Below are 55,785 nucleotides of genomic sequence, written 5' to 3'. Positions count from 1 at the left end.
CGCACCTGCATGTTCTTCATCTTCTTGGCCACCAGGCACTGGGTGGCGAGCACGTGCTCGACTTCGGAGGTACCGATGCCGTGGGCCAGCGCACCGAAGGCGCCGTGGGTGGAAGTATGCGAGTCACCGCAGACCACCGTCATGCCCGGCAGGGTGGCGCCCTGCTCCGGGCCGATGACGTGGACGATGCCCTGACGCACATCGTTCATCTTGAACTCGAGAATGCCGAAGTCATCGCAGTTCTCGTCCAGCGTCTGCACCTGAATGCGCGAAACCTCGTCGGCGATGGCTTCCAGACCGCCCTGACGCTCGCCCTTGGTGGTCGGCACGTTGTGGTCCGGTGTGGCGATATTGGCATCGATGCGCCACGGCTTGCGATTGGCCAGGCGCAGCCCTTCGAAGGCCTGCGGGGAGGTCACTTCGTGGAGGATGTGACGATCGATGTAGATCAGCGACGAACCATCGCCGCGACGTTTCACCTCGTGCATTTCCCAGAGCTTGTCGTAGAGCGTCTTGCCGGCCATCGGACTTTTCCTCATCTGCTTTCTATGCGGGGCGAATAGCCCTTGCGCTTATGGGGACGATGCTAGGGGCTTGCGTTGAATTACTCAAATTCATATTTTTCATCCAATGCATTCCTGTTTGGAATTCACTGCACCGGAAGACCTTCATGGACCTCGCCAACCTCAACGCCTTTATCGCTGTCGCGGAAACCCATAGCTTCTCGCTGGCTGCCGAACGGCTGCACCTGACCCAACCCGCGGTCAGCAAGCGCATCGCCGCGCTGGAAGCGCAGCTGGACGTGCGGTTGTTCGATCGACTGGGCCGCGAGATCGGTCTCACCGAGGCCGGCCGCGCCCTGCTGCCCCGCGCTTATCAGATCCTGAATGTACTGGACGACACCCGCCGCGCCTTGACCAACCTCAACGGCGATATCGGCGGACGACTGAGCCTGGCGACCAGTCATCACATCGGCCTGCATCGTCTACCACCGCTGTTGCGCGCCTTTACCCGCGCCCATCCGCAGGTCAGCCTGGATATCCGCTTTCTCGACTCGGAAGTGGCCTATGACGAGGTACTGCACGGCCGTGCCGAGCTGGCGGTGATCACCCTGGCGCCACAGACCGCCGAGCCGGTGCTGGCGGTAAAGGTCTGGGACGATCCACTGGATTTCGTCGTCGCACCGGAACATCCGCTGGCCGTCAAGGCGGATATCACCCTCGCGGATATCGCCGGCCATCCAGCGGTATTCCCCGGCGGCAATACCTTCACCCACCATATCGCCCAGCGCCTGTTCGAGCGCGAGGGGCTGACGCCCAACATCACCATGAGCACCAACTATATGGAAACGATCAAGATGATGGTCTCGATCGGCATCGCCTGGAGCGTGCTGCCACGCCGCATGCTGGACGATCAGGTGGTCAGCCTGCCGTTGCCGGGCATCCAGCTGACACGCCAGCTCGGCTACATCCTGCATCGGGAACGCACCCTGTCCAATGCGGCGAAAGCCTTCATCGCGCTGCTCGATGCCGAACACGACTGACTGGCTAGAATGAAAAAAAGGGCGCCATGCGGCGCCCTTCTCCTGTCAGCGTATCAGCCCTCCAGCGCGGGTCGCTGGTCGGCATTGATCGGGATGCGTTTGGGCTTGGCTTCTTCCGGCACGACACGGACCAGATCGATGTGGAGCAGGCCGCTGTTAAGCGCTGCGCCCTTCACTTCGATGTGATCGGCCAGACGGAACGACAGCTTGAACGCCCGCTGGGCGATGCCCTGGTGCAGGTAGGTGACGTTCTCCGCCTCGTTCTCGCGGCGGCCGCCAGTGATGGTGAGTACGCTACGCTCTACCTGCAGATCGAGGTCAGACTCCTGGAAACCGGCGGCTGCCACCACGATGCGATAGTGATCGTCGCCGTGCTTCTCGATGTTGTAGGGCGGGTACGAGCTGCCGGTGTCGTTACGCAGGGCCGACTCGAACAGGTCGTTGAAGCGGTCGAAGCCCACGGATTGCCGGAACAGAGGGGCCATGGGGAATGAACTCATGATAAACCTCCTGAAATCAGCGAGTTGAAACGGGCGGGACCCGACTTCGGCATCCCGCAGAGCCCTAGATAGGAACCGCACAACGGATTTCAAGAGGCTGAAAACGAGCCAGGCGACGAGAGGTAGCACATGTCCAGAGTCATGCTGATCACAGGCGCCAGCCGCGGCATCGGCGCCGCCACTGCACGACTGGCGGCGCAACAGGGCTATGCCTTGTGCCTGAATTATCACCAGCGCGCTGATGCCGCGAACGCGGTACTCGAACAGGTCCTTGGTTTGGGTGTAACGGCGATTGCCGTAAAGGCCGACGTCGCTGACGAGACCCAGGTGCTGCACATGTTCGACGTCATCGACAGGGAGTTCGGCCGCCTGGACGTCTTGGTCAACAACGCCGGCATGCTCGAGCAGCAGATGCGCCTGGAACAGATGGATGCGGCGCGCTGGAGCCGCGTGCTGGGCGCCAACGTGATCGGCAGCTTCCTGTGCGCACGCGAGGCAATCAAGCGGATGTCGACGCGCCACGGCGGCCAGGGCGGCGCGATCGTGAATCTTTCATCGGTGGCCGCCCGCCTCGGCGCACCGGGTGAGTACATCGACTACGCCGCCGCCAAGGGCGCCATCGACAGCATGACCCTGGGCCTGGCCAAAGAGGTCGCCAGCGAAGGCATCAGGGTCAACGCCGTGCGCCCGGGCGTGATTCATACCGATATCCACGCCGCCGGGGGCGAGCCGAATCGTGTTGAGCGGGTCAAGGCAAGTGTGCCGATGGGGCGCGGCGGGCAAGCCGAGGAAATCGCCGAAGCCATCCTTTGGCTCGCCAGCGAAAAGGCCAGCTATACCAGCGGAGCGCTACTGGATGTAGCCGGTGGGCGTTGATTCGGCTCAGGCCAATGCGGCGGCACGCAATTCGCGCGTATCTACGCCGAGCATCGCATCGATCCGCGCGCAATCGTTTTCCCGGCGCAGCTCGGCGAACAGCGCCACCGCCTCCGGATAATTGCGAGTCAGCAGAGCCAGCCACTGCTTGAGCCGACCCGGCGCATAACGCGGTGCGATCTTTCCCCGCGCTTGCTGCCAGAAATCCAGCAGCACGGGTCGGAATTCCTCCCAGCTCATCGGCGCGACCTGCTGGCCGGCTTTAGCCGCAGCGATCTGCCGGGCCAGGTCCGGTCGTGAAACCAGCCCGCGCCCCAACATGATGTTTTCTGCACCGCTCACCTCACGGCAACGACGCCAGTCCTCAAGCGACCAGATGTCGCCATTGGCGTAAACCGGCACCGCGACCACCTCCTGCACCCGCGCGACCCACTCCCAATGCGCCGGCGGCTTGTAGCCTTCGACCTTGGTTCGGGCGTGCACCACCAGCTGCTCTGCCCCACCGGCCACCAGCGCACGGGCGCAATCGAGCGCGCCGTCCGGGCTGTCGAAGCCGAGACGCATCTTGGCGGTTACCGGGATGTGCGCCGGCACGGCTCGGCGCACCTCACAGAGAATCGAATGCAGCAGCTCCGGCTCCTTCAGTAGCACAGCACCGCCGCGGGATTTGTTGACCGTCTTGGCCGGGCAGCCAAAATTGAGGTCGATGGCCGGGGCGCCGAGTGTGCAGGCAAAGGCCGCGTTGTCTGCCAGGCAGATCGGATCGGAGCCCAACAGTTGAACGCGCACCGGCGTCCCGGCACGAGTGAGCGCGCCGGCCTTCAGCTCCGCGGCAAGCTTGTCAAAGCTGCTTTGCGACAACAGGCGATCGGACACCCGAATGAACTCGGTCACGCACCAGTCGACGCCACCCACCCGGGTGAGCACGTCACGAAGGATTTCGTCGACCAGCCCCTCCATGGGCGCCAAAGCGATCTGCATACCGGCCACTACATGATGAAAAGGCCGGCATTGTACGGATGCGCGTGCCCTTTATGAATCATGCACCGTTGTCAGGCCGGCCTATCCGCTCACTCTTCGATAGTCCCACCTATCGTGTCGGTGCCGGTGGTCGCACCCATTCCGCCGGTAGTGCCGGAGTTGCCCGTGCCCATGGTGCCCAGAGCGGCGGCGCCCTCCTGCGAGCGATCTTCCCGCCGGTCGGTTGGACGCTGGTTGTTGTCCGTGGAAGCGTTCGGCTGCCGTTCACCCACGACCTCCGCCCGCCGGGCATCGTCGCGCGCCTCGTCCGCTGCTCCAGCGAAGGCCCCGATCGAACTCACCAGGGCCAGCCCCATAACCGATGCAATCAACCGCCTCATGGCTACCTCCTCAACATTTGAACACCACGTCAGTTTTCACGCCTGTCCAGCGTCGGACGACGGCGGTGCTCCATGTCGGTTTCGTTGCCGCCATGGCCGGGCTCGGCGTCACGTTCGACGCGCCCGGACCGCGCATCTTGCGCCTCGTTGGATACCGCCTGCCCTTGCCGGTCCTGCTCGTCGAGATATTGGATGTCCTCGCCAATACCCATCGAGCCGTTGCCGGCCGCGCCACGATCTGGCGCAGCCGTGTTCTGGGCCAGCTGCCACTCCGCCGCCGGTAGATCCACGCCCTGGGCGCCCGCTGCCGAAACGAGCGCGACCAGCATTACGACTGACTGAATACGCATGTTCGAATCCTCCGCTTGTTGATCTATAGGCAGTGAGCTTTCCAGGGAGTGCGCAGCCGGCGACCGACGGCCAACCGGAACCGCTTGCAGCCAAACGGGGTCACAACCACAACGGAAGGAATTGCATCGCACAGGAGGAGCACCCGATGGAAGTTGCGCTGATACTGGCGACCATGATCTGCAGTTGGGCCTCGGCCGCGCTCGCCATGCTGTGGGGTATGCTGCGCATCGCACGCAGATACCAGTCCAGGCAACCTGACACCCGGTGCCATCAGCGTCAGGTCGTCGAGCCCATCGAGTCACCTGCCTCATGCCGTGCCTGACGGAAATAATTGGCGGAACCGAATTTAATCCGTGACAGCACCAGCGAAAGCTGTAGAATGCGCGTCGCGGGATGGAGCAGTCTGGTAGCTCGTCGGGCTCATAACCCGAAGGTCGTCGGTTCAAATCCGGCTCCCGCAACCAATTCGAAAGGCCACTCAATGAGTGGCCTTTTTTTGTTTGGCTCGTCGTCAGATAGCACAGGAAGGGCCATACGCAGACTGCGGTTCTTGCCTAAACAATTGAATCGTCATGTGTTTTTTCCTGGAAGGCGTTGACATCCCGCGCTTGGGCTGTAGAATGCGCCCCCACAGACGCGGGATGGAGCAGTCTGGTAGCTCGTCGGGCTCATAACCCGAAGGTCGTCGGTTCAAATCCGGCTCCCGCAACCACCTTAGAAAGGCCACTCGAATGAGTGGCCTTTTTTCGTTTGCGCTCCTTTTCATTTCGTCCCGCCGCTTGCTACGCGCCGCGCCTGCAGAAGAACTAATCCCTTAAGGATTTAATTCTTTTCCCTCAAATATCACGCCCAGTAATAAATCGAGACTCTATAAGCGCGAAAGCGCGCAGTCAGTAATCCTGCCTGTCGACTTATTCAGGCAAGGGATAATTAGCGGCGGATTTATAGCCACGCATGATGGCACCGGAAGCCAGCGAACTAAACCGCCTCTGCTGGTAAATCAATTAGTTAGCTACGCTGCCATGAAGCGCCGTCCACCCAGACCATTTTTTTGGCTCCCTAACTTGACTTCGATCACATAATGACGGATATCTATTCGCGACAGGGAGTAACACGCCGCACCGCAGTTAAAGACCAACCGGACAGGTCAACTTTTGCGACAAAAGATTTAAACCCCCTGCCTGATCAGTAGCGCTTCTATTCTTTAGAAGTGCGAGGGCTTTTTCTGGCCTTTCGAGTTTGTTGTAGTCACTGGGAAGTGTTCCGGTGTGCGGTAGCTTTGCCCGATAGCGCCGAGTGCCGGCCCATCCAGGCCGCGGCCAGCCCTGCCACAGGCAGTCGATAAATAATTAAATCGCTGAACGCGGCTATTCATGTCGATGGCGGTAGCTTTGTCTTTCGATTATTTGAAAGTAATTTAAATCAAGTCTGTTATTCGCAAGTACGTCGTTCCGCTACATCATCTTTGCAGTAACTGCCCAGTACTCGAACCGGTGTCGCATCTGCATTTCACCAGCCTTCCCAGCACCGCCTCACCTAGCCAAATCGCGCAGGGAGAACGACCGTGTCATCCATTCTCTATAACTTTGAAGATCAGGATCAGGCTCACATTGTTTCGCAGATAAACCAGAACGGATTTGCCTGTCTGCACAACTTTCTGGACAAGTTCCAATTGCATCAACTGCGCGAGCAGGTGTATGAGCAGGCCCGCCGTCATCATGGTGAATACTTCGCTCACCACGATAGCGAGCCTGTCGCGGACTCGCTGGTCGCAGAACTGGGCAACGCGCCGGAGTTCCAGAAGTTGCTCGCCGATACCTACCGCGCCGGTGCCGGTCAGGCCGCCTACAGCGATCGCATCTACATGGTGATGCGCTGCGTGCAGGGACGGACCGGGCGCAAGGAGTCGAACTGCTTTCACTTCGATGCCTCGCTGGTGACCGCACTGTTGCCCGTGGAGATTCCGCAGGACGGCGAGGAACGTGGCGATCTGCTGCTGTTTCCCAATCTCCGGATGATCCGCCGGTTGACGCTGTGCAACGTGGTGGAGAAAGCGCTACTGCAGAACCGCTTGAGTCGCCGGATCATCACCCGCGCGATCGCCATCGGCCTGCTGAAGCCCCAGCGCCTGCAGCTGGTGCCGGGCAATCTGTATCTGTTCTGGGGCTACCGATCCCTGCACGCCAATGAACCCTGCGACCCGGCGAAGCTGCGTGCGACCGCCATCTTCCACTACGGCGACCCGCATGCGGGGAGCCTGCTGACCCGCATGATCCTCAAGCGAACCCAGCGCCGGGCTGCACGCGCCAGCGTGATCGGTGAACACCAGACCGCCTGAGCCAGCCCATCCGTCCGCTTGCCGTCCGCCGCCTGCGGTCCCGGCAAGCGAACCACTCGATAAGGAAATCACCATGATCAACGTGACCAAGTCCTACCTGGGCAGCAAGAACAAGTTCAAGGCGTATGTGGATAGGATCTACAACACCGGCTGGCTCACCAACCACGGACCGTTGGTGACAGCGCTCGAGCAGCGGCTCAAGGACTATCTCGGCGTCCGGAACATCATCCTGACCAACAACGGCACCATCGCCTTGCAGATCGCCTACCGCGCGCTCGGCATCACCGGCAGCGCAATCACAACGCCGTTCAGCTTCGTCGCCACCACCAGCTCGCTGCAATGGGAAGGTATACGGCCGATCTTCGCCGATATCGATCCGGCGACCTGGAACCTCGACCCGGCGCAGGTCGAACGGCATATCGAGGCCGATACGTCGGCCATCGTCGCTACCCATGTCTTCGGCAACCCCTGCGATGTCGAACGTATCGAGCAGATCGCGCGCAGGCACGGCCTCAAGGTGATCTACGATGGCGCCCATGCCTTCGGCGTCCGGCACCAGGGTCGCTCGGTTTACGAATGGGGCGACATCAGCACCCTGAGTTTCCACGCAACCAAGCTGTTCCACACCATCGAGGGTGGCGCCATCGTCACCAACGATGACGACCTGGCCGAGCGCATCCGCCTGCTGTGCAACTTCGGCATCGTCGATACCGATCAGATCGACGGTATCGGCATCAATGCCAAGCTGAACGAATTTTCCGCGGCGATGGGCATGTGCGTACTCGACGATATCGAGCTGATTCTCGAGTGCCGCGCGGAGATCGGCCATCGCTACGAGCGACGCCTCGGCGGCCACTTCGACCTGCAGAAGGCGCAGGCCGACTCCCAATGCAACTACAGCTACTTTCCCGTTGCGCTGGCCAACGAAGGACAACTGCTGAGCTGCCGGAGTCAGTTGAACGAAAACGGCATCAATCCGCGTCGCTACTTCTATCCCTCGCTGGACACGCTCGAGCACTTGCAGCCCCAGGCGCCGCAGCCGAACTCCCGCTCGCTGAGTCGTCGGGTGCTGTGCCTGCCGATCTATCCCGGCTTGCCGCGCAAGGTGCAGGACAAGGTCATACAGACGCTGATCCAGGAGTCGATCCATAGCACGGAGTCGAGCCGGACGCTGTTCCAGCCATTCGTGGATGCCTTCGGGATGCTCGGCACCGAACGCATGCCTGCGCCCGATTACAAGCACATCTCCTGAGTGATGAGGGCGACCACGACTCATGTCAGATCCCAAGCGGCTATCGGTTATCCGCAACACCGGCCTGAATTACCTCGGCCAGGCTTACGCCCTGCTGATCGGCATCCTGATCCTGCCGTTCTACCTGGGCCACCTGGGCGCGGAGGCGTACGGGCTGATCGGCTTCTTCGCCGTGCTGCAGGCCTGGCTGCAGCTGCTCGATGCGGGGATGTCGCCGGCACTGGTGCGGCAGGTGGCGCACTATCGCGGCCAGGGTGATCTGTCCGCGGGTCCCGGGCCGGCCGGGCGCCTGCTGCGCTCGTTCGAGCTGATGCTGCTACCGATTGCAGTGGCGACCTGCGTGGCGATCTATCTGAGTAGCGGCTGGATCGCCGATACCTGGTTGCAGGCACGCGAACTCGGCACCGGGACCATCGGAAACTGCATCAGCCTGATGGGGCTGATGGTCGGCTTGCGTCTGTATGCAACGCTGTACAAGAGCGGCCTGCAAGGGGTCGAGCTGCATGGCTGGCTGAATGCGGCGAACATGCTGATCGCCACGCTGCGCTACTTCGGCGGGCTGTTTCTGGTTGCCTTCGTCTCGCAGGATCCGCTGGACTTCTTCTTGTTTCAGGCTGCCGTTGCGCTGGTGGAGACGCTCGCCTTCGCCAGCAAGGCCTACGTTCAGCTGACCGCTCCGCAGCTGCTGACGGGCATCGATTGGCAGGTCGTCCGGCCGGTGCTTCCGTTCGCCGGCGGCATGTTCTTCACCTCGCTGCTCTGGATCGCACTGACCCAGCTGGACAAAGTGCTGCTGTCCAAGGTGCTGCTGCTCAAGGAGTACGGCTATTTCTCGCTGGTGGCGCTGATCACCACCGGCATCATGACGCTGACCAACCCGCTGGTGCAGACCCTGCTGCCGCGCATGACCATGCTCGTGGCCGAAGGACGGATCGCCGACATGGAGCGGCTCTACCTGAACGCCAGCCGCTTCGTCTGCAGCGTGCTGTTTCCGCTGGCCGCGGTGATCGCCTGGCACGGGCAGGCGCTGATATTCGCCTGGACCGGCGACCAGGCTGCGGCCCAGTGGAGCGAGCGCATGCTGTTCTGGTACGTGCCAGGCAGCGCGCTGATGGCGGTGGGCGCGTTCCAGTTCTACCTGCAGTACGCCTATGGCCAGCTACGGCTGCACATCTGGTACAGCGTCATTTCGACAGCCATCAGCATGCCGATCGTGATCTACGCAGCCCTGATGCACGGCGCCTATGGCGCGGCGCTGGCGTGGTTCTTTTTGCGGCTGGCGACCTTCCTGATCTGGCCGCCGGTTGTGCATCGACGCTTCGCACCCAGGCTGCACGGCATCTGGATCGGCGAGATGCTGCGCATCAGCGCCATGACCGCACTCGGTCTGGCCCTGGGCGAGCCCCTGTTCGCAGCGCTCGTCAGCGACAACCGCTTCGACATTCTGCTGGCACTGGCCACAAGCGGGGCAGTCTGCCTGTTGCTGGTCCTCGTCAGCTCGAAGTCCCTGCTACTCAAGCTCCACCTACTCATCACCAAGCGAGCATCCAAAAATGGAATTGAAGAGCGAGCAAGCCTTGATTGAACGCTGGGGCGGCCGGACCGAGCCGCTGCTGAGCATCGTCTGCCTGGCGTACAACCACGCATCCTTTATCAGGAAGACGCTGGGAAGCTTCCTCCAGCAGGAAACGGACTTCCCTTTCGAGGTGATCGTCCATGACGACGCCTCGACCGACACCACGGCCGCGATCATTGCCGACTACGTGGCGCGCTATCCGGCCATCATCAAGCCGATCTACCAGACCCAGAACCAGTTCAGTCTGGGCGTGCCGTTCAGCACCCGTCTGTTCGCTCGCGCAGCCGGCAAGTACATCGCTTACTGCGAAGGCGACGACTACTGGACCGACCCGAGCAAGCTGCAACAGCAGGTGGATTTTCTCGAGCAGCACCGCGACTACGTCATCACCTTCCACGATGCGTTCATGTTCAACAGCAAGGGCATCATCCAGAGCCCGCAGCTCACCGGAAAGCTGCGCCGGGACGCCAGTGCCCTCGAGTTGATGCGGGGCCGCCCGCTCTCGACGTTGACGGTGTGCTTTCGCAACCTGATTCAGGAACTGCCGCCGGAGCTGCTCGGCGTAGAGGTGCTGGATATCTGCTGGTGGTCGCTGCTCGGCGCCTACGGCAAGGGCAAGTTCATGGACGGCATCAGCCCCGCTGCCTATCGCGTGCACGAGGGCGGAATCTTCTCCATGCGGCCAAGCAAGCAGCGCATCCAGATGGCCATGCATGCGCACTACTCCCTGGCGCGCTACTACAACCGCATCGGCAATCGCGAGCTGTACGAGTACTTCCTGATCCAGGTGTTCGGTGAGTGTCTCGCGCTGGTCTCGCCGTTCAGCAAGCTCCAGGCGCTCTCGACCATCGCACAGAACATCGGCCTCAATCTGCTGCGCCGATTGAGCCCCCGCCTGGCCAGAAGCTGATACCCAGCCCCGCAACTCTCGAAACAACGCACCATGAGGAAGGATTCCCAATGACTGCCTTGACCCGATCTTCGCTGGAATACGATGCCGACAACCGCATCGACCTGGCCGGCATCATGCGCACCGCCTACGACCACAAGGCGCTGATCATTGCCATCACCGGGCTGTTCACCGCCCTGGGTATCGTCTACGCCCTCATCGCCACGCCGATCTACCAGGCCACCGCGATGATCCAGATCGAGCCGAAGAAGGCCGCCATCACCGGCGTACCGGAGGTCGTGCCGCGCCCCGACTCGGTTTCCCAGGCGGTCACCGAGATCTCGTTGCTCAAATCCCGCGCCGTGCTGGGCAGAGCAGTCGAGGAACTGAAGCTGTACATCGTTGCCAGGCCCCGCCATTTCCCGCTGATTGGCGCCTTCATGGCGCGCCGGCATGATCCGGCAACCGATGGCGCACTGGCCGCACCGCTGTTCGGTCTGACCAGCTATGCCTGGGGTGGCGAGAAGCTCGATGTATTTCAGCTCGACGTCCCCGAAGACTACCTGGGCATGGAGCTGACACTGGTGGCCGGGACCGCTGGCAACTTCGGCCTGTATGACGACGAGCACCAGCTGATCCTGCGTGGCCAGGTCAACCAAGCCATCGAAAGCCAGGGTTTCAAGGTGCAGATCGCCGAACTGCAGGCACGCCCGGGCACTGAGTTCGTCCTGCTCAGGAATCGCCCGCAGACCACCGCTCTGGATTACCAGGACCGCCTGAAGGTCGGCGAGGCCGGCAAGGACTCCGGCATCATCTACATGTCGCTGGAAGATCCGGACCCGCAGCTGGCCAGCCGGGTGCTGGACGAGATCAGCCGCCTGTACGTCAACCAGAACATCCAGCGCAGCTCCGCCGAGGCAGCCCAGCGACTGGACTTCCTGCGCTCGCAGCTGCCCCAGGTGCGCAAGGAGCTGGAAAAGGCCGAAGCCGCGTTACACGACTATCAGACCAGCTCCAAGTCGGTGGACATCAGCATCGAGACCAAGGGGGTGCTGGACCAGATCGTGCAGCTGGAGACCCAGCTGTCGGAACTGTCGCTCAAGCGCGTGGAATACGACCGCCTCTACACCCGCGAGCACCCGACCTATCGCACGCTGATGACCCAGATGAACGAGCTGCAGGCGCAGAAGGCGCAGCTGCTGAAGAAGGTCGACGCCTTGCCCATGACGCAGCAGGAGTTGCTGCGCCTCAAACGTGACATGGAAGTCACGACCCAGACCTATACGCTGCTGATGAACCAGGCGCAGGAGCAGGATATTCTCCGCGCCGGAACCATCGGTAACGTACGTATCATCGACAACGCCTACTCGATGATCGAGAAGCCGTCCAAGCCGGTTCGCCCGCTGGTGGTGGCGCTCGCCCTCTTCGTCGGCCTGCTGGTCTCGGCGGCAGTGATCCTGCTGCGCCAGGCGTTCTACCGTGGCGTGGAGAGCCCGGACGTGATCGAGAAGCTCGGCGTACCGGTATACGCCGGCCTGCCCTACAGCGCCTCGCAGGAACAGCTGAACCGTCGGCGCAAGACACGCGATGGCAAGACCCGCCTGCTCAGCATCAGCGAGCCGACCGACCTGGCCGTCGAATCGCTGCGCAGCCTGCGCACCAGCCTCAAGTTCGCCATGCTCGAGGCACGCAACAAGGTGCTAATGATCACCAGCCCGACGCCCTCTGTGGGCAAGTCGTTCGTCTCCAGCAACCTCGCCGCGGTCATCGCCCAGACCGGCCAGCGCGTGCTGCTGATCGATGGCGACATGCGTCGTGGCTATCTGCACACGCTGTTCGGCATGACGCCGCGCAACGGTCTGTCGGATGCATTGGCAGGCGGCCTCGACCTGGCGACGATCATCAACCGTACCGAGCTGAAGAACCTGCATTTCATCTCTGCCGGATTCTCCGCTCCGAACCCGTCTGAACTGCTCATGCACGAGAACTTCTCGCGGCTGCTCAAGGAGGCGGAAAAGCTCTACGACTTCATCATTATCGACACGCCGCCGGTGCTGGCCGTCACCGATGCGGTACTGGTGGCGCAGCAGGCCGGCACCAACCTGCTGGTGGCCCGCTTCGCTCTCAGCACCGGCTCGCAGATCGATGCCTCCAAGCGCCGTCTGGCGCAGAACGGCGTGCTGCTCAAGGGCGTGATCCTCAACGCGGTGAAACGCAAGGCCTCCACTTCGCCGTACGACAGCGGCGCCTATGGCTATTACACCTACACCGCCCAGAAAGCCTGAATGCAGACACGGAGGTGCGCCATGCTCAGAACCGTCTCGATGATGCAGCCCTACCTTTTTCCCTATCTGGGCTATTTTCAGTTGATCGCCCTCAGCGACGTATTCGTGTTGGGCGACGACCTGCAATACGTGAAGGGCTCATGGATGAACCGCAACCGGATACTGGTCAACGGTCAGCCCAAGCTGATCACCTTCCCGCTACGCAAGGGCCATCAGACCGAGCGCATCAACCAACGCTGGCTGTGCGATGACTTCGACAAGGAAGCCGCGGCCCTGATGAAGACGCTCGAGCGCAGCTATGCCAGGGCGCCGCAGCGCGACACGGTGCTGCCGCTGATCCAGAGCATCCTCGAATGCCCCGAGCGCAACCTGGCGACGTTTACCGAGCATTCGCTGCGCCGGCTGTGCGCCTATCTGGACATCCGCACACCGATCTACCGCGGCTCCAGCCTCGATCTGCCGGCGAAGATGGACATGCAGGAGCGCGTCATCCAGATCACCCATCGCATGGATGGCGAGCTCTACCTCAATCCCATCGGCGGCATGGAGCTGTACTGCCCCGCCCGCTTCCGCGCCGACGGGCTGCTGCTGCGCTTCCTGCGCATGGACGATGACGTCGTCTACCCCCAGCTCAAGCATGCGTTCGTGCCGTCGCTGTCGATCATCGACGTGATGATGTTCAACAGCCGCGAACAACTGAAGGGCCTGCTGCTGCGTTTCAGCGTGGTGGAAGGCCATGAGAAACGAGCAACGCTGATGCCGGCATGACCGCTATTGGCCGTAGGAATACGGAAACGTCGACAAGGGAAGGACACCTTCATGACCACCGCCACAACCGCACGCTGGTACCTGATCCAGACCAAGCCGCGACAGGAGGCTCGCGCCGAGGAACACTTGCTGCGCCAGCACTTCGAGTGCTATCGGCCGCTCAAGGCGCCCTCGACCAGCCGTGGCTCGACGCCCGGCCGAAACGGCGAGGCGCTGTTTCCGGGTTACCTGTTCATCCGCCTCGATTGCACACATGACAACTGGTACCCGATCCGCTCGACGCGTGGCGTGAGCCGCGTGGTGACCTTCGGCGGCCAGCCGACGCCGGTGCGCGACGAGCTGATCGAGCAGCTGCGACAACGCCTGGCCCGGGACGAACGCCCGACGAACCTGACCTTCAAGCCGGGCGAGCGGGTCCAGGTCTGCAGTGGCAGCTTCGCCGATATCGAAGCCATCTTCGTCGCCAGCGACGGCGAGGAGCGCTCGATCATCCTGCTCAACCTGCTGCAGCGTGAACAGAAGGTACGGGTGCCCAACCGCTACCTCCAGTGCCATGCCTGAGATCAGGCGGGTTCTCGCTGAACCCGCACGGCCTGACAGGCCCAGACAGCGAGCCAAACCATGAAGATCCTATTGCTCAACGCGTTCTACCCGCCGCATGTAGGCGGTGGTGCTGAAGTCATGCTGCGCCACCTCGCCGAAGGCTTGCAGCGGCGTGGCTGCGAGGTGGCCGTACTGGCGACCGGCCCGGATGCCGGCCTGCACTCACAAACCCAGAACCAGGTGCGCGTCTATCGCGCCGGGCTGGCCAATTTCTACTGGCACTACACCCAGCAACGCCCGAGCCGCCTGGCCCGACTCGGCTGGCACTACCGCGACCGCTACAACGGCGAGATGCGCCGCCACGTGCGCGATGTGATCCGGCGCGAGCAGCCGGACATCGTCGTCAGCAACAACCTCACCGGTTGGTCGATTTCCGCCTGGGACGAGATCAGCGCCGCGGGCCTGCCCATCGTCCAGGTGTTGCACGACCTGTATCTGCTCTGCCCCAAGGACACCATGTTCAACCACGGCAGGAGCTGCCAGCGCCAATGTGGCCTGTGCTCGACGTTCCGCCTCGGCCACGCCCGCGCTTCGACGCAGGTCTCGACCGTGATCGGTGTAAGCCGCTTCATTCTCGAACGCATCACCGCCCAGGGTTACTTCAGCCGCGCTCGCCAGCATGTGGTGCACAACTGCACACCGGCCGAGACCGGCATCGGCAGCCGACTCAAATCACGCAGCGGACATCCGCTGCGCTTCGGCTACATCGGCACGCTTTCGGAGAACAAGGGTGTTGGCTGGCTGATCACGCAGTTCCAGCGCCTGGGAATCGATGCACGGCTGGATATCGCCGGGCGCGGCAAGCTGGACTACGAGGCCCGCCTCAAGGCCATGGCCGACCCGGCCAAGGTGAGCTTTCTCGGCTACTGCGACCGCGACGAGTTCATGCAGAGCATCGACGTGCTGGTGGTGCCCTCGCTGTGGGCCGAGCCATTCGGCCTGGTGGCCGTCGAGGGCTGCGCCAATCAGCTGCCGGTGATCGCCAGCGACATGGGCGGGCTGCCCGAGATCATCCGCGACGGACACAACGGCCTGCTCTGCTCGCCCGACGATCCGGATTCGCTCGGCATCGCCATGCTCTGGCTGTACATCGACGGCACTCTACGCCAACGCCTTGCCAGCCAGGCCCGCGCCAGCGTGCTGCCACTGCTGGATATGGAACGCATGCTGGACCGCTATCAATCGATCCTGCACGAGACGCTTCAGGGAACGAGAATCCACCATGAACCAGAGCCTGCTGATCACTCCGCGACCACGCGACTCGAATCCGTTGGCCTTCGACAAGCCGACCCTGTTGACGCTGGTCGTCGCCTCGCTGCTGCTGACTGAAACCTTCTCCGGCGCCCTGCGCTACTACTTCGACATGGCCGGGATCTCCTGGCTGCTGTACCTGCCCAAGATTGCCTGTCTGGCGGCGCTGAGCCTGGAGCTGCTGCGCTATCGCGGCTGGCCACTGCTCTGGCTGGTGCTGCTCGGCCTGGTGACGTCCAGCCAGCTGGCGCTGATGCATGGGGCGGAGCTGCACAACATCGGCTTCAGCCTGTTCATCTACATCCCGCTGCTGTTCGGCCTGATCTGCGGCCGGCACCTGGAGCTGCGGCTCGGGCTGCTGCGGCGAATCATCGGCTTCTGCCTGATCGCCTCGTTCGTCGGTATCGCTCTGGACCTGCTCACCAGCGTGCCGTGGAAGGGCTACAGCTACATGGTCGGCGAGGTGGAACTGAGCGCCAACCGCTCCTGGGCGTTCGACGACATCGACCGCATCGGCGGTTTCGCCCGCATGTCCACGGCGCTGTCGGTGATGATAGCGATCTACAGCCTGTTCATCGCCGCGTTCACCCGCTCGCGGCTGCTGCGGCTGATGCTGTATGTCGCCGCGCTGATCGGCATCGTGCTGACCACCAACAAGTCCACCGCGGCGGCCTATGTGCTGACCCTGCTGATGCTGATCGTCACCGCATATCGTTTTGCCAGCGCCACGGCTTTTCTCGTTGCAGTGCTGGTCGGCCTGATGCTGCCGATGGCCAGCCTGGTGCTGAGCCTGGACCCCAATGCGGCCAACAATGGCACCTTGCTCGCCTCGTTCGCCGACCGGCTGATCAACAGCTGGCCAAACTTCATCGGCGTCATCACCCGTGAAGGCTGGGGCTGGTGGGGCGCCGGCTTCGGCGCGGTGGGCAGCGCCGGCCAGGTCTATCCGCTACCGGGGCTAGAGCTGCTGAGCATCGCTGACAACACCGCGCTGTATCTGTGGGGGATGCTCGGGATCTTCGGCGTGCTGCTCTACCTGCTGACCTTCCCGCTCATGCTGCGCCTGCACGAGCGCGGTTCACGGTGGCGCAACGCGCTGCTACCGATCGTGTTCTGCCTGTGTCTGGTGGCCTGGGCCACCGATGTGCTGGAGGTGACCACGGCCACGCTGTTCCTCGGCCTGGCGATCTCCCATGTGCTGACCCCGGCCCGGTCGCCGGCCGACGGCCTCGCTGCCCAGCGGCTACCCGAACTGCAACGCCTGATCTGAGCCTCAACCCTCACGGATGATCCACATGACGATCCGCTCTACCCTGCTCAACGCCGTACTGTACGGCGGTCTGCTCGGCTGTTCGTTCCCGATTACGGCGCAAACCGTTGACGAACCCTTCGTCGTCGGTGTCTGTGCCCATGAGCTGCACAAGGGCGACCCCAGCGGTCGCGCCTACGCCATGATGCGCGACGCCGGCATCACCTCGGTGCGCACCGATGCCCACTGGGCCTATGTCGAGCGCCAGCCGAACCAGCTGAAGATCGAACCGTCCTGGCAGCGCTATCTGAAGGAAACCGCCCGCCATGGCCTCAGCACTCAGTTCATTCTCGGTTATGGCAACCAGCATCACGGGGATGGCAAGAAGCCCAGAAGCGAGCCGGTGCGGGCCGCGTACAACCGCTATGTCGATTTCGTTACCGAGAGCCTCAAGGGCCAAGTGGCCTATTACGAGATCTGGAACGAGTGGGACGTGGAGAACCCCCGCGACCCGGCGTTCACCCAGGACTACGCCCGGCTCATCGCCGACGCGGCAGGGATCATCCGCCAGCGTGATCCGGCCGCCACCGTGCTGGCCGGCGCCGTGACCAGCCAGGGCATCGAGTCTGGTTTCGCTCTGCGCCTGCTGGAGAACGGCCTGATGCAGTCGGTGGACGGCCTCTCGCTGCACCCCTACGTGCATTGCCGCGGTTGGCGGCGCAATACACCGGAAGCCTGGATCGACTGGATGGCCGAGGTGGACAAGGAACTGACCCGCGCCGCCGGGCGTCCGGTGCCGCTCTACCTGACCGAGATGGCCTGGCCCTCGCACCAGGGCGCGTGCGGCATCGACGAAACCCTGCAGGCCGCCTACCTGGCGCGGGCATTCTTCCTCGCCCGAACGCTGCCGAACATCAAGGGCATGTGGTGGTACGACTTCCGCAACGACGGCACCGACAAGACCGAGCGCGAGCACAACTTCGGCCTGGTGCGTCAGGATTTCACGCCCAAACCAGCCTACCCGGTACTCGCCGCGATCAGCGAGATCGTCGGCCAATACGCCTACCTCGGCCGCCTGGAAAACACCGCGAACGATGTGGTGATGCTGCGCTTCGCCCGGGGTGAGGACGAACTGCTGGTGGCCTGGAGCACCGGCAAGCCAAGGACCGTCGAGCTGCGCGGCAACGAGAACAACGAAGGCATCACCGGGCGCGTGGCGATGATCGATACCGCGCAGCCCCGCCACGGGCGGGTGACCACTGGCAACGAATGGCGCTGCCCGGCCAGTGACGACGCCTGCAGCACCACGGTGAAGCTCGACGGCTTTCCCAAGATCATCAGCCTGCGCGCCGTCGCCACCGAGGGCTGAGCACATGCGACAGCCCGCGGATCGAGGCGCCCGTGCGAACAACCTGCCGGTGACATCGCCGGTCGCAGGGATGCCCATCGCCCGCGCTGGTTGTCCTTCCCAACCGAATACCTGGTACCCCCGCAAGGAGAACCCGGATGATCGTCATCAACGCACGATTCCTCACCCAGGAGACCCGCGGCGTACAACGCTTCGCCGAACAGGTCTGCCTGGAGCTGGGCGCGACGCGCAAGGACCTGACCTTCGTTGCACCGCACGACATTCGCATGCACGACAGCGCCAAGCGCCTGCAGGTGCGCTGCATCGGTCGCCACAGCGGTCATCTATGGGAACAGTTGGATTTGCCGCTGTGGCTGGCGCGAAATGGCTCGCCGCCGCTGGTCTCGCTGTGCAACACCGCGCCGCTGATCTACCGCAACCAGGTCGCCACCCATCACGACATTACCTATGTTCGCCACCCGGAGAGCTACTCACGCGCCTTCCGCGGTTTCTACAAAGGGCTGACGCCATTGCTGCTCAGACGCATCAAGGCGCTGATCACCGTCAGCGATTTTTCCCGCCGGGAAATCGCCGGCTATTACGGTTATCCGAGCGAGAAGATCTGCGTGGTGCCCAACGCCGTTGCCCGGACGTTCCGTCCGCCCGATCCACAGGCGCCCAATCAGCGGGACAAGCCCTACCTGCTGGCGGTTTCCTCGCCCAATGCGCACAAGAACTTCGCCCGCATGGTCGCGGCATTCCTCAGCCTGGAGGGCTTCGACGACGTCGAGCTGCACATCGTCGGCGATTCGCATTCGGTGTTCTCCGGCACCGATTGCAGCGTAAGCGATGACCGCCGGGTGCGCCTGCTCGGGCGCATCGACGATGCGCAGCTGGTGCGTGAGTATCAGGGTGCCCGGGCGTTCGTCTTCCCGTCGCTGTACGAAGGCTTCGGCATCCCACCGCTGGAGGCTCAGGCCTGCGGCTGTCCGGTGATCGCGGCGCGGGCGGCATCGATACCGGAGGTGCTGGGCGAAAGCGTGCTGTACTTCGACCCGCTCGACATCGAGGACATCGCCCGCTGCATGGGCCATGTGCTGCGCGATGCGCAGCTGCGCGACGACCTGCGCACCCTGGGCGAAGGCAATGTGCTGCGCTACTCCTGGAAGCGCTCGGCACAGATCGTCTCGCAACTCATCGACCAGACTCTGACCGGCAAGCGCAGCCCGCCTCCGATGGTTGCCTGGTCATCCGAGCGGCGCCTGCCCTGAGCGCCCTCCCCGGTTCGTTCGTTCAATCATCAAGCGAGGCAGACCATGGAACGGTTGGCACATGTCGATGCGCTGCGCGGCGGCGCAGCACTCCTGCTGCTCATGCACGCCCTGCCGCTAGCAACGGCTGACGGCGCTACGGCGGGCCTGGGCGTAGACCTCTGGCTGCTGGCGACGCTCTGGTTTTTGCTCGGCTGCGGCTTCGTGGTGCCGGCCAGTCTGCATGCCAGCAGCGATGGCGGACGCGGCTTCGTGGTGCGCCGTCTGCTGCGCCTGGTGCCGCTTTACCTGCTGGCCGCGCTGCTGACGGCGCTGCTGCTGCCGGAGGCGTCAGCCTGGCTGCCCGGGGTGACAGCAGCCAAGCAAGCCATCCCGTTCGAGGTCGCCAGCGCCTACGGCGCGATGCCGCCGATCCTGTTGTTCTATCTGCTGTGCCTGTTGATGCATCAGCTCGGCCTGCTGCACAGCGTTAGTCTGCGCGCCGGTGCCGCTCTGCTGCTGTTGGCCTGCTCGCTCCTGCTGGCGCTGGCCCGGCAGCTGCTGGATGGCGCATTGCCGGTCACGCTGCCGTTGCTGGTTTCGCTGATGCTGTTCGCCTCCCTGCGGCACGAGGCGCAGCATGCCGACAGTAGCTATGCCCGCCGCCGCGCCCGGGAATACGCACGCTACACGCGACGAGCCTATGTGCTGGTGCTGCCGGTCATCTTTCTCGCCGGCTGGTCGCAGGGCGACGCGGCCTGGGCACGGCAGCTGCTGACCTACGCCGTGGCGCTGGCCGGCTTCGTGTTGCTCACCGGTCGCCTGACGATAGGCACGCCGCTGCTGGTCTGGCTGGGCCAGCTCGGTTATGGGCTCTATCTGCTGTTGCCAGCGATGCAGCGACTGGCCGCGCTGTTGATGCAAAACCTCGCAATCAGCGGGCCGGGCGCGGTAACGGGCACCGCACTGCTGGGTCTGCTGCTGGCACTGGGCAGCGCCATGCTCTGTCGCTGGCTGCTAGAGCAACCGCTGGCACACGCCGGCAAGCGCCTCACCGGGCAAAGCGGCCTGCTGCCGCTGGCACGCCTGCACACGCGCTGACCATCTCCGTTTCATGCCTGCAAGGCGGCCCTGTCGCTGATCCTCAAGACCAAGGAAGTCAAACCATGAAAGTTGCCATCGTTCACGACTGGCTGGTGACCTACGCCGGCGCCGAGCGCGTGCTCGCCGGGCTGTGCGCCGTGTGGCCGGACGCCGACCTGTTCGCCGTCATCGATTTCCTCTCCGATGAAGACCGCGCCCACCTCGGTGGCAAGCGCGCCACCACGACCTTTATCCAGCAGCTGCCCAAGGCCCGCACGCACTATCAGAAGTATCTGCCGTTGATGCCGCTGGCCATCGAGCAGCTGGACATGTCGGCCTACGACCTGGTCATTTCCAGCAGCCATGCGGTGGCCAAGGGCGTGCTGACCGGCCCCAACCAGCTGCACATCAGCTACGTGCATTCGCCCATTCGCTACGCCTGGGATCTGCAGCACCAGTACCTGCACGAAGCCAGCCTGGAGCGCGGCGTCAAGGCCAAGCTGGCGCGCATGCTGCTGCACTACATGCGCATGTGGGATCAGCGCACCGCCAGTGGCGTCGACGAGTTCATCGCCAATTCGCATTTCATCGGCCGGCGCATCAACAAGAGTTACCGGCGCCAGTCCACGGTGATCTACCCCCCGGTGGATACCCGCCAGTTCACCCTGCACGAGGCCAAGGAAGACTTCTACCTGACCGCTTCTCGCATGGTGCCGTACAAGAAGATTCCGCTGATCGTCGAGGCCTTCGCGGCGATGCCGGACAAGCGCCTGATCGTGATCGGCAGCGGCCCGGAGATGGACAAGGCCCGCGAAGTCGCCGGGCCCAATGTGTCCCTGCTCGGTTATCAGAGCTTCGAGGTGCTGCTGCGCCACATGCAGCGCGCCAGGGCCTTCGTCTTCGCCGCAGAAGAGGATTTCGGCATCGCGCCGATCGAGGCCCAGGCCTGCGGCACCCCGGTGATCGCCTACGGTCGCGGCGGCGTGCTGGAAACCGTGCGCGGGCTCGAGCATGCCGAGCCCACCGGGGTGTTCTACCCCGAGCAGACAACCGCTTCGATCATTGCGGCCATCGACGAGTTCGAACGCCAGCGCGCGCGCATCAGCGCGGCAAGCTGCCGGCGCAACGCCGAACGTTTCTCGGGTGAGCGATTCGAGCTCGAGATCCGCGCCTTCGTCGAGGCGCGACTGCGCGAAGCCAGGCTCGGCGATGGCCTGGCCCTGGCGCCCAGTCCCCAACCGAGCACGCCGCTCTATCCAGCCGCGGTGGTTCCGATAAAGCACGCCTGACCACACCTTTCCCCATCACATTTACGAGGTTTCAAGGATGAACACAGTAAAGCAATGGCTGCGTGCGACCCGCGCGCTCGGCTTTGCCCTTGTGCTGATGAGCGGATCGAGCGGCGCCACGGGCATGAGCGAACCGCTTTCGACCGCCCCGGCACAGCCGTCACCCGGCGCCACCGACGACCACGCATGCGACCCCGCCAACGGCCCCAGCGTCATCGCCTACCGACCCGCCCCGGCCACTGTCGCACCGCACTGCGGCGCATCCGGCGGTGGCCAGAACGCCAGCCCGCTGCCGGGCGCTCGACAGCATCGTTTCGCTGAACCCGCCTCGGACTCGCTTCCTACCCGGCCGGTGGACAACAGACGTTATTCATTCTGATCAGGGCCCGCAGCCCCGCTTCTTCAGGAGCTACAGCATGAGCACAGACGCACCATTCAGGACCTCGCTGGTTCTGGCGGACGGCTACTCCTATACCGAACTCATTCCCGCTCCGGGCGCCAGCGGCGCCCCGGGGGAAACCTTCATTCGGGTATTCCACGCCTTTTTCAGCCCCGACGACGATGATCGGGTAGCCCCCGCGGCGCCCACCGGCGATATCCCAGTCACCACCTCCGAACAAGGCTGAGGAATGCCCGCCATGTCGAACCTTGCATGCCCCGAAGCCCTGCGCCCGTGCGTGAAAGCCGCCGAGCTGCCCGACGAGGCGGCCCTTAAGCAAACCACCATCGTCACGGTGACCTATGGCGAGCGCCTGCCATTCCTCCAGCGACTGATCGAGCAGGCCTTCCGCTTCGAGCAGATCACCCGCGTGCTGGTGGTCAGCAATGCGTCACGCGCGCCGCTGGAGCAGCTCTGCAGCCGCTGGCCCGGCCAGGTACGCATCATTTCGCTGGAGCACAACACCGGCTCGGCCAACGGTTACGCGGTCGGGCTGCAGGCGGCGCTCGCCGAGGGCGCGCATTACATCTGGATGATGGATGACGACAATGCACCCACCGCCGCCGCCGTACGCCTGCTGCACGAGGAGCTGGCCCGCCTCGGTCACGAGGTCGGCCTGGATCGCGCCGCGGTACTGGGCTTTCGCGCCAGCCAGCAGGAGGATATCGCCCGCGGCGTACCGGGCCGCTTCGCCATCCAGCCGCGCTCCAGCTACTTCGGATTTCACGTCGCGCAGCTGCCCTACAAGGTCTGGCGCCGCCTGCCCTGGGGGCGCCCGCAAGGCATCCCGCCGCGAACGCTGGATCTGCCGTTCGCACCCTATGGCGGTATGCTCGCCCACCGCAGCCTGTACCAGACCATCGGCGTGCCACTGCGCGACCTGGTGCTCTACGCCGACGACACCGAGTACACCCGCCGCATCACTGCCGGTGGCGGCCGGCTGCGCCTGGTCACCGACGCCGTGATCGACGAGCTGGAGCTGTCGTGGAACATCAAGGCACGCAGCCGCAACATCTATGAAGCCTTCCTGCTCGGCGACTCGGATTTTCGCGCCTACTACACCGCACGTAACCAGGCCTGGTTCGACACCCACATCTGGGCGGCCTCGCCCTGGCTGTACCGCCTGAACCGGCGAATCTTCCTCGCGCTGCTGCGCTACATCGCCCGGCGGCATCAGGCACCGCAGCGGCTGCGGTTGATCGAGCAGGCCATCCGCGATGGCGAGAGCCGCACGCTGGGAATGAACCAGACCTTTCCGCTGCGCTGACCACACCCAAGGGGGAACCGATGCACGCGCCAACCACCGCGCCAAGAGACAACAACTTCGATTTTCTGCGGTTCTTCGCCGCCTCGATGGTGGTGTTCGGCCATAGCTACGGGTTGTCCGGGCAGGCTGACCGGGAGCCCCTGCGCCTGTTCAGCGGCAGCTACGACTCGGCGGACATCGCCGTGCACATCTTCTTCGTCATGAGCGGCTTTCTCATCGCTGGCTCATGGCTGAACAGTCGCAGCGTGCTGGATTTCGCCGCCAAGCGGGCCTTGCGCATCCTTCCGGCGTTGATCGTATCGGTGCTGTTGGCGGTCCTGCTGGTCGGCCCGCTGGCGACGGCGCTGCCGCTGGGCGACTATTTCGCCGCACCCGGCACATTCGCCTACCTGAGCAATGCCGCGCTGATCACCGAGTTCCGCCTGCCCGGGACCTTTTCCAGCAATCCGTTTCCACATACGGTCAACGGCTCGCTGTGGACGCTGCCCTACGAGGTGCTGATGTATGCCTCGGTGCTCACCCTGGGATTGCTCAAGTGCTTCGGTCGCAACAGCGCGCTGATCGGCCTGATGCTGCTGGTGGGCGTGCACTTTCATCTGATGCCGCTTCTCGAACTGCAGAGCGACCTGCTGCGCAAGGCCTCGCGGTTGGGGATGTTCTTCTATGCCGGCGTGGTGCTGTACCTGTACCGCTTGCGCATTCACTGGCATTGGACGCTCGCCTTGCTACTGCTCGCAGCCAATCTCGTCAGCGCCCGCAGCGACCATTGGGAACTGGTACACCTGCTCACCCTGCCGTACCTGACGCTCTACCTGGCACACTTGCGCGTGCCGCGCCTGGCCGGTTTCGGCAAGGCCGGCGACTTCTCCTACGGCCTGTACATCTTCAGTTTTCCACTTCAGCAACTGCTGATGCACTGGACCGATGGGCAGCTATCCCTGGCTCCCTTCATGCTGCTGAGCTTCGCCGGCAGCCTGCTGCTGGCCGTGCTGTCCTGGCATCTGATCGAGGCGCCGGCCCTGCGCCTCAAGCGCTACCTGCCGCGCGCCCCGCGCAGCGACCAGGCCGCCGCTGCGGCGGCCATCGTCCCGCCGGTCAGGGTACGGCGAATACCCTGACGTCGGCGGCAGTCGAGGCGACCGCATCGGGTTGCGCCTGACCAAGACCGAGCTGGCGCACCTTGCGCAGCTGGCGAACGCGCTCCAGGTTGTCCCAGGCGGTGGCGTAGTGCGACGGCGACTGCTCCAGCGCGCTGCGGAAGAACTGCTCGGCCACGTCCAACTTGCCCTCCACCAGGCAGATGTAGCCCACATCGTTGCTCGCCTGCGCGCGCGAGCCGATCTGCTCGAAAGCCGACAGCGCCTCCTCGTAGCGTTCCGTGCGCGCCATCAGCAGTCCGTAGTTGCGCCACAGCGGCGCATAGGCGGTGTTGCGATCCAGCGCGCGACGGAATACGCGCTCGGCTTCCTGCCAGTGTCCGGCCATGTAGTAGGAATAGCCGAGGCTGTTCTGCACCAGCACCGAACGCGGCTCGATCTGCAAGGCCAACCGGTAATAGCGCTCGGCCTGGGCGAAGTCGTTGTTCAGGTCGGCGAGCACCCCCAGTGCGTTGTACAGCCGTACCGGCGACTGACGATCGACCTTGAGCGCATCTGCCGCTGCAGCGGCAGATGCGCTCGCCTGGCGCTGCTGGTCCAGCGACACGGCGCGGTCGAGCAGTTCCCGTGCGCGCTCCTGATCGCGCTTGGCCAGCTGCAGCATGCCCATCTCGGCCAGCGCATCGAGATTGTCCGGCGCCTTGCGCAGTACCTCGTCGAAGGCCAGCTCGGCCAGCTGGATGTTGCCGCGCTCACGATGGATCCGCCCTACCCATACCAGCGCTGAGTACTGCGTGGGCTGCAGCTCCAGGGCGCGCAGGTACTGGAACAGTGCCTGGTCCAGATCGCCCGCCTGATAGGCCATGTCGGCCAGTTGCAGCGCCTGTTCCAGCGAGCCGGCCTGTTGCCGCGCCCGGTACAGTACCGAGTGCTGGCCCGAGTAGATGGAGCGCCCTTCGCCCGGCTCGGGCCCCATGGTCTGACATCCGGCGAGTACGACCGGCAGCGCCAGCAGCAATGCGATTCTTCTCATCTCAGAGTCTCCCGAAGGCTTTGAGTACGCCGATCATGGCGGGACCGATGGCGACCAGGAAAAAGCTCGGCCACAGGCAGAAAATCAGCGGAAACACCAGCTTGGTACCGATCTTGGCCGCCTGTTCCTCGGCCGCCTGGGTACGCCGGTCACGGAATTCGTCGGCATAGATGCGCAGGGTGTCGGCAACACTGGTGCCGAAGCGGATGCTTTGCGCCAGCAGGCTGACCAGTCCGCGGATATCCTCCAGGCCGGTCCGTTCCGCCAGATGCGCCAGCGCGGCCGAACTGGATATGCCGGCGCGAATCTCGGCGTTGACCATCGCCAGTTCCTCGGCCAGCTCGCCGTGACTGACCGCCAGCTCCTCGGCGACCCGCTCGATCGCCTGGGGTAACGCCAGGCCCGACTCGACACAGACCACCATCAGGTCCAGCGCATCGGGAAACGCGGTGCGCAAACGGAGCTGCCGGGCGTTCCTGCGTCGTTCCACGAACATCGCCGGCGCCACCCAACCCAGGCCGACCGCGATCCCGGCGGCCATCAGGCCGGTCGTCAGCGACGGCAACGTCACCAGCGGCAGCGCCAGTACGGTCGCAACCAGCAACAGCAATGGCAACAGAAGGCGGATCGCCCAGTACATCTGCAGGGCCGATGCCGAGCGGTAGCCGGCGTGCTGCAGCAATGCCCGGGTGCCGGACAGGTGCGCGCCGTCCTTGCTGACGAAGCGCTCGCCGACCTGCTGCAGCAGCAACTGCACGCCGCCAAGGGGCGGCTCGTTGAAGCCGTGCTCGCGCTGGCCGCCGCGCTTGATCAGCGCCAGGCGCCGGCGCATCGGGTCTTGCAGGCCCATCAGCAACACTGCGGTGGTGCCCACCGCGAGCATCACGCTCAGCACGACCGCCGCCAGAAAGATCAGGCGCACCAGCATCTCGTCGGCGACCACGCTTCGAACCAGACCGTACAGATAGTCCATGACTGCGTCCTCGCTCAGACCTGGATACGGATGATCCGGCGGATCCAGAAGATACCCACCAGCATGGCGCCGAACGCTGCCAGGCTGAGCTTCTGTCCGATCGGTTCGTTGATCAGCAGCGGCAGGTATTCCGGCGTGGTCAGCATGATCACCGCGGCCAGAACGAACGGCACGGAGATCAGGACCCAGGCAGACATGCGCCCCTCGGCCGAAAGCGTCTTGACCTTGCGCTGGAAGCGGAAGCGACCGCGAATCAACCGGCTCAGCCGCTCCAGCACCTCGGTCAGATTGCCGCCGGTTTCACGGTGGATGAGGATGCTGGTCACCAGCATCATCACGGTCATGCTGGGCACGCGCTCGAGCAGGCCGAGCATGGCCCGGCGGACGTCGTTGCCGTAGTTCAGATCGGCGAAGGTCAGGCCGAACTCGTGCGCCACGGCGCCCTTCTGCTCTTCGGCCACCAACCGCAACGTCTCGCCGAACGGATGCCCGGCGCGCAGCGCGCGGCACATGGAATCCAGCGCATCGGCCAGCCCCTCCTCGAACTCGGCGAACCGCTTGCTGCGGTCACCGCTGATCTTCAGGATCGGCAGCCAGAACGCCAGGAAGCCCAGCAGCGGCGCCAGCCACCACAGGCGCAGCAGCATCCAGGTGGCCGCCGCCACCAGCACGGCCAGCACCGCACCCAGCAGGACCACCCGGTAGGCGCGGTAGTCATGACCGCTCTGCTCGATCATCTGCGCCAGCCGGTCCATCAGCGGCAACTGTTCCAGCGCAGCCTCCAGCGGTGACAGCCGGGTCAGATACTTCTGGCGCAACAGGGTCTGCATGTTCGGCAGGTCGTTGGCCTGCTCCAGCAGGTGCAAGCGCATGCGGATGCGCTTGCGCACCCGTCCGGCCTCGCCGAACACCGGCACCGTCAGCCCCTGGCTGAGCAGGAACACCGCGACGAAGACCATGCCGAGGAAGATCAGGATGAACTCGGTGGGAAGCTGGCTCATGGCTGCGCGCCCTCCATCCAGTCCGGCCGGAACAGCTCCAGCGGCAGCTCGATGCCGCGCTTGGCCAGCACATCACGGAAGCTCGGCACCATTCCGGTGGCCCGGTAGTCGCCGAGCACCTCGCCATGCTCGCCGATGCCACGGCGCTCGAAGGCGAAGATCTCGGTCATGGTGATGATCTCGCCTTCCATGCCATTGATCTCCTGCACGCTGACCAGCCGACGCTTGCCGTCTTCCTGCCGTTCGAGCTGGATGACCACGTCGATGGCCGAGGCGATCTGCTGGCGCAGGGCCTTGATCGGGAAGGTCGCACCGCTCATCGACACCATGTTCTCGATGCGGCTCAGGGCGTCGCGCGGGCTATTGGCGTGGATGGTGGTGATCGAGCCGTCGTGCCCGGTATTCATGGCTGCCAGCATGTCCAGCGCCTCCGGTCCGCGCACCTCGCCGATGACGATGCGGTCCGGGCGCATGCGCAGGCTGTTGCGCACCAGCTCGCGCTGGTTCACCTCGCCACGCCCCTCGATGTTCGCCGGCCGGGTTTCCAGACGCACCACATGGGGCTGCTGCAGCTGCAGTTCGGCAGAATCCTCGATGGTGACGATGCGCTCGTCGTGCGGAATGAAGCTCGACAGCACGTTAAGCATGGTGGTCTTGCCGGTACCGGTGCCGCCGGACACCAGCACGTTCATCCGGCCCCGCACGATGGCCTTGAGCACCAGGGCGATGGCCGGCGTCAGCGTGCCCATCTGGATCAGGCTCTCGGCGTTCAGCAGATCGACCGCGAAGCGCCGAATCGACAGGCTCGGCCCGTCGATGGCCAGCGGCGGGATGATCGCGTTGACCCGCGAGCCATCCTTCAGCCGCGCGTCCACCAGCGGCGAGGATTCGTCGATGCGTCGGCCAAGGCTCGAGACGATGCGGTCGATGATGTTCAGCAGATGCCGATCGTCGCGAAAGCGCACATCGGTGCGCTGCAGCTTGCCGTGACGCTCGACATAGACTGAGGCGTGGCCGTTGACCAGGATGTCCGACACCGTGCCGTCGGCCAGCAGGGGTTCCAGCGGCCCCAGGCCGAGCACCTCGTCGGTGATCTGCTTGATGATCTGCTGGCGCGCCCCCGCGCTGACCGGTGCCGCGTGCTCATCGAGCAGGCGCTGGCAGATCTCGCGGATCTGCCACACCGCATCCGCCGGCTCCAGCGAATCGAGCAGCGACAGGTCCATGACCTTGAGCAGCTGCTGGTAGATCTTTTCCCGCCATTCGGCGTCGGTCGCGCTGAGCTGGCTGCGGGTCTCGTAGAGGCTCTCGACTACCGGCGTTTCCCACGCCATGCCGGTTTCCAGCCGTTCCGGGCCGGGGTTTGGAACCGGCTGCTTGGCCGGGGCTCGCTTGCCTGCCTGCAGGCGGGTACGCAGTTCGCTGAGCATGGTCATCCCCCGAATAGGCGGCCAAAGGTGCGCTTGAGCAGGCCCTGCTCGGCGGTGTCGTTACCGAGCAGTTCCTGCGCCATCTGCCGGATGCCCTGGGTCAGCGGCGCCCGCGGCGCGTGCAGGCCCAGCGGTACGCCGGTGTTCTGACTTTCGTTGATCACCGCGTAGTCGTTCGGCAGCCGCTGCGGCACGCCGCAATGCAGCGCTTCGGCGATGTCCTTGAGGCTGACCGGCGCGGTCTTGTCGTAGCGGTTGACCACCAGCTGCAGGCGGTCGCCGCGAATGCCGAGGTCCTCGCGCATGATGCGTACCAGGCGAACGGCATCCTTGAGGTGACTGAGCGACTGTTGCAGCACCACGTAGACCTGATCGGCCTGCTCCAGCGTGATGCCGGTGAGGTGGGGGGGGGGGGGGGGGGGGGGGCCCCCCCCCCCCCCCCCCCCCCCCCCCCGCCCCCCCCCCCCCCCCCCCCCCGAGCGCGCCAGCCGCAGCAGCGCCTCGACCTGTTCCAGCTGGATGTCCTGGGTCAGGCACAGTTCGCTGGCGCGGCCGCCGAGCACATCGAGCGTCGGGCTGAAATGACTGCAGAAGCCGTGCAGCGCAACGCTGTCCAGCTCATCGATCCGCTGCAGCACTTCCATGTGGCTGTGGCTCGGACGCACGTCCAGGCAATGGGCGACGGTGCCGAACTGCAGATCGAGGTCAAGCAGCAGGGTGCGGCGACCATAGGCGCTGAGGCTGTGGGCGAGGTTGCAGGCCAGCATGGTTGCACCCGAACCGCCCTTGGCATTCATGATCGCGATGACCTTGCCACCGCTCCCTTGACCGTCACGAGTTTCCAGCGCGATCCGGCTGATGGCGGCCAACAGCTCCTGCTCCACCAGCGGCTCCGGCAGGAAGTCGCGGGCACCGGCCTGCATCGCCATACGCATGCAGTCGCGGTCGTCCTGAGGGCCGCAGACCAGCAGCGGCGGCCGCTGCTGGAGCGGGTGCTGCTGCAGCGCAGCGAGTTCCTCGCGCCACAGGTGGCTGACGTGTAGCAGGAGCAGATTGGGCATCTGCTCCAGCCCGTACAGCGGGTCGGTGTGTCCATTGCTCACCAGCCGGGTGCTGACCTGCAGGCCGGGCAGTTGCTGCGCCAGCGTCTTCAGCCGGGTCAGGGCACCTGCATCGCGGCTGCTGACGAGCAACCGCAGGCCCGGGCCTCCCACCGTGACGCTACTGGGTTTTTCAAGGGTATTCAGCATGGGGTGATCTCCGGAACGGCATCGGGCTCGGCATGACGCCCAAGGCTTTCGCGCGGCAAGGTCGAGGAAAACGGCGGCAGGGTGATCACACCGCTCAGCCCGGGAATCAGCAGGTCGAAGGTGAAGTTCTCCACGCGCAGCTGGACGTAGCGGATCGCATTGAAGCCGGTGGCGCTGGCTTGCGCCGGGTTGGCGATCGCCGCACCGCTCTCGTCCAGGTAAACCAGGGTCAGGTCTGCGGTCTCGAGGTTGGCGATCAGACTGCTGGCACCGCTGTCCTCGGCGGCGTTGAAGATCGCCCGGCGCAGGATGCGCGGCTCGTGGATCTCGCATACCGCGGCCAGGCGCGCGCCCCGACGCACCGTTTCGTTAAGCGCGTTGACGGTGAAGAACAGCCGCCCCATCTCCAGCACACCGAACAGCACGATGAACAGCAGCAACCCGACGATGGCGAACTCCACCACGTACACGCCGCGCATGCGTCTGGCGTTCATCACAGCGCCCTCATCACGGTGGTGGCGACCAGCGGAAACCCGAGCGTGGCCCCGCCCGAACCGAGGTTCGGCAAACCGCTGCCGATCAGTGGCTGAAACGTATAGCTGATGCTGACCTGCACATGGTTGCTGCCCAAGGCGCTGACGCTTACCTGAGACGTGCTCAGCCCGCTGACCAGCGGCTCGCTGCCCGCCTGCAGGACCGGGGCGCCGTACACCGCCAGGGTGCGCGCCTGATCGATCATTTCGGCGCTCAGCTCGATCTGACCGAGGGTGCGATTCCATGCCTGCCCGGCGACGAAGCGGCTGGCGTCGCGACTGGCCTGCAGCAGGCTGTTGTACTGAAACAGCATCCGGCCGATCTCGCCCAGCGCCAGCAGCAGCAACAGCAGCAGCGGCAAGGCGATGGCCAGTTCCACCATCGCGAGCCCGCGCTGTCTTGCCCTTGCTGATATTGCCTGGCTGCTCATGGCCGCCTCCTACGAGTCGTTGCTCGGCGTGCGGTTGTTGTCGATGTAGGTCTTGTAGAGCTGGATGATCTGCGGGCCGCTGTCATTCACCGGGTTGCTGTCGGGCACGTTGTCGCCCTCGCATTCGCTGACGAACTGGCCGAAGACCTGCGCCTTGTTGCCCGAGCCGGTCGGCAGTGGCTGGACCAGAAAGAAGCAGCCGAAGCCCAGCACCGGTACCGAGGTCTGGCCGCCGGAACTGCCGGTGCAGTTGCCCAGCACGATGCGCAGGATGCGTCGCTCGGAGACGCCGTCAGCGCGGCAGCCGTTGGGGCAGTTGGCCACGCGCTGGCGCCAGTCGTTGTAGTCGAGCAGCGCGGTGCTGGCAGTCGAGAGATCGCCGCCACTGGCGCTGACCACCTCGCCCTGATATTCGGCCTGACCGGTGCTGTCGTTGTAGCTCATGCGCGGCGAGCTGTAGTCGGTAACAAGATCCGGCGGATACTGGTCCGCGCTGCCGGACAGCGCACCGCTGTACTGGCCGAAGCGGGTATTGAAGCCTTGCGACACCGGGCCGATGGTGTTGCCCGGCTCGGTCTCCACCGACTCGCCAACGCTGTTGCATTGCTCGGTGCCGCCGGCCAGCGCCTGACGTACATCCGCGGCGCCACTGCTGTCGCCGAGGCGAATCAGCTGGAAGTTGCCAGGGCCGATGACCGGGTCGTTTCCGGCTGCGCCCTTGAGCACTTCCAGATCGCCGAAGCGATAACCCCAGACCAGCCCGTTGGCTGGATCATGCTGGTTGGGATCGCCGCAGACCATCAGCGGGGCGATGTCGCACGGGCTGGTTGGGCTCGGACCAGCCGTGGCGATTGCCGCGATTTCCTTCTCCGCGCCGTTGCCCAGGGCCTGCAGCATGCCCCAGAAGAAACCCTGCAACGGCAGCTCGGCAACGGTCACGCGCACGTATCGGGCATCCATCGGCCCCGGAAAGGAGAACGGTCCGTAGACACTGGCCGCCAGATCGACCTGCACGATGGCGCCCGGGTTGTCGCCCAGGGCAGCGGCCAGCTCGTCGTTGCCGGCCGCCTGGGCGTTGAGCTGGAACGTCGCGCGCGCAGCGTCCTGCGTCAGGCTGCCGGCGTTGCCCGAACCCCGCACCTGTTGCAGGGTCTTGGCACCGCTGAGCGCCGCGGCATCCACGGCGTTCTGCAGGCGTGTCTTGTTGAGCAGCATGTGGCTGCCGTCCAGCGCAAGGGTAGCCATGAGCATCATCGCCGCCAGCGCCACCACGACCAGCACCATGGCCGAGCCACGCTGACGTTGCGGGAAAGGACGAACCATGCAGGAGGCGTTCATGACGCTAACCTCAGTTGCCCACATTGATCTGGATCGGCTGCGCGACCTGCTGGGCATCGCCGGTGGCGCCCCGGTAGCTCTCCATGACCTGCTCGGTCAGCGGACCATCGGTGCCGACCGGCGAAAGCGCCGTGCCCGGGTTGGCGGCGACGTTCTTGTCGGCGATCTGCTGGTACAGGGTCGCGTTGACCGTGCTGCCCAGCGAGCCGACACGACCTTCCTGGTAGGGAACGCAGCCGGCCAGCAGGGTGAACAGGCAGGCGTAGGGCAGAATTTTCATGATGGCGACTCCGCTTACTTGAGGTCGTGGCCGAAGCGGCCTTCGCTGATGCCGAGGCTGGCCGGCACTGCCCGGCCGGGCGCGCTGCCCTTGGTCTTGCCCAGCAGGTAGAACTCCGCGTCGCTGGGCTCGACGAAATTCTCGGTCGGCAGGCGCACCGTCCTGGCGTCCACCGGCTGCGCCAGGTAAGGCGTCACCAGGATCACCAGTTCGGTCTCGCCGTGGATGAACTGCTGGCTACGGAACAGCTGGCCCAGCACCGGCACGTCACCCAGACCGGGGAAGCGGCTGACGAAGTCGCGGGTGTTCTCGCTGATCAGGCCGGCGATGGCGATCGTCTGGCCGTTGCCGAGCTCGACGGTGGACTGCGCGCTGCGCTTGGTCAGCGACGGGATGACCTGGTTGACGCCGTTGCCGAGGATGCTTTCCAGGCCGGTGTCCAACACCAGCGAGTTGGCATTGGAGAGCTCGCTGACCGAGACATTGAGGTTCAGGTTGATGCGGCCGGAATCGAGCACCACCGGCAGGAACTTGACCCCGACGCCGAATTCCTTGAATTCGATCGTGATGCCGTCGTCCTCGGTGATCGGCACCGGAAACTCGCCACCGGAAATGAACTCCGCCTGCTGCCCGGTCAGGGTGGTCAGCGTCGGCTCGGCGAGCACCTTTGCCGAGCCATTGTCCTTCGCCGCTTCCAGCACCACGTTGAAGAGGAAGTTGTCGGAGAGGAACTGGCCGAAGATGCCTTTGCCATCGCCGAACAGCGTGGTCGGGTTAACGAAACCGTCCTCGTCGAAGCCTAGCCCCTGGCCATTGTTGAACCCGCCACCCGACCAGCGTCCGGACGAACCGAAGTCCAGCGCGTTGAAGCGCACGTTGAGGTTCTTGAACAGGTTGCGCTGCATCTCGGCGACCTTCACCTCGAGCATCACCTGCTGGCTGCCACCGACGCTGAGCAGGTTGATCAGCTGCAATGGCTCCTGCGGCTGTGCAGCGGCACCGGCACCCTGGCGCTTGGCATCGCCGGCGGCCTGCTCGGCGTAACTGCGCGCCAGCTTGACGGCGTTGTCCATCGCCGCGGCGCTACTGACCTGCCCACGCAGCACCAGGGCGCCCTGGGCGCTGAAGACCTCGATCGGTTCATTGGGCATGACCTGGTGCAGCTTGCTCTTGAGGCCGCTGAGATCGTGCACCACTTCCAGATCGAGGCTGTCGATCAGGCGATTGCTGCCATCCCAGAGCAGCACGTTGGTGCTGCCCAGCGAACGGCCGAGCAGGTAGAGCTGGGTCGGGCTGGTGATCAGGATGTCGGCAATCTCGGGATTGCCCACCGAGATGCGTTTGACCGCGGTTCGCGTGGTGAGCACGCGCGACTTGTAGATCGGTACCTGGACGTCACTGACGTTCGCCGCCGGGGTGGCAAGGACCACAGGTTTCGTCTCGGCTGCCACCACCAGCCCGGACAGCATCGTGCCCAGCGCCAGCACCAGGGCCACCACTCTGCGCATGTTGTTCATATCGATCTCCTTGCGTGTCAGCCGTCGTGGCCACGCGCCGTCAGCTGGTCATCGCCTTACAGGCCGACATTGGTCACATTCACCTGGGTGCCGCGAATGATCGTCACCCCGGGATTGGCCGGTGCGCGGCGCACCACCGGCTTCGGCGCAGCGACTACCGGAGCCACCGGCGGCGGCGCTGCCACGGGCTTCTTCTGGTTATCCAGGGGATTACGCAGCGCCAGTTGCAGACGCCCTTCGGTCATGGCCTTGACCAGCTCCTCGGCTTCCTCGGAACTCATTTCCAGGGTCACGGCGCGCACCACTACCGGCTGGGTCTTGTCGGTACTGGCGGTCTGGTCGACGGCCAGCACGCGCAGGTCTTCGAGAATGGTCTTGGCCTCGGCTTCCTCACCATTGCCCTTGCGCCGGGTGGCCAGTACGTCGACCCGGTTGCCCGGCAGCAGGAAGCCGCCCACGCCCACCACATCGTCGACCCGCACCGACACCGCGCGCTTGTCGGTGGCGATCAGCGACGCCAGCGTGCTGCCACCCAGGTGCTCGGCCAGTCGCGCGCCGCGCAGCACGTCGCCACGCAGCATGCCGAAGGTGGCGATCTTGCCGATCACCTCTTCGGTGCTGGCGAACGAATCGTCCGGCACCGTGCCCTTGGGCATGCGCACCAGGGTCACATGCTGCGCCTCGACCATCTGCCCGAAGGGGATCTCCGTGGTGGCGACCACCACGTTCTGCGACTTGTTGTCCGGCCCGGCATCGAGCCGCGCGCTCAGCCAGCTGTTGGCCATCCAGGCCGCTCCCAGCCCCAGCAGCAGGGACAGCGCGATCAACGTGAAGGTACGTGAGCTCATGTCGGTATCTCCTTATCCAAGGAACTCGAGCTGGACGAAGTAATTGCGCCAGGCCCATTGCAGGTCATCGGGCGTCAACGGGCCGCTGCGTTCGGTGTAGCGCTGGCGGTCCAGCGCCATGCCCAGCAGATCTCGCGGATGGCACGGCACCAGCGGCATGCCTTCCGCTTCGTAGAGTTCGCGCAGCACATAGCGCAGCAATTGCGGATCGAAGGCGATGCCCAGGCGCTCGCCTTCCTGTCGCCAGATGCGTTCGTATTCCTGCGGTTTGAGGTAGTTGAAGCGCAGCTTGTAGCCAATCCGACGGAGGAAGGCTTCGTCGGCCAACTCCAGCGGATTCAGGTTGGTGGCGAAGACCAGGACCATGTCGAACGGCAGCACGCACTGCTGCCCGCCGCCGAGATTGAGGAAGTCGCGCTTTTCCTCCATCGGCACGATCCAGCGGTTGAACAGCTCGGCCGGCGGCATGCGCTGCCGACCGAGATCGTCGATGATGTACAGGCCGTTGCTGGCCTTGAGCTGCAACGGCGCCAGGTAACGGCGGTTGAACGGGTCGTAGCGGACGTCGAGCTGTTCCATGCTCAGCTCGCCGCCCGACACCACCAGCGGGCGCATGCAGCACAGCAGGCGACGGTCGATGCCTTCGCTCAGCAGCAGGCTGTTGTACTGGTCGCGATCGTCCAGGCGCTGATGGATCTGCGGATCGTAGACCTCCACCACCGCATCGTTGATGGCGATGGCGTAAGGCACCCAGATCGCTTCGCCGAACAGGCGGATCAGACGTCCACTGATGTAGGTCTTACCGGTGCCGGCCGGCCCGTAGATCATGATGGCGCGGCCGGAGTTCATCGCCACGCCAAGCTGATCGAGCAGATCATCGGCGAGCACCACACCGCTGAATACCGCACGCATCTTCTCGGCATTCACCCGTGCATGGTGGATCGTCTGTACCTTGACCAGTGAACGGTAGGTGCTCACCGGAAACGGCGCCGCACCGATATAGCCGCTGCGCTCCAGCGCGTCGCGCGCGGCGTTGCGCCCCCGCTCGGTCAGCCCATAGCGCAGGGCCTGGCCGTTGTGCTGGCCGAGCACCTCGATGCGGCCATCCTTGCGCAGCAGGGCGAGTACTTCTTCCAGCACGGCGCCGGGCAATGCCAACCGCTCGACCAGACGCGCCATGTCCAGCGCACCGCCTTCGTGCAGATGCTTGCACAGCAGATCGGCGAGCAGCTGATCGCTCAGCCCGGTCTCGGCGATGGTGCGCGGCTGCGGCGCCAGGCGCTGCACCGCTTCGCGCTCGCTCGGGTAGCCATCGCTATCGCTGACTGCGTACATGGCGGCCTCCCGCGCTAGTCGAAGTGAAACCACAAGCTGCTGGCGAACGTGCCCAGCAGGATCGCGATGGCGTAGGGGAACGGCCTGCCGGCGACCTCCCCGGCTGCCGGTGCGAGGTAGCTCTGGCTGCGCAGCATCAGCGCATAGCGTCCGAGCGTCTGCCGCAGCTGGCCGTGCCAGATCATCAAGGCCAGCCCGCAGAGACCGCCGACCATCAGGCTGGCCGCCGCGGCAGCCAGCGCCTGCTGCGGTGTGAGAAAGGCGCCAACCATGGCCATCAACTTCACGTCACCGGCCGCCATACCGCCTGTCACATACAGCATCAGGAACAGGCCAAAGCCGATCAGCGCCCCCAGCATCCCCTGCCCCAGCCCGCCCAGACCGCCTGCGAAGGCCTGCCCGGCCAATCCCAGTGCCAGCCCGGTCAGGACCAGGAGGTTGGGGATGCGGTGGTGGCGTACATCGCTGACCACCGCGTATCCCAGCAGCGAGAGCAGCAAAAGCCCGCTGGCCCAGCCTTGAATGTCCATAGAAGCTCGGCGCTTAGGCTGCGGGCGTCCCGCCGAGCGCTGTGATGATCTGGTTGATCTTGGCGAGAACTGCCGCGCCCAGATTGGTGAAGGCCAGCGCGACGGCTGCGGTAATCAGCCCACCCGCCACCGCATACTCGACGATGGTCAGCCCGTCTTCGTCCTTCGCGAACTTCAGCACCGCGGTCTTGATCGTTTGAATGGTCATTTCGCTCACCTCACTGAGGAGTGGTTCATCCATCGGTTGGCAGCGCTCCATGCACCGCTGCTGAGGTGAACACTAGTCAGGCAAACGCAGTGGGCGTTAGGACTCTTTTGCGCGTTGCTAGCACTCAATTTCCTGGGTCAGCAAAGCTCTGCAATACGCGGTTACAACGAATTGAGGCTCCTCGCATTGGCAACAAACCTCACCGCATCAGCTGGGTATTAATCCTAATAACGGCAATTTGCTATCAGAGGTGCGCCTTAGCAGAAACTGTTCTTATCCATAATGGCCGTTTGCCAATACTGTTTGTAAGGGAAAGTAAAAGGGCAGAGCTAGTAAAGATGTCTAACTCTCCGCAGGGACCATTACTCCTCTGGGTGGACCTGACCCACGACCGCAGCACAGAAGCGTTGATGCGCCAGTTCACGGCCTTCAGCGAATGCCGTCTGGTACAGGCGCACAGCCTGGCGGACAGCGGCCAGAGCCGGCGGGTCGACATGATCTGCATGCACTACGACCGCCCCGATGCCCTGGGCCTGAACCAGCTGCATCAGGTCAAACGTGCCGCGCCGTCCGTTCCCATCACCATGTTCACCGTCCAGCATTGCGAAGATCTGGCGATATGGGCGATGCGCTCCGGGGTATGGGAATACGTCACGCTGCCGCTGACCGCAGCCGAACTACGCCGCTACCGTCTGGCCCTGGATCAACTGCTGAAGCTGCGCCAGAACGCCCATGCCACACGGCAGCGCGTGCTCGGCGAGCATTATCCGGACCTGCCGCCGAGCATCCGCCTCACGGCCGATCATCAGAGACACCAGCTGCTGGCGCCCGCGCTTCATTACATCGACCTGCACTTTCGCGAGAACCTCGACCAGAAGGAACTGGCGCGGCTGTGCGGCCTGACGCCCTCGCGCTTCAGCCGCCTGTTCAAGGAACTGCATGGCGTCTGCTATCTGGAGTACACGCTGGGCAAGCGTCTGGAGTTCGCCAAGGACCGACTGGGCAACACGCAGATGCCGATCACTACCATCGGCTATGAAGCCGGCTTTCGCGATCCGTCCTATTTCGCGCGCGCGTTCAAGCAGTTCGTTGGCTGTACGCCGAGCGAGTACCGTAACGGCGCCCCTTCCTCCGCAACGATGCTGGCCGAGCAGAACCTGCAGGATGCGACTCGGCCCAGTAGCGACTTGCTGGGCCTGGACATCGGCGCCTGACGATCGCTGGGCGCCGCGTCCCCGCCACGACGATGTTCGTCAGCCGACAGACATACGGCCGCTGCCGCAATCTGGCTAAAAAATATCCACATCGGTATACTCGCGCGCCTTTTTAATGCGCGGTTTTCGAGGTTCAAAGTCGATGAGCAAAACGCCAACAGTCGGGTTCGTCAGCCTGGGTTGCCCCAAGGCCACGGTCGACTCTGAACGCATCCTCACCCAGCTGCGCATGGAGGGTTACCAGATCGTGCCGTCCTACGAGGATGCCGATGTGGTGGTGGTCAACACCTGCGGCTTCATCGACAGCGCCAAGGCCGAATCGCTGGATGCCATTGGCGAGGCGATCGCCGAGAACGGCAAGGTGATCGTCACCGGCTGCATGGGCGTGGACGAGAACAACATCCGTGGCGTGCACCCCAGCGTGCTGGCGGTTACCGGCCCGCAGCAGTACGAGCAGGTGGTCAATGCGGTGCACGAAGTGGTGCCGCCGAGCATCGAGCACGATCCTTTCGTCGATCTGGTGCCGCCGCAGGGCATCAAGCTCACCCCGCGCCACTATGCCTATCTGAAGATTTCCGAAGGCTGCAACCATACCTGCAGCTTCTGCATCATCCCGTCCATGCGCGGCAAGCTGGTCAGCCGCCCGGTGGGCGATGTGCTCAGCGAGGCCGAGCGCCTGGTCAAGGCCGGCGTGAAGGAAGTCCTGGTGATCAGCCAGGACACCAGCGCCTATGGCGTGGACCTCAAGTACAAGCTCGACTTCTGGAACGGCCAGCCGGTCAAGACGCGCATGCTCGAGCTGTGCGAGGAGCTGGGCAGGATGGGCGTCTGGGTGCGCCTACACTACGTCTACCCCTACCCCAACGTCGACGACGTGATCCCGCTGATGGCCGCCGGCAAGATCCTGCCGTACCTGGACATCCCCTTCCAGCACGCCAGCCCGAAGGTACTCAAGGCCATGAAGCGTCCGGCCTTCGAGGACAAGACCCTGGCGCGCATCAAGCAGTGGCGCGAGATCTGCCCCGAGCTGACCATCCGCTCGACCTTTATTGTCGGCTTCCCCGGCGAGACCGAGGAAGACTTCCAGTACCTGCTCGACTGGCTCACCGAAGCCCAGCTCGACCGCGTCGGCTGCTTCCAGTATTCGCCGGTCGAAGGCGCACCGGCCGAGACCATGGGCCTGGAACCGGTACCGGATGAGATCAAGCAGGATCGCTGGGACCGCTTCATGGCGCACCAGCAGGCCATCAGCGCCGCGCGCCTGCAGCTGAAGGTCGGCAAGGAACTGGATGTGCTGATCGATGAAGTGGACGAGGACGGTGCGATCGGCCGCTCCTGGGCCGACGCTCCGGAGATCGACGGCATGGTCTACGTCGACAGCGAACAGCCGCTGCAGCCGGGCGACAAGGTCCGTGTGCGTGTCACCAACGCCGACGAGTACGACCTCTGGGCCGAAGTGATCTGAGCTGATCGGTTAAACAAAACGCCCCGCATCTGCGGGGCGTTTTCATTTCTGCGCCACGAGCCCTGGGCCGCGTAGGGTGGAAAACGGCGCAGCCTTTTCCACCGCCGGGCTGCGGGCTCATCAACGCCGCGGTGGTTGACGCACCGGCGTATCGCCGGCCACGTAGTACTTCGCCGTGCTGCGCGGCAGCGGCTCATGACCACGAATCCGGTCGGCGATCTTCTCGGCGATCATGATGGTGGTCGCGTTGAGGTTGCCGGTGATGATCTGCGGCATGATCGAGGCATCCACCACGCGCAACCCTTCCAGCCCATGCACCCGGCCCTGGCCGTCGACCACGGCCATGTCGTCGCTGCCCATCTTGCAGGAGCAGGACGGGTGATAGGCCGTCTCGGCGTGCTCGCGGACGAAGGCGTCCAGCTGGGCATCGCTCTGCGCATCGATACCCGGGCTCAGCTCGCGACCGCGGTAAGGGTCGAGCGCCGGCTGGGCGATGATCTCGCGGGTGATGCGGATGGCATCGCGGAACTCGCGCCAGTCCTGCTCGTGGGCCATGTAGTTGAACAGGATGCTCGGGTCCTCGGCCGGGTCGGCCGAGCGGATCTCGATACGCCCGCGGCTGGGCGAGCGCATCGAACCGACATGGGCCTGGAAACTGTGACCGTCATGGGCGTTGCTGCCGTTATAACTGACTGCCACCGGCAGGAAGTGGAACTGGATGTTCGGCCATTCGAACTCGTCGCTGCTGCGGATGAAGCCGCCGGCCTCGAACTGGTTGCTGGCGCCGATGCCGCTGCCGAGGAACAGCCATTCGGCGCCGATGGCCGGCTGGTTCCACCACTTCAGCGCCGGATACAGCGAAACCGGCTTCAGGCACTCGAACTGCAGGTACATCTCCAGATGGTCCTGCAGGTTCTGGCCAACGCCGGGCAGCTCGTGGACAAGTTTCACGCCGACCCGGCGCAGCAGCTCGCCCGGCCCGACGCCCGAGCGCTGCAGGATCTGCGGCGAGGCGATCGCCCCGCCGCACAGCAGCACCTCGCGACGCGCACGCACGATGTACGGGTCCTTGCGATTGCGCAGGTAGCGCACACCCACTGCGCGCTTGCCTTCAAACAAAACCCGATCGGTCACCGCATGCGTTTCGATGGTCAGGTTCGGCCGCTCCCTGGCCTGATCCAGATAGCCGCGCGCTGTGCTGGCGCGCCGGCCCTGGGGCGTCACGGTACGGTCCATCGGGCCGAAGCCTTCCTGCTGATAGCCGTTGAGGTCGTCGGTACGCGGATAGCCGGCCTGCACACCGGCTTCGACCATGGCGTGGAACAGCTCGTTGTTGTCGGCCTTCGGCGTGGTCACGCTGACCGGGCCGACAGCGCCGTGGTAGTCGTTGGGGCCGATGTCGCGCGATTCGGCCTTGCGGAAGTACGGCAGGCAGTCGAGGTAGGTCCACTCTTCCAGGCCGGGTGCCTTGGCCCAGTTGTCGTAGTCCAGGGCGTTGCCGCGGATGTAGCACATGCCGTTGATCAGCGACGAGCCGCCCAGGCCCTTGCCACGACCGCAGTCCATGCGACGGTTGTTCATGTGCGGCTCGGGATCGGTCTTGTAGGCCCAGTTGTAGCGCGTGCCCTGCAGCGGATAGGCCAGCGCAGCGGGCATCTGGGTGCGGAAGTCCAGCCGGTAGTCCGGGCCGCCGGCTTCCAGCAGCAGCACGCTGACGTCGGTGTCCTCGGTCAGGCGTGCGGCGAGCACGTTACCGGCCGAGCCGGCGCCGATGATGATGTAGTCGTATTCCATGATCTACCTCCCTCAGAACACCGAGGCGAACTCGCCCAGCTCTACCTGTACCGATTTGACCCGCGTGTAGTGCGCCAGCGAGGCGATGCCATTTTCGCGACCGATACCGGACTGCTTGTAGCCACCGACCGGCATCTGCGCCGGCGATTCGCCCCAGGTATTGATCCAGCAAATGCCGGCCTCGAGTCGATGGATGATGCGGTGCGCCCGCGCCAGATCGGTGGTGACCACGCCGGCGGCGAGGCCATATTCGGTGTCGTTGGCGCGGCGGATGACTTCGTCCTCATCCTGATACTCGAGCAGGCTCAGCACCGGGCCAAAGATCTCTTCGCGCACGATGCTCATGTCGTCGCTGCAGTCGCTGAAGACGGTCGGTGCGACGAAGGCGCCCCTGGCGCACTCGCCCTCGGTCACCCGCTCACCGCCACAGAGCAGCCGCGCGCCAGCGGCCTTGCCCTGGGTGATGTAGTCGAGCACCTTGTTCATGTGCGCGAAGCTGACCAGCGGACCGAAGTTGGTCTCATCCTGCTGCGGATCACCCAGGCGAATGCGCTGCACGCGCTCCAGCAGCTTGGCCTCGAAGGCCGCTTTCAGGCCCGCGGGGATGAACACCCGGGTGCCGTTGGTGCACACCTGGCCGGAGCTGAAGAAGTTGGCCATGACCGCGATATCGGCCGCGCGATCCAGATCGGCGTCCTCGCAGACGATCAGCGGCGACTTGCCGCCCAGTTCCATGGTCACGTCCTTCAGCGAAGAGCCTGCCGCGCTGGCCATGACCTTCTTGCCGGTGGCCACACCGCCGGTGAAGGACACCTTGGCGATGCGCGGGTGCTCGGTGATCAGCGCGCCGACGCCGGCGCCACTGCCGGTCAGCACGTTGAACACGCCATCGGGCAGCCCGGCCTCGCTGAAGATTTCTGCCAGCTTGAGCGCGCTCAGGGGCGTGACCTCACTGGGCTTGAAGATCATCGCGTTGCCCGCAGCCAGTGCCGGAGCGGCCTTCCACAGGGCGATCTGGATCGGATAGTTCCAGGCACCGATGCCGGCCACCACGCCCAGCGGTTCGCGCCGGGTATAGACGAAGCTGCTGTCACGCAGCGGAATCTGCTCGCCCTCGATGGCCGGAGCCAGGCCCGCGTAGTACTCCAGCACGTCGGCGCCGGTGACGATGTCGACGCTGCGGGTTTCGCTCAGCGGCTTGCCGGTGTCCAGCGTTTCCAGCAGCGCCAGCTCGTCGTTGCGCTCGCGCAAGAGATCGACCGCGCGCCGCATGATGCGCGCCCGCTCGATGCCGGTCAGTGCCGCCCAGACGCGCTGGCCCCGCTCGGCGCTTTCAACCGCACGTTCCAGATCGGCCGCGCCGGCCTCGGGCACTTCGGCCAGGACTTCGCCGTTGGCCGGGTTGATGCTCTCGAAGGTCTGGTTGCTGCTGGCGTCGACATAACCGCCATGGATATAGAGTTGCTGCCGTGGGAAACGGGCCATGTTCTACCTCGTTCGTACTGTCTGTGGCGGCAGCGGATCGACGCTGCCGCGACATGGATGGAACGCCTCGGGGATCGCCCGAGGCGTGCAGGGTCAGGGTGTCGGCGCCGCGCCCGGATTGGGCATGCCGCTTTCACCACCGCCGTTTTCGCGCTGCAGATGCAGGAAGTGCATGTGGTGCTCGTAGTGGTCGAGGATGTCCTCGATCAGCTGGCGCCGGGAATAGCCCATCAGGTCGTAACCCAGGCTGCCCTGGCGCAGATGCACCTCGAGCCGGTAGTAATCGGCCTTGCTGCTCTGGGTGCGCAGGGCGAAGGACGGCATGGTGCCGCGCACCGGCCAGATCTGATAGGTGAAGTCCTGCTCGCTGCCCAGATTGACGTGCAACGCCAAGTGCTCGTTGCCCGGTTCGCCTTCGACGATATCCACCGGCACGCCTTTCTCGCCCAGCGCCTTCTGGATCTCCTCCATCGCCGGTTTGCAGACTTCCTTCAGGTAGCGACGGATCTGCGAACGGCTGGGGAAACTCATCGCCCGCGACAGGCGCTGACTCCAGTTCATCTGCGTGTGTTCCAGCGTGGCGCGCCCGGACAGGTAGCCGGACAGGCTCTTCTGGTAGCTGTCGGCCATGACGCCTTCGACGTGCAGTGCCTTGAACAGCCCGTACATCATGAACAGCAGGACGATGGAGAACGGTAGCCCCATGATCACCACGGTGCCCTGCAGCGCGGTCAGGCCACCGGCGATCAGCAAAGCCAGGGTGAGAATGCCGATGATGGCGGCCCAGAGGATGCGCATCCACACCGGAGCATCGCTGTTCACATCCTTGAGAATGGACGTGAAGTTCGACAGCACCAGCGAGCCGGAGTCGCCGGAGGTGACGAAGAACACGATGGCGAGGATGGTCACCACGATAGTCGTGAGGCCGGCCCAGGGCAGGCTCTGCAGGAACAGATAGATCGACGAGCCTGGGTTGCTCACCGCCTGCTGGCCGAATTCGAGGGCACCGCCCATGACCATCTCGATGGCGCTGTTACCCATGATCGACATCCAGGCCATCATGAAGGCCAGCGGCAACAGCAGCGTGCCGATGACGAACTCGCGGATGGTGCGACCACGGGAAATGCGTGCCAGGAACAGACCCACGAACGGCCCCCAGGCAATCCACCAGGCCCAGAAGAACACCGTCCAGGCATTCAGCCAGTCGGTCGGCCGGCGGTAGGCGTAGGTGTCCAGCGACAGGCTGATGAAGTTGGAGAAGTAGTCGCCGACGTTCATCACCAGCGCGTTGAGCAGGAACACCGTATCGCCGACCACCAGCACGAACACCAGCAGCAATACCGCCAGCAGCATGTTGAATTCGGAAAGCCGGCGAATCCCGCGCTCGACCCCGGTCGCCGCCGAGATCGCCGAGAACACCACGATCAGCACCACCAGCACGGCCTGGGTGAAGGTGCCTTCCGGTACGCCGAAGATGTAGTTGAGGCCGAAGTTCAGCTGGATGATGCCGATGCCGAGGCTGGTGGCTATGCCGAACACCGTGCCGAGCACCGCGGCGGTATCGACGGTATGCCCGATGGGGCCGTAGATGCGCTTGCCGAAGATCGGATACAGCGCCGAGCGGATCGACAGCGGCAGGCCCTGGCGGAAGCTGAAATACGCCAGCGACATGCCGACCAGGGTATAGACACCCCAGCCCGAAAGGCCCCAGTGCAGAAAGGTCAGCTCCATGGCGTGGCGTGCGGCCTGGGTGGTGCCGCCCTCGCCTACCGGCGGCTCGAGGAACTGGGTGATGGGTTCGGCGATACAGAAGAACAGCAGGTCGATGCCGATCCCGGCGGAAAACAGCATTGCCGCCCAGGTGACCACATTGAATTCAGGCTTGGAATGATCCGGCCCGAGGCGGATCTTGCCGTAGCGGCTGGTGGCGACGATCACCACGAAGAGCAGGTACACCAGCACGGCGAGAAAGTAGAACCAGCCGAAGCTGTCGGATATCCAGCCAAGCACCGTATTGATGACCGCTTGGGAGCGATCAGTGAAGAACATCGTCCATATGGCAAACGCCACGATGGCGATTGCGGAACCGTAGAACACTACGGGATTGATCCGGTCAGCCGGCGCTTCGGAATCATTGGGCGAGAGCTCAGCCTCGTTCATCAGTTCGATCTCCTGAACTTGTTCTGGCTTTACGACATCGCAGTGCGACGTATTGCGGCAGGCGGCGTGCAAATTTGCCAAGGGTTACGCGGCCTGATGGCGGGGCGGGTATGCAAGACGTGCTGTGCTGATGACAGCCATACCCATCGGCACGCGGACATGCCGACCAAACAAAAGCGGTGATTTGCTCCGATAAGATGAAATAAGCGGCTCATCCTACACGATAAATCAAAATCCTGCGAACCGAGACTGGCACCCTTCGGCATGACTGGCCACCACCAGCCCTTCGCCGAGCCGATTCGGAGCGCCGCAACGCCAGGAAGAAACGAGGAATCACTGTGCGGTTGCCGCTACGTTTTCAGCGGCCCAGGCGCTGGCTTATGATCGCCCCCGCGTAAACAGGCGCCCCCTTTTCACCAGCAGAGATGAACCCATGTCGTCCGATCCTCGTTTCACTGCCATGCCCGACGCCAACGGATACTTCGGCCCCTACGGCGGCCAGTTGGTCCCGCCGCACCTCAAGCAGGCCATGGACGACATCAACCTGGCCTACGAGGAAATCCGCCAGCGCGATGATTTCCAGCAGGAACTGGCCGCACTGTTCGCCGACTACGTGGGCCGGCCAAGCCCGATCTTCCATGCGCGGCGGCTGTCCGAGCAGCTCGGTGGTGCGCAGATTCACCTGAAGCGCGAAGACCTGAACCACACCGGCGCGCACAAGATCAACCACTGCCTGGGCGAGGCGCTGCTGGCCAAGTTCATGGGCAAGACCAAGGTGATCGCGGAAACCGGTGCCGGCCAGCATGGGGTCGCGCTGGCCACCGCCTGCGCACTGGTAGGCATTCCCTGCGAGATTCACATGGGCCAGGTGGATATCGAGAAGGAGCACCCCAACGTCACCAAGATGAAGATCCTCGGCTGCAAGCTGGTGGCCGTCACCCGAGGCGCGGCGACGCTCAAGGAAGCGGTGGACAGCGCCTTCGAGGAATACCTGAAGGACCCGCACAACTACATCTACGCCATCGGATCGGTGGTCGGCCCGCACCCGTTTCCGAAGATGGTCCGCGATTTCCAGTCGATCATCGGTAACGAGGCCCGCGAGCAGTTTCTCTCCAGACACGGTCGTCTGCCGGATCATGTGGTCGCCTGCGTCGGCGGCGGCTCCAATGCCATGGGCATGTTCACCGCCTTTCTGGAGGATGCCGCGGTCGAGCTGGTCGGTATCGAGCCGGCGGGCGAAAGCCTGGACAAGCCCGGCCGCCATTCGGCCACGCTGTCCAAGGGCAAGCCCGGCGAACTGCATGGCATGGCCTGCTATGTGCTGGAAGATGCCGAGGGCAATCCGTCCGCGGTGCACTCCATCGCCTCCGGCCTGGATTACCCCGGTGTCGGTCCGCAGCACAGTTATCTCAAGGACATCGGCCGGGTGAACTACCAGACCGCGACCGACCAGGAATGCCTGGACGCCTTTATGACCCTGTCGCGTGTCGAAGGCATCATCCCCGCGCTGGAAAGCGCTCACGCCGTGGCCTGGGCGATTCGCACCGCGCCGACGCTGGGCAAGGACAGCCACATCCTCGTCAACCTTTCCGGCCGCGGCGACAAGGATGCCGACTACGTCGCCAATCTGCTCGGTCTGTAAGATCTTGGCATCGGGCCGCCGCTTCAACGAGCGCGCGGCCCGACGTCGCGCAACGCGGCGCCATAGCGGGTAAGATGCGCAGCCGCCCGCCCGTATCCAGGCCTGCCCCATGCAACACAGCGTCTCGCCTATCGGCTACGTCCGCTCCTGTTTCAAGGAGAAGTTCGCCATCCCCCGCCAGCCCAGCCTGGCGCCAGCCGCACGCGGCGTGGTGGAACTGCTGCCGCCGTTCGACAGTGCTGATGCAGTGGCCGGACTCGAGCAGGTCAGCCACGTATGGCTGTTGTTTCTGTTCCACCAGGCCCTGGAAAACAAACCCCGCCTCAAGGTCCGCCCGCCACGTCTGGGCGGCAATCGCATGGTCGGTGTGTTCGCCACCCGCGCGACCCACAGGCCCAACGGTATCGGTCAATCGGTGGTCAGACTGGATCGGGTCGAAGCGGATCGGCTGTTCATCTCCGGCATCGATCTGCTGGACGGCACCCCGGTGCTGGACATCAAACCCTACGTGCCCTACGCCGATGCGCTGCCGGACGCGCGCAATGACATGGCCGCCGACGCGCCAGAGTTGATCGAGGTGCAGTGGTCGGAAACTGGACTATCGCAGGCCCGCTGCGAAGCATTACGCCTCGGCGAGCCGCTGGTGGAACTCATCGAGCAGTGCCTGGCGCAGGACCCGCGCCCGGCCTATCAGAAACCCGAACCGGAACGGCGCTACGGCGCGCAGCTCTGGGATGTGGACGTGCGCTGGCATTACCCGACGCCAGGCGTGATCCGCGTTCTGGAAGTCGCGCCAGCAGCGCCGCAACCGGCCTGATGCCGGCGCGGCGCTCTCCTCACTTGCCGGCTCGCGTCAGCAACAGCCGCTGGCTGCCATACACCTTGTCGAGATTCTCCGCCTTGAACGGGAAACTCATGTAGTTCGCCTTCATCCATGCGTCGATGCCATCGGCGTAATGCGGGCTGGCCGGATTGCCCGACTGGCCTGAACTGTTGAGGCCGATCATCGGCTCGTCACGGCCAAAGTCGACGATGATGCGCATCGCCGGAATCAGCCAGGTATCGAAATCCGAACCCAGGTGATAGGCCGAGGCGTTCAGCGTGCTGTGGTCGCCGCCCATGGCATAGGGACCGCGGTCCAGGTAGTCGCCGATGGCGTTGATCTTGCTCCGCTGGCCCGCCGGCATATGCGGCGCCAGCTGCGTCGCGCCGGAGGTCCAGCGAGCCGTATGCAGCTTGCCCCACTGCCAGGCGCTGCGCTCGTTGCCCAGGCGGCTTTCGAGCAAGGTCACCGCTGCAGCCAAACTGCGCGCGAGGATCGCCGGTTTGTCTTCGCTTTGCGCGGTGCGCTGGTCGTTCCAGAACGGGCTGTCTTCGCGGCCGAGCAGATGGTCGGCCTGGGCCGAATAGGAGGTGTTGGCCGTCTGTACCAGCGCACGCCAGGCCGGCGAGTCCTCAGGCCCCAGTTCGTCGAGGAAGATGTGCCGCGCGCTTTCGTGCAGGAAAGCGCCATACAGTGCAGCATCCGCCGAATCCGCAGTGAGCTTGCCGTCGAACGCCATCAGCCGATCCAGCGCTTCTCGCGCCTTGTTGCGTTCGGTGGCCGGCAGTGCATCGATTGCCTGGCGCAACGGCTCGGCCATGCCCGGCGCCTCGAACATCATCCTGAGTTTGGCGGCGAAAGGCGTCACCTGGTCGTACTGCATGGCGATGGTGCTGCGAGTGTCATGCTTGCCACGGCCGGCCAGTTCCGCCAGGCGCTCGTAACGCTCCGGGCCGTACCAGGAGCTGGAAAGCTGCATTCCGTAACCGCGCGGCACGCTGCGATGATTGGCGGTGCCGAGCCAGCCCTGGATCGGATCCTGATCGTAGGGATGCAGCATCGGATCGGCGAAGCCATCCCAGTCGTAGCGACCGTCCCAGCCCGGCGACGGCACCAGCCCCAGCCCCTCGCGACGGTTGGGAAAACGTCCGGTGACCTGCCAGCCGATGCCCTGCTGGTCGGCAAAGACCAGATTCAGGGCGGTTGCACGAATTTCGCGGGTCGCCTCGAAGGCCTGATCCACCGACTGCGCGCGGGACAGGTCGAAGAAAGCGTCCAGCGTGCGATCGGCCTCCAGTTGCGTGGTCTTCAGTGCCAGACCGTAGCCGCTGGCGAGCTGCAGCGGCTGCAAGGGGTGCTTGCGCTCGCCCAGCGCCGTGTTCAGCAGCGGGCCGTTGCGGGTCTCGTAAATGGTTTCGCGAATCGGCCGCTCGCCCTTGACGAAGTAGGTCTCGTGCCGCTCGCGCGCCGGCAGCCACTTGCCATCAGCCAGGTACATCAGCCGCGAACCTTCGCGGCGCAGCTGCTCGAGATAGAGGTCCTGATTGTCGCCCATGACCATGGTCATGCCCCAGCCGAGCTTGCCGTTGAAACCCGCCACCACTGCGGGCACCCCGGCGATGGTGACGCCCGCCGCCTGGAACTTCGGTGCGCGAACCTGCATGAAATTCCAGTACGAAGGCATCGACAGCGGCAGGTGAGTGTCGTTGGCCAGGATCGGCTTTCCGCTACGCGTATTGCTGCCGGCGATGGCCCAGTTGTTCGACGCTGCCATGCCGGTCGGGGTCAACGCTGCCAAGTGCTGAACGGCCTGCTCGATGGCAGCCAGCCCGGGCACGCTGCCACCCAGCTTTAGCCCCTTGAGCTTGTCCGCCTCATCGAACGGCAAGGCCTCGTCCGGATAGATGGGCAATAGCCAGGCCAGCTTGTCGCTACCCACCTTCTGCGCCATCAGCAACGCGGCGACCTCTTCCTGCAGGTTCTGCGACAGGCCGAAATTGAGCAGGCAGAACACCAGTACCGAGTCCTCCGGCTTCCAGTACTCAGGCTTGTAGCCGGACTCGGCAAGGTCCATCGGCAGTTTGTCGCGATGACGATACAGGTAGGCGTTCACGCCACGGGCGTAGACCTCGAAGAACTTTTTCATCCTCGGCGAGGATTCGCGATAGAGCAGCTCGGCGCTCTGGCGCAGATTCACCGCACGCATGAAGCGGTCGGTCTCCAGCACCCCGGGGCCGACCATCTCAGCCAAGCGCCCCTGGGCCATCAGCCGCAGGCTGACCATCTGGCTCAGCCGGTCGGTGGCGTGCACGTAACCCATGGCGAACAGCGCATCGTGAAACGACGAGGTCTCGATCAGCGGCATGCCCAGCGAATTGCGCCGGATGCTCGCACTGCCTGCCAGGCCGGTTAGCGGCTGGATGCCCTGCGCTGGCGGCAGACTGGCACTGTAGCGGTTATCGAGATAGGCCTGACAACCGCCGAGGCCGGCCAGGCCGAGCGCGGCCCCCAACGTCAGACGAACCAGGGCGAACGGCAGACGCAGAGACATCGAAGACTCCTGTGCAGGCTTGGCGAGGGATGGGTGCTAACAGATTAGAGGGCGTACGGCGAAGAAGATCGGTCGATCAGGCCGCGTCGCGGGATTTTGGCAGAGCTTCGTCGAGCAGCCAACGGGCCGAACGGCGCGCTTCGGCCTTGTGTTGCAGCTCCAGCGCGCTGAACTGCGCCTCGTGGCGCCGACGTTCGCTCTTGTCCAGCGCCTTCCAGGCTGCATGGGTCGGCACCTGCTCTGTGGCGTCGAACAGCTGCTGGAACACTTGGCAACGGGGATGCTGCCCGAGGGTGACGTCGTAGTTGTCGAGCAGCACCTTAATACGGATGGCGCCCTCGATCAGCGGCAGCTGCTCGTCCAACAGACAGCTGGCGAGGATTCGCAGATCCTCGGCCAACGCCGTCTGCTGTTGCGCGCGTGCCTCGGCCTGCAAACGCTCGTTGCGCCATACGCGACGCCACAAATACAGCGCATAGCCGGCCAGCGCTGCAACCAGCAGCACGGCGATGACGAGCAGACCGAGGAAAAGACTCATGGAAGCATCAGGCCCCGTGGCACTTCTTGTATTTCTTCTGGCTACCGCAGGGGCACGGATCGTTGCGACCGACATCCTTCAGCGGATTGCGCACCGGCTCGTGTCCATGATTGCAGTGCGGCCCGTGGACGTGGTGATGGTCGTGGTCGTGGTCGTGGTCGTGGTCGTGGTCGTGGTCGTGGTTGCAGTCGGGACCATGCACATGGGGTTCGTGACTCATCTGGGTACTACTCCGGAATAAAGTTGCCCGGGATTATCTCGCCATTGTTGGAAATGTGCACGCGTCGCCCAGCCATCAGCCCGGTCTTGAGTTCGCCGGCCAGTCGGTAGTTGATCGGGTGATCCGGTTTTTCCAAGAGCCGCACGATGTACTTCATGTGCCGCCACAGATTGGTGTGCACCGGCACCTCGTAGTACTCGAAGCTGTTGGCAGGAACGGTCAGCCAGCCACTGGACTCGCCGCTGGCCAGTTCCACGTCGTTGAGATGGACCGTGTAGATGAGGCCTCGCACCGGCAGGCTGTGATCGTTGGGGTTATCGATGCGGAAGCGCAGCATGAACTGCTGTTCCAGCAGCCGCGCCTTGATGATATCGACCTTGGTGAGTTCGACTTTCGGGTCCTTGAAATTACCCGAGAACCAGGTCGAACAACCGGCCATACCGCCAAGCAGCGTCAGCAACACGACCGTTCTTAGAATTCTTATTGTGTGTGCCTGGCAAGACATTCCGGTACTCCAAAGGACGGCCAAGTGTAGCAAGCGGCATGTTCACCGCAATGGGGTGGCGCCGCAAAATTACCAGTCTCAGGCCGCAATATGACACTGTCGTTGCAGGCATGCACAGCGGCATTCAGGCCACCGGCCAATGCACGATCAACCGGCCAGCAGGCGAGCCAGGACCAGTCGCGCCTTGCCGATACCAGCGGCGAGCGCCGCCTCGATCTGCGCCATGGTGATCACCCCATCCGCCTTGCCAGCTGCTGGATTGACCACCAATGCGAGGCAGGCGTACGGCAGTTCCAGCTCACGGGCCAGGGCCGCCTCAGGCATGCCGGTCATGCCGACGATATCGCAACCGTCGCGCTCCATACGGACGATCTCCGCAGCCGTTTCAAGACGCGGCCCTTGAGTGCAACCGTACACACCATGACCACTGAAGGCGAAACCCTCAGCGGCCAGCGCCCCGATCAGGCGTTCGCGCAATGCTTCGTCGTAGGGGTAGCTGAAATCGATGTGGGTCACGTGGTCGATCTCGCCTTCGAAGAACGTCTGTTCGCGGCCATAGGTGTAATCGATGATCTGATGCGGTACGCAGAAATGACCGGCCCCCATCGCCGAGTGAATGCCGCCCACCGCGTTGACCGCGACCACCGCTTCGGCGCCGGCCTGCTTCAGTGCCCAGAGATTGGCGCGATAGTTCACCTGGTGCGGCGGAACACGATGCGGATGGCCGTGCCGGGCCAGGAACAGCACCTCGCGACCGCCATACTCACCCCGCAGGACTTCGGCGGAGGGCCGCCCATAGGGCGTATCGATCAGCTGCGCACGATGCAGCTTGAAGCCGGTCAACTGGGTCAGACCGGTACCGCCGATGATGGCATGAACAGTCATGGCTATTCCTTGAGATGTGAGCGATCAGTCAATTAGATCGGCAGCTTTCAGCGCGCCAATGGCATCCAGCCAACGAGGGGTCTGCTTGTAGTCCGTCGCATTACCCGCCCGGCTACGCATGCGCGACAGTGCAGCCGACGGCGTGACCTTCAAGCGCTGCAGCACGGCCAGCGCCAGTTCGGCCGCCGCACGGTCGTTGCAGACGAGTCCCATGTCGCAGCCAGCGCCGAGGGCGGCCTCGATCCGGTCCGCAGCGTCGCCGGCGACGTGCGCTCCGGCCATCGAAAGATCATCGCTGAAGATCACGCCCTTGAAGCCCAGTTCGCCACGCAGCATGTCCTGCAGCCAGCGCCGGGAAAACCCAGCAGGCTGCTCGTCGATCTGCGGATAGATGACATGCGCCGGCATGATCGCATCGAGCGTGCCGCTCAATGCCTGGAAGGGAATCAGATCACATCGGCGCAGCTCGTCGAGGCTGCGCTCATCGACCGGGATCGCAACATGGGAATCGGCCTCGGCCCAGCCATGCCCGGGGAAATGCTTGCCGGTGGCGGCCATGCCGGCGGCGTGCATGCCGCGGATGAAGGCATCGATCAGCGTCACCGCGATCTGCGGGTCACCCTCGAAGGCGCGCGCGCCTACCACCGCGCTTCGCTGATGATCCAGATCGAGAACCGGGGCGAAACTGAAATCCAGGCCCACGGCAAGCACCTCGCTGGCCATGACCCAGCCGCAGGCTTCGGCCAGCCTGGGAGCGTCGGCGCAACGGGCCAACTCGCGCATCGCCGGAAGCCGCACGAAACCCTGGCGCAGCCGCTGCACGCGGCCGCCCTCCTGATCCACCGCCAGAAGCAGATCGGGGCGCACGGCGCGAATCGCGCGGCACAGTTCGTCCACCTGGCGCGGGCATTCGATGTTGCGAGCGAACAGGATGAGCCCACCCACCTCGGGCTGGCGCAGCAGCTGCCGATCCTCGGCAGTCAGCCAGGTGCCGGCGATATCCAGCATCAATGAACCGTGCATACAGACGCAGATCCTTATTCGAGTTCAGCGGCAGCCCAGCCTGGGCAAGGTGCCTCGGTGATGTGCACCGGACAGTGCGGCGACACCCTGGGAAAAAGTTGCAGCAGATCGGCATTGCGCATACGCACGCAACCGTGGGAAAGCGGCACACCCATCGGTTCGCAATCGGGCGTGCCGTGGATGTAGATGTAACGGCGGAAGGTATCGACCTTCCCCATCCGGTTGACGCCCGGCTCGCAACCGCTCAGCCAGAGGATGCGAGTGAGTATCCAGTCGCGTCCGGGGAACCTCGCGTGCAGCTCCGGCGACCAGATTTCGCCGGTCCAGCGCCGCCCGCGCAGCACTGCCCCCTCGGGTAGGCCGTCGCCGATGCGCGCACGCACCTGATGCACGCCGCGCGGCGTACAGCCGGAACCATTCTGTTCGCCGACGCCGTTACGCGCGGTGGACACGGGAAAGCGCAGACGCAGCTGCCCACCGGCAAAGCCGTAGAGCTGCTGGTCAGCGATGGAAATATGCAGAAGATCGAGAAAGGCCATGGGCGGCTAGCTTAGCCGATCCCCCGGTAGCCTTGTAGCTCAAGCCTTGGCCGGAATGGCCGCTGCGTTGCGCCGCGCGACGGGTTGCGCCGCCGCCAGGGTACTGTCATCGATGCCGCTGTCGGCCCGCATGCCGGCGGCCAGGAATGGCACCATCATGCGCATCACCTGTTCGATCGATGTGCGGACGCCGAAGTCGTTCTCGGAGATCGCACGCAGCGCCTTGATACCGGACATGCTGAATGCCGCGGCCCCCAGCATGAAATGCACACGCCAGAACAGCTCGATCGGCGGAATGGCCGGCGCGGCGTCATGGACCTTGAGCATGTAGCGGCGAAACACCTTGCCGTACATGTCTTCAAGGTAGCGCCGCAGGTGCCCCTGGCTCTGACTGAAGGACAAGCCAAGCAGCCGCATGAAGATCGACAGGTCGTCGCCGCTGCGCGGCTTGACCGCCAGTGCCTGCTCGACGAGGATTTCCAGCAGCTCCTCCAGCGTGTCCTTCTTGTCGGTGAGCGCCTCGCGGCGATCCAGCTCACGTTCCAGGCTGGCACAGAACGGCCCGAGGAAGCGCGAGAACACTGCCTGGATGAGTGCCTTCTTCGAACCGAAGTGGTAGTTCACCGCCGCCAGGTTGACCCCAGCCTTGCTGGTGATCAGACGAAGCGAGGTTTCGGCGAAGCCTTTTTCCGCGAACAGCTGTTCCGCTGCATCAAGAATGCGCTCAACTGTTTCCGACTGCGCCATGCCCCCTCCGAAAGACAAACAACTGTTTGAAACTTACGTTTCACCGACCGGCAAGTCAACCACGAAACGCCTTGCGGCACTAGCGTCATTGTCGCAGACGCGCTGCGCCGCACACCGGCTACGCCACCGAGAAACATTCATTGCCAAGGCCGAAGCACTGTATATAATCCCAGGCACTGTATAAAAGAACAGAGACAGACATGATCAAGCTGACGCCTCGCCAGACGGAAATCCTCGCCTTCATCAAGCGCTGCCTGGAAGACAACGGTTACCCGCCAACCCGCGCGGAGATCGCTCAGGAGCTCGGCTTCAAGTCGCCCAATGCCGCCGAAGAGCACCTCAAGGCGCTTGCCCGCAAAGGCGCTATCGAGATGACGCCCGGCGCATCACGCGGGATACGTATTCCCGACTTCGAACCCACGCCCGCCGAAACCGGCTTGCCGATCATAGGCCGCGTCGCCGCCGGCGCCCCGATACTGGCTCAGCAACATGTCGAGGAATCCTGCCAGATCAGCCCCGCCTTTTTCCATCCACGCGCCGATTATCTGCTGCGTGTGCACGGCATGAGCATGAAGGACATCGGCATCTACGACGGCGACCTGCTGGCCGTACACACCACCCGTGAGGCCCGCAACGGCCAGATCGTGGTGGCGCGGGTCGGCGACGAGGTGACCGTCAAGCGTTTCAAGCGCGACGGCAAGAAGGTCTGGCTGCTGGCGGAGAACCCGGAGTTCGCCCCCATCGAAGTCGACCTCGAACATCAGGAATTGGTCATCGAAGGCTTGAGTGTCGGCGTTATACGCCGCTGAGGAGAAGGTTATGCAGTACCAGACCAGCACTTCCCGGCCCCAGCTATCGCTGTTCGACGGTGT

General features: G+C 64.2%; 56 protein-coding genes and 2 tRNA genes (2 of these 58 only partly in view). 28 read left to right on the top strand and 30 right to left on the bottom strand.

What is annotated here, in order from left to right:
* On the bottom strand, positions 1-524 hold the 5' portion of the coding sequence (leuC, locus tag OUY36_RS09250; protein ID WP_267937716.1) for a 3-isopropylmalate dehydratase large subunit. It extends 904 nt beyond the left edge of the window; the window shows 524 of its 1,428 coding nt (coding positions 1-524); its start codon is at positions 522-524; its stop codon lies beyond the left edge, outside the window.
* A gap of 146 nt (positions 525-670) precedes the next feature.
* Between leuC and OUY36_RS09245 the strand changes: the two genes are divergently transcribed.
* Positions 671-1,543: a LysR family transcriptional regulator gene (locus tag OUY36_RS09245; RefSeq protein WP_267937715.1), complete on the top strand. Its 873-nt coding sequence runs from the start codon at positions 671-673 to the stop codon at positions 1,541-1,543.
* A 53-nt stretch (positions 1,544-1,596) separates the two neighbouring features.
* Here OUY36_RS09245 and OUY36_RS09240 read toward each other — a convergent pair whose 3' ends face one another.
* A complete protein-coding gene (locus OUY36_RS09240; protein WP_063543544.1) occupies positions 1,597-2,043 on the bottom strand; it encodes an Hsp20 family protein in 447 nt (148 codons plus the stop codon).
* Between the two features lie 129 nt (positions 2,044-2,172).
* Between OUY36_RS09240 and OUY36_RS09235 the strand changes: the two genes are divergently transcribed.
* Complete coding sequence (locus OUY36_RS09235; protein WP_267937714.1) at positions 2,173-2,919, top strand: SDR family oxidoreductase; 747 nt, start codon at positions 2,173-2,175, stop codon at positions 2,917-2,919.
* 6 nt (positions 2,920-2,925) lie between these two features.
* On the opposite strand, the gene OUY36_RS09230 is transcribed toward OUY36_RS09235, so the two are convergent.
* The 3 genes from OUY36_RS09230 to OUY36_RS09220 all read right to left on the bottom strand — a co-directional run bounded on the left by OUY36_RS09230 (position 2,926) and on the right by OUY36_RS09220 (position 4,630).
* Positions 2,926-3,900, bottom strand: a complete 975-nt coding sequence (locus tag OUY36_RS09230) for a tRNA dihydrouridine synthase (protein ID WP_267937712.1) — start codon at positions 3,898-3,900, stop codon at positions 2,926-2,928.
* An 89-nt stretch (positions 3,901-3,989) separates the two neighbouring features.
* On the bottom strand, positions 3,990-4,280 hold the full coding sequence (locus OUY36_RS09225) for a hypothetical protein (RefSeq protein ID WP_267937710.1): 291 nt from the start codon (positions 4,278-4,280) through the stop codon (positions 3,990-3,992).
* 29 nt (positions 4,281-4,309) lie between these two features.
* The gene (locus OUY36_RS09220) at positions 4,310-4,630 is read right to left on the bottom strand and encodes a hypothetical protein (protein WP_267932636.1); all 321 of its coding nucleotides are present in this window, start codon (positions 4,628-4,630) and stop codon (positions 4,310-4,312) included.
* Between the two features lie 146 nt (positions 4,631-4,776).
* On the opposite strand from OUY36_RS09220, the gene OUY36_RS09215 reads away from it, so the two are divergent.
* The 20 genes from OUY36_RS09215 (at position 4,777) to OUY36_RS09120 (ending at position 24,636) form a co-directional block, all read left to right on the top strand.
* Positions 4,777-4,953, top strand: coding sequence for a hypothetical protein (locus OUY36_RS09215; RefSeq protein WP_156246059.1), 177 nt, complete (start codon positions 4,777-4,779; stop codon positions 4,951-4,953).
* A gap of 65 nt (positions 4,954-5,018) precedes the next feature.
* Positions 5,019-5,095, top strand: a tRNA-Met gene (locus OUY36_RS09210).
* A gap of 171 nt (positions 5,096-5,266) precedes the next feature.
* Positions 5,267-5,343 (top strand) — tRNA-Met (locus OUY36_RS09205).
* Positions 5,344-6,195: 852 nt separating this feature from the next.
* Positions 6,196-6,969 (top strand): hypothetical protein, encoded by a 774-nt coding sequence (locus OUY36_RS09200; RefSeq protein WP_267937709.1) that lies wholly within the window; start codon positions 6,196-6,198, stop codon positions 6,967-6,969.
* Positions 6,970-7,042: 73 nt separating this feature from the next.
* Positions 7,043-8,221, top strand: a complete 1,179-nt coding sequence (locus OUY36_RS09195) for a DegT/DnrJ/EryC1/StrS family aminotransferase (RefSeq protein ID WP_267937708.1) — start codon at positions 7,043-7,045, stop codon at positions 8,219-8,221.
* Between the two features lie 22 nt (positions 8,222-8,243).
* Complete coding sequence (locus OUY36_RS09190) at positions 8,244-9,806, top strand: lipopolysaccharide biosynthesis protein (RefSeq protein WP_267937707.1); 1,563 nt, start codon at positions 8,244-8,246, stop codon at positions 9,804-9,806.
* Entirely contained in the window at positions 9,775-10,707 is a 933-nt protein-coding gene (locus OUY36_RS09185; protein ID WP_133456913.1) for a glycosyltransferase family 2 protein, read from the top strand. The genes OUY36_RS09190 and OUY36_RS09185 overlap by 32 nt, the downstream gene beginning before the upstream one ends.
* Positions 10,708-10,757: 50 nt before the next feature.
* Positions 10,758-12,971: a polysaccharide biosynthesis tyrosine autokinase gene (locus OUY36_RS09180; RefSeq protein ID WP_267937706.1), complete on the top strand. Its 2,214-nt coding sequence runs from the start codon at positions 10,758-10,760 to the stop codon at positions 12,969-12,971.
* Positions 12,972-12,992: 21 nt separating this feature from the next.
* Entirely contained in the window at positions 12,993-13,739 is a 747-nt protein-coding gene (locus OUY36_RS09175; RefSeq protein WP_267937705.1) for a WbqC family protein, read from the top strand.
* Between the two features lie 51 nt (positions 13,740-13,790).
* A complete protein-coding gene (gene rfaH, locus OUY36_RS09170; protein WP_267937704.1) occupies positions 13,791-14,300 on the top strand; it encodes a transcription/translation regulatory transformer protein RfaH in 510 nt (169 codons plus the stop codon).
* A gap of 60 nt (positions 14,301-14,360) precedes the next feature.
* On the top strand, positions 14,361-15,671 hold the full coding sequence (locus OUY36_RS09165) for a glycosyltransferase family 4 protein (RefSeq protein WP_267937703.1): 1,311 nt from the start codon (positions 14,361-14,363) through the stop codon (positions 15,669-15,671).
* Positions 15,565-16,863, top strand: coding sequence for a hypothetical protein (locus OUY36_RS09160; protein WP_267937701.1), 1,299 nt, complete (start codon positions 15,565-15,567; stop codon positions 16,861-16,863). The genes OUY36_RS09165 and OUY36_RS09160 overlap by 107 nt, the downstream gene beginning before the upstream one ends.
* A 25-nt stretch (positions 16,864-16,888) precedes the next feature.
* Positions 16,889-18,211, top strand: a complete 1,323-nt coding sequence (locus tag OUY36_RS09155; RefSeq protein WP_267937700.1) for a hypothetical protein — start codon at positions 16,889-16,891, stop codon at positions 18,209-18,211.
* 137 nt (positions 18,212-18,348) lie between these two features.
* Positions 18,349-19,461 (top strand): glycosyltransferase family 4 protein, encoded by a 1,113-nt coding sequence (locus OUY36_RS09150; protein WP_267937699.1) that lies wholly within the window; start codon positions 18,349-18,351, stop codon positions 19,459-19,461.
* 45 nt (positions 19,462-19,506) lie between these two features.
* Positions 19,507-20,541, top strand: coding sequence for an acyltransferase (locus OUY36_RS09145; protein ID WP_267937697.1), 1,035 nt, complete (start codon positions 19,507-19,509; stop codon positions 20,539-20,541).
* A 65-nt stretch (positions 20,542-20,606) separates the two neighbouring features.
* On the top strand, positions 20,607-21,812 hold the full coding sequence (locus OUY36_RS09140; protein ID WP_110777428.1) for a glycosyltransferase family 4 protein: 1,206 nt from the start codon (positions 20,607-20,609) through the stop codon (positions 21,810-21,812).
* A 37-nt stretch (positions 21,813-21,849) separates the two neighbouring features.
* Entirely contained in the window at positions 21,850-22,191 is a 342-nt protein-coding gene (locus OUY36_RS09135; protein ID WP_110777430.1) for a hypothetical protein, read from the top strand.
* 37 nt (positions 22,192-22,228) lie between these two features.
* Positions 22,229-22,438 (top strand): hypothetical protein, encoded by a 210-nt coding sequence (locus tag OUY36_RS09130; protein WP_125869533.1) that lies wholly within the window; start codon positions 22,229-22,231, stop codon positions 22,436-22,438.
* A gap of 12 nt (positions 22,439-22,450) precedes the next feature.
* On the top strand, positions 22,451-23,518 hold the full coding sequence (locus tag OUY36_RS09125; protein WP_411852904.1) for a glycosyltransferase: 1,068 nt from the start codon (positions 22,451-22,453) through the stop codon (positions 23,516-23,518).
* A gap of 20 nt (positions 23,519-23,538) precedes the next feature.
* Positions 23,539-24,636 (top strand): acyltransferase family protein, encoded by a 1,098-nt coding sequence (locus OUY36_RS09120; protein ID WP_267937693.1) that lies wholly within the window; start codon positions 23,539-23,541, stop codon positions 24,634-24,636.
* On the opposite strand, the gene OUY36_RS09115 is transcribed toward OUY36_RS09120, so the two are convergent.
* The 14 genes from OUY36_RS09115 to OUY36_RS09050 are packed head-to-tail and all read right to left on the bottom strand — an operon-like array spanning position 24,614 to position 37,322.
* A complete protein-coding gene (locus tag OUY36_RS09115; protein WP_267937692.1) occupies positions 24,614-25,648 on the bottom strand; it encodes a tetratricopeptide repeat protein in 1,035 nt (344 codons plus the stop codon). The two genes, OUY36_RS09120 and OUY36_RS09115, sit on opposite strands and share 23 nt — an antisense overlap.
* A gap of 1 nt (position 25,649) precedes the next feature.
* Positions 25,650-26,621 (bottom strand): type II secretion system F family protein, encoded by a 972-nt coding sequence (locus OUY36_RS09110; RefSeq protein ID WP_267937691.1) that lies wholly within the window; start codon positions 26,619-26,621, stop codon positions 25,650-25,652.
* A 14-nt stretch (positions 26,622-26,635) separates the two neighbouring features.
* Positions 26,636-27,622 carry a type II secretion system F family protein gene (locus OUY36_RS09105; protein ID WP_267937690.1) on the bottom strand — a complete coding sequence of 329 codons (987 nt, stop codon included), beginning with the start codon at positions 27,620-27,622 and terminating at the stop codon, positions 26,636-26,638.
* Entirely contained in the window at positions 27,619-29,052 is a 1,434-nt protein-coding gene (locus OUY36_RS09100) for a CpaF family protein (protein ID WP_267937689.1), read from the bottom strand. The genes OUY36_RS09105 and OUY36_RS09100 overlap by 4 nt, the downstream gene beginning before the upstream one ends.
* A gap of 2 nt (positions 29,053-29,054) precedes the next feature.
* The gene (locus tag OUY36_RS09095) at positions 29,055-30,302 is read right to left on the bottom strand and encodes an AAA family ATPase (protein WP_267937687.1); all 1,248 of its coding nucleotides are present in this window, start codon (positions 30,300-30,302) and stop codon (positions 29,055-29,057) included.
* Complete coding sequence (locus OUY36_RS09090) at positions 30,296-30,796, bottom strand: TadE/TadG family type IV pilus assembly protein (RefSeq protein ID WP_152481144.1); 501 nt, start codon at positions 30,794-30,796, stop codon at positions 30,296-30,298. The genes OUY36_RS09095 and OUY36_RS09090 overlap by 7 nt, the downstream gene beginning before the upstream one ends.
* Positions 30,796-31,266 (bottom strand): TadE/TadG family type IV pilus assembly protein, encoded by a 471-nt coding sequence (locus tag OUY36_RS09085; protein ID WP_267937686.1) that lies wholly within the window; start codon positions 31,264-31,266, stop codon positions 30,796-30,798. The genes OUY36_RS09090 and OUY36_RS09085 overlap by 1 nt, the downstream gene beginning before the upstream one ends.
* Before the next feature lie 9 nt (positions 31,267-31,275).
* Positions 31,276-32,604 carry a TadE/TadG family type IV pilus assembly protein gene (locus tag OUY36_RS09080; RefSeq protein WP_267937684.1) on the bottom strand — a complete coding sequence of 443 codons (1,329 nt, stop codon included), beginning with the start codon at positions 32,602-32,604 and terminating at the stop codon, positions 31,276-31,278.
* 10 nt (positions 32,605-32,614) lie between these two features.
* Positions 32,615-32,884 (bottom strand): hypothetical protein, encoded by a 270-nt coding sequence (locus tag OUY36_RS09075; RefSeq protein WP_133456898.1) that lies wholly within the window; start codon positions 32,882-32,884, stop codon positions 32,615-32,617.
* Positions 32,885-32,898: 14 nt separating this feature from the next.
* Positions 32,899-34,401, bottom strand: coding sequence for a type II and III secretion system protein family protein (locus OUY36_RS09070; protein WP_267937683.1), 1,503 nt, complete (start codon positions 34,399-34,401; stop codon positions 32,899-32,901).
* Between the two features lie 56 nt (positions 34,402-34,457).
* Complete coding sequence (gene cpaB, locus OUY36_RS09065) at positions 34,458-35,249, bottom strand: Flp pilus assembly protein CpaB (RefSeq protein ID WP_267937682.1); 792 nt, start codon at positions 35,247-35,249, stop codon at positions 34,458-34,460.
* 12 nt (positions 35,250-35,261) lie between these two features.
* A complete protein-coding gene (locus OUY36_RS09060) occupies positions 35,262-36,584 on the bottom strand; it encodes a hypothetical protein (protein WP_063543603.1) in 1,323 nt (440 codons plus the stop codon).
* Between the two features lie 14 nt (positions 36,585-36,598).
* Positions 36,599-37,114 carry an A24 family peptidase gene (locus tag OUY36_RS09055; protein WP_267937681.1) on the bottom strand — a complete coding sequence of 172 codons (516 nt, stop codon included), beginning with the start codon at positions 37,112-37,114 and terminating at the stop codon, positions 36,599-36,601.
* 13 nt (positions 37,115-37,127) lie between these two features.
* On the bottom strand, positions 37,128-37,322 hold the full coding sequence (locus OUY36_RS09050; RefSeq protein WP_110779002.1) for a Flp family type IVb pilin: 195 nt from the start codon (positions 37,320-37,322) through the stop codon (positions 37,128-37,130).
* Positions 37,323-37,660: 338 nt separating this feature from the next.
* Between OUY36_RS09050 and OUY36_RS09045 the strand changes: the two genes are divergently transcribed.
* On the top strand, positions 37,661-38,536 hold the full coding sequence (locus tag OUY36_RS09045; protein WP_267937680.1) for an AraC family transcriptional regulator: 876 nt from the start codon (positions 37,661-37,663) through the stop codon (positions 38,534-38,536).
* A 142-nt stretch (positions 38,537-38,678) separates the two neighbouring features.
* A complete protein-coding gene (rimO, locus tag OUY36_RS09040) occupies positions 38,679-40,001 on the top strand; it encodes a 30S ribosomal protein S12 methylthiotransferase RimO (RefSeq protein ID WP_253749622.1) in 1,323 nt (440 codons plus the stop codon).
* Between the two features lie 120 nt (positions 40,002-40,121).
* Here rimO and betA read toward each other — a convergent pair whose 3' ends face one another.
* From betA to OUY36_RS09025, 3 genes are all read right to left on the bottom strand, one after another.
* The gene (gene betA, locus OUY36_RS09035; RefSeq protein WP_267937679.1) at positions 40,122-41,795 is read right to left on the bottom strand and encodes a choline dehydrogenase; all 1,674 of its coding nucleotides are present in this window, start codon (positions 41,793-41,795) and stop codon (positions 40,122-40,124) included.
* Between the two features lie 12 nt (positions 41,796-41,807).
* Positions 41,808-43,280, bottom strand: a complete 1,473-nt coding sequence (gene betB / locus OUY36_RS09030) for a betaine-aldehyde dehydrogenase (protein ID WP_267937677.1) — start codon at positions 43,278-43,280, stop codon at positions 41,808-41,810.
* A gap of 93 nt (positions 43,281-43,373) precedes the next feature.
* Complete coding sequence (locus OUY36_RS09025; RefSeq protein ID WP_267937676.1) at positions 43,374-45,440, bottom strand: choline transporter; 2,067 nt, start codon at positions 45,438-45,440, stop codon at positions 43,374-43,376.
* A 433-nt stretch (positions 45,441-45,873) separates the two neighbouring features.
* Here OUY36_RS09025 and trpB point away from each other — a divergent pair, with 433 nt between their 5' ends.
* Both trpB and tsaA read left to right on the top strand, forming a co-directional pair.
* A complete protein-coding gene (gene trpB / locus OUY36_RS09020; RefSeq protein WP_267937675.1) occupies positions 45,874-47,082 on the top strand; it encodes a tryptophan synthase subunit beta in 1,209 nt (402 codons plus the stop codon).
* Between the two features lie 109 nt (positions 47,083-47,191).
* A complete protein-coding gene (tsaA, locus tag OUY36_RS09015; protein ID WP_267937674.1) occupies positions 47,192-47,899 on the top strand; it encodes a tRNA (N6-threonylcarbamoyladenosine(37)-N6)-methyltransferase TrmO in 708 nt (235 codons plus the stop codon).
* A gap of 19 nt (positions 47,900-47,918) precedes the next feature.
* Here tsaA and OUY36_RS09010 read toward each other — a convergent pair whose 3' ends face one another.
* The 8 genes from OUY36_RS09010 to OUY36_RS08975 all read right to left on the bottom strand — a co-directional run bounded on the left by OUY36_RS09010 (position 47,919) and on the right by OUY36_RS08975 (position 54,913).
* Positions 47,919-50,456: a penicillin acylase family protein gene (locus tag OUY36_RS09010; protein ID WP_267937671.1), complete on the bottom strand. Its 2,538-nt coding sequence runs from the start codon at positions 50,454-50,456 to the stop codon at positions 47,919-47,921.
* Between the two features lie 76 nt (positions 50,457-50,532).
* Positions 50,533-50,994 carry a DUF2489 domain-containing protein gene (locus OUY36_RS09005; RefSeq protein ID WP_063543623.1) on the bottom strand — a complete coding sequence of 154 codons (462 nt, stop codon included), beginning with the start codon at positions 50,992-50,994 and terminating at the stop codon, positions 50,533-50,535.
* Between the two features lie 7 nt (positions 50,995-51,001).
* Positions 51,002-51,214, bottom strand: a complete 213-nt coding sequence (locus tag OUY36_RS09000) for an SEC-C metal-binding domain-containing protein (protein ID WP_267937670.1) — start codon at positions 51,212-51,214, stop codon at positions 51,002-51,004.
* Between the two features lie 7 nt (positions 51,215-51,221).
* Complete coding sequence (locus OUY36_RS08995) at positions 51,222-51,719, bottom strand: LEA type 2 family protein (protein WP_063543627.1); 498 nt, start codon at positions 51,717-51,719, stop codon at positions 51,222-51,224.
* A gap of 147 nt (positions 51,720-51,866) precedes the next feature.
* Complete coding sequence (locus tag OUY36_RS08990) at positions 51,867-52,604, bottom strand: S-methyl-5'-thioinosine phosphorylase (RefSeq protein ID WP_063543629.1); 738 nt, start codon at positions 52,602-52,604, stop codon at positions 51,867-51,869.
* Between the two features lie 24 nt (positions 52,605-52,628).
* A complete protein-coding gene (gene nagZ, locus OUY36_RS08985) occupies positions 52,629-53,627 on the bottom strand; it encodes a beta-N-acetylhexosaminidase (RefSeq protein ID WP_267937668.1) in 999 nt (332 codons plus the stop codon).
* 14 nt (positions 53,628-53,641) lie between these two features.
* On the bottom strand, positions 53,642-54,166 hold the full coding sequence (locus tag OUY36_RS08980; RefSeq protein ID WP_267937667.1) for a L,D-transpeptidase: 525 nt from the start codon (positions 54,164-54,166) through the stop codon (positions 53,642-53,644).
* 39 nt (positions 54,167-54,205) lie between these two features.
* Complete coding sequence (locus OUY36_RS08975; RefSeq protein ID WP_063543634.1) at positions 54,206-54,913, bottom strand: TetR/AcrR family transcriptional regulator; 708 nt, start codon at positions 54,911-54,913, stop codon at positions 54,206-54,208.
* Positions 54,914-55,113: 200 nt separating this feature from the next.
* Between OUY36_RS08975 and lexA the strand changes: the two genes are divergently transcribed.
* Positions 55,114-55,722: a transcriptional repressor LexA gene (lexA, locus tag OUY36_RS08970; protein WP_063543635.1), complete on the top strand. Its 609-nt coding sequence runs from the start codon at positions 55,114-55,116 to the stop codon at positions 55,720-55,722.
* A 10-nt stretch (positions 55,723-55,732) separates the two neighbouring features.
* Positions 55,733-55,785, top strand: the start of a protein-coding gene (gene sulA / locus OUY36_RS08965; protein ID WP_063543637.1) for an SOS-induced cell division inhibitor SulA. The gene runs 427 nt beyond the window's last position; only the first 53 of its 480 coding nucleotides appear in the window; it begins with the start codon at positions 55,733-55,735; its stop codon lies beyond the right edge, outside the window.

It is taken from the genome of Stutzerimonas sp. R40042 (assembly GCF_026642215.1).
Classification (GTDB): Bacteria; Pseudomonadota; Gammaproteobacteria; order Pseudomonadales; family Pseudomonadaceae; genus Stutzerimonas; species Stutzerimonas frequens.
Note: the sequence above shows the minus strand (reverse complement) of the source record. Positions and strands in the feature narration are given on the sequence as shown.

What these genes read in the sequence shown, in the direction of transcription:
- OUY36_RS09045 (WP_267937680.1), top strand. Translation starts at nt 37,661, where the DNA reads ATGTCTAACTCTCCGCAGGGACCATTACTCCTCTGGGTGGACCTGACC.
- OUY36_RS09060 (WP_063543603.1), bottom strand. Translation starts at nt 36,584, where the DNA reads ATGTACGCAGTCAGCGATAGCGATGGCTACCCGAGCGAGCGCGAAGCG.
- OUY36_RS08980 (WP_267937667.1), bottom strand. Translation starts at nt 54,166, where the DNA reads ATGGCCTTTCTCGATCTTCTGCATATTTCCATCGCTGACCAGCAGCTC.
- OUY36_RS09005 (WP_063543623.1), bottom strand. Translation starts at nt 50,994, where the DNA reads ATGAGTCTTTTCCTCGGTCTGCTCGTCATCGCCGTGCTGCTGGTTGCA.
- OUY36_RS09165 (WP_267937703.1), top strand. Translation starts at nt 14,361, where the DNA reads ATGAAGATCCTATTGCTCAACGCGTTCTACCCGCCGCATGTAGGCGGT.
- OUY36_RS09135 (WP_110777430.1), top strand. Translation starts at nt 21,850, where the DNA reads ATGAACACAGTAAAGCAATGGCTGCGTGCGACCCGCGCGCTCGGCTTT.
- OUY36_RS09145 (WP_267937697.1), top strand. Translation starts at nt 19,507, where the DNA reads ATGGAACGGTTGGCACATGTCGATGCGCTGCGCGGCGGCGCAGCACTC.
- OUY36_RS09100 (WP_267937689.1), bottom strand. Translation starts at nt 29,052, where the DNA reads ATGCTCAGCGAACTGCGTACCCGCCTGCAGGCAGGCAAGCGAGCCCCG.
- OUY36_RS09055 (WP_267937681.1), bottom strand. Translation starts at nt 37,114, where the DNA reads ATGGACATTCAAGGCTGGGCCAGCGGGCTTTTGCTGCTCTCGCTGCTG.
- OUY36_RS09215 (WP_156246059.1), top strand. Translation starts at nt 4,777, where the DNA reads ATGGAAGTTGCGCTGATACTGGCGACCATGATCTGCAGTTGGGCCTCG.
- OUY36_RS09080 (WP_267937684.1), bottom strand. Translation starts at nt 32,604, where the DNA reads ATGAACGCCTCCTGCATGGTTCGTCCTTTCCCGCAACGTCAGCGTGGC.
- OUY36_RS09155 (WP_267937700.1), top strand. Translation starts at nt 16,889, where the DNA reads ATGACGATCCGCTCTACCCTGCTCAACGCCGTACTGTACGGCGGTCTG.
- OUY36_RS09090 (WP_152481144.1), bottom strand. Translation starts at nt 30,796, where the DNA reads ATGAACGCCAGACGCATGCGCGGCGTGTACGTGGTGGAGTTCGCCATC.
- betB (WP_267937677.1), bottom strand. Translation starts at nt 43,280, where the DNA reads ATGGCCCGTTTCCCACGGCAGCAACTCTATATCCATGGCGGTTATGTC.
- lexA (WP_063543635.1), top strand. Translation starts at nt 55,114, where the DNA reads ATGATCAAGCTGACGCCTCGCCAGACGGAAATCCTCGCCTTCATCAAG.
- OUY36_RS09235 (WP_267937714.1), top strand. Translation starts at nt 2,173, where the DNA reads ATGTCCAGAGTCATGCTGATCACAGGCGCCAGCCGCGGCATCGGCGCC.
- OUY36_RS09140 (WP_110777428.1), top strand. Translation starts at nt 20,607, where the DNA reads ATGAAAGTTGCCATCGTTCACGACTGGCTGGTGACCTACGCCGGCGCC.
- OUY36_RS09175 (WP_267937705.1), top strand. Translation starts at nt 12,993, where the DNA reads ATGCTCAGAACCGTCTCGATGATGCAGCCCTACCTTTTTCCCTATCTG.
- OUY36_RS09095 (WP_267937687.1), bottom strand. Translation starts at nt 30,302, where the DNA reads ATGCTGAATACCCTTGAAAAACCCAGTAGCGTCACGGTGGGAGGCCCG.
- OUY36_RS08995 (WP_063543627.1), bottom strand. Translation starts at nt 51,719, where the DNA reads ATGTCTTGCCAGGCACACACAATAAGAATTCTAAGAACGGTCGTGTTG.
- nagZ (WP_267937668.1), bottom strand. Translation starts at nt 53,627, where the DNA reads ATGCACGGTTCATTGATGCTGGATATCGCCGGCACCTGGCTGACTGCC.
- OUY36_RS09190 (WP_267937707.1), top strand. Translation starts at nt 8,244, where the DNA reads ATGTCAGATCCCAAGCGGCTATCGGTTATCCGCAACACCGGCCTGAAT.
- OUY36_RS09050 (WP_110779002.1), bottom strand. Translation starts at nt 37,322, where the DNA reads ATGACCATTCAAACGATCAAGACCGCGGTGCTGAAGTTCGCGAAGGAC.
- OUY36_RS09025 (WP_267937676.1), bottom strand. Translation starts at nt 45,440, where the DNA reads ATGAACGAGGCTGAGCTCTCGCCCAATGATTCCGAAGCGCCGGCTGAC.
- OUY36_RS09070 (WP_267937683.1), bottom strand. Translation starts at nt 34,401, where the DNA reads ATGAACAACATGCGCAGAGTGGTGGCCCTGGTGCTGGCGCTGGGCACG.
- OUY36_RS09115 (WP_267937692.1), bottom strand. Translation starts at nt 25,648, where the DNA reads ATGAGAAGAATCGCATTGCTGCTGGCGCTGCCGGTCGTACTCGCCGGA.
- OUY36_RS09150 (WP_267937699.1), top strand. Translation starts at nt 18,349, where the DNA reads ATGATCGTCATCAACGCACGATTCCTCACCCAGGAGACCCGCGGCGTA.
- OUY36_RS09105 (WP_267937690.1), bottom strand. Translation starts at nt 27,622, where the DNA reads ATGAGCCAGCTTCCCACCGAGTTCATCCTGATCTTCCTCGGCATGGTC.
- betA (WP_267937679.1), bottom strand. Translation starts at nt 41,795, where the DNA reads ATGGAATACGACTACATCATCATCGGCGCCGGCTCGGCCGGTAACGTG.
- rfaH (WP_267937704.1), top strand. Translation starts at nt 13,791, where the DNA reads ATGACCACCGCCACAACCGCACGCTGGTACCTGATCCAGACCAAGCCG.
- OUY36_RS09010 (WP_267937671.1), bottom strand. Translation starts at nt 50,456, where the DNA reads ATGTCTCTGCGTCTGCCGTTCGCCCTGGTTCGTCTGACGTTGGGGGCC.
- OUY36_RS09125 (WP_411852904.1), top strand. Translation starts at nt 22,451, where the DNA reads ATGTCGAACCTTGCATGCCCCGAAGCCCTGCGCCCGTGCGTGAAAGCC.
- OUY36_RS09120 (WP_267937693.1), top strand. Translation starts at nt 23,539, where the DNA reads ATGCACGCGCCAACCACCGCGCCAAGAGACAACAACTTCGATTTTCTG.
- OUY36_RS09110 (WP_267937691.1), bottom strand. Translation starts at nt 26,621, where the DNA reads ATGGACTATCTGTACGGTCTGGTTCGAAGCGTGGTCGCCGACGAGATG.
- OUY36_RS08990 (WP_063543629.1), bottom strand. Translation starts at nt 52,604, where the DNA reads ATGACTGTTCATGCCATCATCGGCGGTACCGGTCTGACCCAGTTGACC.
- OUY36_RS09240 (WP_063543544.1), bottom strand. Translation starts at nt 2,043, where the DNA reads ATGAGTTCATTCCCCATGGCCCCTCTGTTCCGGCAATCCGTGGGCTTC.
- OUY36_RS09230 (WP_267937712.1), bottom strand. Translation starts at nt 3,900, where the DNA reads ATGCAGATCGCTTTGGCGCCCATGGAGGGGCTGGTCGACGAAATCCTT.
- OUY36_RS09075 (WP_133456898.1), bottom strand. Translation starts at nt 32,884, where the DNA reads ATGAAAATTCTGCCCTACGCCTGCCTGTTCACCCTGCTGGCCGGCTGC.
- tsaA (WP_267937674.1), top strand. Translation starts at nt 47,192, where the DNA reads ATGCAACACAGCGTCTCGCCTATCGGCTACGTCCGCTCCTGTTTCAAG.
- OUY36_RS09195 (WP_267937708.1), top strand. Translation starts at nt 7,043, where the DNA reads ATGATCAACGTGACCAAGTCCTACCTGGGCAGCAAGAACAAGTTCAAG.
- rimO (WP_253749622.1), top strand. Translation starts at nt 38,679, where the DNA reads ATGAGCAAAACGCCAACAGTCGGGTTCGTCAGCCTGGGTTGCCCCAAG.
- OUY36_RS09180 (WP_267937706.1), top strand. Translation starts at nt 10,758, where the DNA reads ATGACTGCCTTGACCCGATCTTCGCTGGAATACGATGCCGACAACCGC.
- OUY36_RS09000 (WP_267937670.1), bottom strand. Translation starts at nt 51,214, where the DNA reads ATGAGTCACGAACCCCATGTGCATGGTCCCGACTGCAACCACGACCAC.
- OUY36_RS08975 (WP_063543634.1), bottom strand. Translation starts at nt 54,913, where the DNA reads ATGGCGCAGTCGGAAACAGTTGAGCGCATTCTTGATGCAGCGGAACAG.
- OUY36_RS09225 (WP_267937710.1), bottom strand. Translation starts at nt 4,280, where the DNA reads ATGAGGCGGTTGATTGCATCGGTTATGGGGCTGGCCCTGGTGAGTTCG.
- OUY36_RS09130 (WP_125869533.1), top strand. Translation starts at nt 22,229, where the DNA reads ATGAGCACAGACGCACCATTCAGGACCTCGCTGGTTCTGGCGGACGGC.
- OUY36_RS09245 (WP_267937715.1), top strand. Translation starts at nt 671, where the DNA reads ATGGACCTCGCCAACCTCAACGCCTTTATCGCTGTCGCGGAAACCCAT.
- OUY36_RS09185 (WP_133456913.1), top strand. Translation starts at nt 9,775, where the DNA reads ATGGAATTGAAGAGCGAGCAAGCCTTGATTGAACGCTGGGGCGGCCGG.
- OUY36_RS09085 (WP_267937686.1), bottom strand. Translation starts at nt 31,266, where the DNA reads ATGAGCAGCCAGGCAATATCAGCAAGGGCAAGACAGCGCGGGCTCGCG.
- trpB (WP_267937675.1), top strand. Translation starts at nt 45,874, where the DNA reads ATGTCGTCCGATCCTCGTTTCACTGCCATGCCCGACGCCAACGGATAC.
- OUY36_RS09160 (WP_267937701.1), top strand. Translation starts at nt 15,565, where the DNA reads ATGAACCAGAGCCTGCTGATCACTCCGCGACCACGCGACTCGAATCCG.
- OUY36_RS09220 (WP_267932636.1), bottom strand. Translation starts at nt 4,630, where the DNA reads ATGCGTATTCAGTCAGTCGTAATGCTGGTCGCGCTCGTTTCGGCAGCG.
- cpaB (WP_267937682.1), bottom strand. Translation starts at nt 35,249, where the DNA reads ATGAGCTCACGTACCTTCACGTTGATCGCGCTGTCCCTGCTGCTGGGG.